This window comes from Phyllobacterium lublinensis, assembly GCF_020164435.1.
Classification (GTDB): Bacteria; Pseudomonadota; Alphaproteobacteria; order Rhizobiales; family Rhizobiaceae; genus Phyllobacterium; species Phyllobacterium lublinensis.
Genome location: NZ_JAIUDQ010000012.1, coordinates 57,672 through 113,032 on the forward strand (window position 1 = coordinate 57,672; position 55,361 = coordinate 113,032).

Annotated in this window: 59 protein-coding genes and 1 tRNA gene (2 of these 60 cut by a window edge); 33 read left to right on the forward strand and 27 right to left on the reverse strand. The window is 58.9% G+C overall.

Annotated elements, in window-relative coordinates:
* Positions 1-738, forward strand: the 3' portion of a protein-coding gene (locus K9U38_RS15195; RefSeq protein WP_224495189.1) for a zinc-dependent alcohol dehydrogenase family protein. The gene continues 303 nt to the left of window position 1, outside the view; 738 of the gene's 1,041 nt are visible here — the last part of the coding sequence; its start codon lies beyond the left edge, outside the window; it ends in the stop codon at positions 736-738.
* Here K9U38_RS15195 and K9U38_RS15200 read toward each other — a convergent pair.
* From K9U38_RS15200 to K9U38_RS15210, 3 genes are all read right to left on the reverse strand, one after another.
* Positions 735-1,604, reverse strand: coding sequence for an SDR family oxidoreductase (locus K9U38_RS15200; protein WP_224495190.1), 870 nt, complete (start codon positions 1,602-1,604; stop codon positions 735-737). The two genes, K9U38_RS15195 and K9U38_RS15200, sit on opposite strands and share 4 nt — an antisense overlap.
* Entirely contained in the window at positions 1,601-2,767 is a 1,167-nt protein-coding gene (gene queG / locus K9U38_RS15205) for a tRNA epoxyqueuosine(34) reductase QueG (RefSeq protein WP_224495191.1), read from the reverse strand. Before queG ends, K9U38_RS15200 begins: the two co-directional genes overlap by 4 nt.
* 164 nt (positions 2,768-2,931) lie before the next feature.
* Complete coding sequence (locus tag K9U38_RS15210) at positions 2,932-3,624, reverse strand: glutathione S-transferase family protein (protein ID WP_224495278.1); 693 nt, start codon at positions 3,622-3,624, stop codon at positions 2,932-2,934.
* Positions 3,625-3,784: 160 nt separating this feature from the next.
* Here K9U38_RS15210 and K9U38_RS15215 point away from each other — a divergent pair, with 160 nt between their 5' ends.
* Positions 3,785-4,591: an undecaprenyl-diphosphate phosphatase gene (locus K9U38_RS15215; protein WP_224495192.1), complete on the forward strand. Its 807-nt coding sequence runs from the start codon at positions 3,785-3,787 to the stop codon at positions 4,589-4,591.
* Positions 4,592-4,633: 42 nt separating this feature from the next.
* On the opposite strand, the gene K9U38_RS15220 is transcribed toward K9U38_RS15215, so the two are convergent.
* Positions 4,634-5,602, reverse strand: coding sequence for a complex I NDUFA9 subunit family protein (locus tag K9U38_RS15220; RefSeq protein WP_224495193.1), 969 nt, complete (start codon positions 5,600-5,602; stop codon positions 4,634-4,636).
* A 146-nt stretch (positions 5,603-5,748) separates the two neighbouring features.
* Positions 5,749-6,795, reverse strand: a complete 1,047-nt coding sequence (locus K9U38_RS15225) for a LacI family DNA-binding transcriptional regulator (RefSeq protein ID WP_224495194.1) — start codon at positions 6,793-6,795, stop codon at positions 5,749-5,751.
* A 369-nt stretch (positions 6,796-7,164) separates the two neighbouring features.
* Here K9U38_RS15225 and K9U38_RS15230 point away from each other — a divergent pair, with 369 nt between their 5' ends.
* On the forward strand, positions 7,165-7,752 hold the full coding sequence (locus K9U38_RS15230; RefSeq protein ID WP_224495195.1) for a hypothetical protein: 588 nt from the start codon (positions 7,165-7,167) through the stop codon (positions 7,750-7,752).
* Positions 7,753-7,915: 163 nt separating this feature from the next.
* On the opposite strand, the gene rpsA is transcribed toward K9U38_RS15230, so the two are convergent.
* The 4 genes from rpsA to aroA form a co-directional block, all read right to left on the reverse strand.
* Positions 7,916-9,616: a 30S ribosomal protein S1 gene (gene rpsA, locus K9U38_RS15235; RefSeq protein ID WP_224495196.1), complete on the reverse strand. Its 1,701-nt coding sequence runs from the start codon at positions 9,614-9,616 to the stop codon at positions 7,916-7,918.
* A 133-nt stretch (positions 9,617-9,749) separates the two neighbouring features.
* Positions 9,750-10,379 carry a (d)CMP kinase gene (gene cmk, locus K9U38_RS15240; RefSeq protein WP_224495279.1) on the reverse strand — a complete coding sequence of 210 codons (630 nt, stop codon included), beginning with the start codon at positions 10,377-10,379 and terminating at the stop codon, positions 9,750-9,752.
* 345 nt (positions 10,380-10,724) lie between these two features.
* Positions 10,725-11,072 carry a hypothetical protein gene (locus K9U38_RS15245; protein ID WP_224495197.1) on the reverse strand — a complete coding sequence of 116 codons (348 nt, stop codon included), beginning with the start codon at positions 11,070-11,072 and terminating at the stop codon, positions 10,725-10,727.
* Positions 11,073-11,092: 20 nt separating this feature from the next.
* Positions 11,093-12,448 (reverse strand): 3-phosphoshikimate 1-carboxyvinyltransferase, encoded by a 1,356-nt coding sequence (gene aroA / locus K9U38_RS15250; protein WP_224495198.1) that lies wholly within the window; start codon positions 12,446-12,448, stop codon positions 11,093-11,095.
* A 230-nt stretch (positions 12,449-12,678) separates the two neighbouring features.
* Here aroA and K9U38_RS15255 point away from each other — a divergent pair, with 230 nt between their 5' ends.
* The 5 genes from K9U38_RS15255 to K9U38_RS15275 all read left to right on the forward strand — a co-directional run bounded on the left by K9U38_RS15255 (position 12,679) and on the right by K9U38_RS15275 (position 15,554).
* On the forward strand, positions 12,679-13,065 hold the full coding sequence (locus K9U38_RS15255) for a TIGR02300 family protein (RefSeq protein WP_224495199.1): 387 nt from the start codon (positions 12,679-12,681) through the stop codon (positions 13,063-13,065).
* A gap of 179 nt (positions 13,066-13,244) precedes the next feature.
* Positions 13,245-13,320 (forward strand) — tRNA-Ala (locus K9U38_RS15260).
* Between the two features lie 195 nt (positions 13,321-13,515).
* Positions 13,516-13,902: a DUF6632 domain-containing protein gene (locus K9U38_RS15265; RefSeq protein ID WP_224495200.1), complete on the forward strand. Its 387-nt coding sequence runs from the start codon at positions 13,516-13,518 to the stop codon at positions 13,900-13,902.
* 312 nt (positions 13,903-14,214) lie between these two features.
* On the forward strand, positions 14,215-15,189 hold the full coding sequence (locus tag K9U38_RS15270) for an HAD family hydrolase (RefSeq protein ID WP_224495280.1): 975 nt from the start codon (positions 14,215-14,217) through the stop codon (positions 15,187-15,189).
* 185 nt (positions 15,190-15,374) lie between these two features.
* Positions 15,375-15,554, forward strand: coding sequence for a hypothetical protein (locus K9U38_RS15275; protein WP_224495201.1), 180 nt, complete (start codon positions 15,375-15,377; stop codon positions 15,552-15,554).
* A 4-nt stretch (positions 15,555-15,558) separates the two neighbouring features.
* On the opposite strand, the gene K9U38_RS15280 is transcribed toward K9U38_RS15275, so the two are convergent.
* A complete protein-coding gene (locus K9U38_RS15280; RefSeq protein ID WP_370631953.1) occupies positions 15,559-16,218 on the reverse strand; it encodes an NIPSNAP family protein in 660 nt (219 codons plus the stop codon).
* A gap of 206 nt (positions 16,219-16,424) precedes the next feature.
* On the opposite strand from K9U38_RS15280, the gene K9U38_RS15285 reads away from it, so the two are divergent.
* Entirely contained in the window at positions 16,425-17,033 is a 609-nt protein-coding gene (locus K9U38_RS15285; RefSeq protein WP_224495203.1) for a TetR/AcrR family transcriptional regulator, read from the forward strand.
* Here the strand turns inward: K9U38_RS15285 and K9U38_RS15290 are convergent.
* On the reverse strand, positions 17,030-17,935 hold the full coding sequence (locus K9U38_RS15290; protein WP_224495204.1) for a LysR family transcriptional regulator: 906 nt from the start codon (positions 17,933-17,935) through the stop codon (positions 17,030-17,032). The two genes, K9U38_RS15285 and K9U38_RS15290, sit on opposite strands and share 4 nt — an antisense overlap.
* Before the next feature lie 119 nt (positions 17,936-18,054).
* Between K9U38_RS15290 and K9U38_RS15295 the strand changes: the two genes are divergently transcribed.
* Both K9U38_RS15295 and K9U38_RS15300 read left to right on the forward strand, forming a co-directional pair.
* Positions 18,055-18,795 (forward strand): SDR family oxidoreductase, encoded by a 741-nt coding sequence (locus K9U38_RS15295; RefSeq protein ID WP_224495205.1) that lies wholly within the window; start codon positions 18,055-18,057, stop codon positions 18,793-18,795.
* A 138-nt stretch (positions 18,796-18,933) separates the two neighbouring features.
* A complete protein-coding gene (locus K9U38_RS15300; protein ID WP_224495206.1) occupies positions 18,934-19,884 on the forward strand; it encodes a DMT family transporter in 951 nt (316 codons plus the stop codon).
* A 14-nt stretch (positions 19,885-19,898) separates the two neighbouring features.
* Here K9U38_RS15300 and K9U38_RS15305 read toward each other — a convergent pair whose 3' ends face one another.
* The 4 genes from K9U38_RS15305 to K9U38_RS15320 all read right to left on the reverse strand — a co-directional run bounded on the left by K9U38_RS15305 (position 19,899) and on the right by K9U38_RS15320 (position 21,466).
* Entirely contained in the window at positions 19,899-20,375 is a 477-nt protein-coding gene (locus K9U38_RS15305; protein WP_224495207.1) for an SRPBCC family protein, read from the reverse strand.
* A 4-nt stretch (positions 20,376-20,379) separates the two neighbouring features.
* Positions 20,380-20,712 (reverse strand): ArsR/SmtB family transcription factor, encoded by a 333-nt coding sequence (locus K9U38_RS15310; RefSeq protein WP_224495208.1) that lies wholly within the window; start codon positions 20,710-20,712, stop codon positions 20,380-20,382.
* 72 nt (positions 20,713-20,784) lie between these two features.
* On the reverse strand, positions 20,785-20,979 hold the full coding sequence (locus tag K9U38_RS15315) for an eL24 family ribosomal protein (protein WP_224495209.1): 195 nt from the start codon (positions 20,977-20,979) through the stop codon (positions 20,785-20,787).
* Between the two features lie 25 nt (positions 20,980-21,004).
* A complete protein-coding gene (locus tag K9U38_RS15320; RefSeq protein WP_224495210.1) occupies positions 21,005-21,466 on the reverse strand; it encodes an OsmC family protein in 462 nt (153 codons plus the stop codon).
* A gap of 99 nt (positions 21,467-21,565) precedes the next feature.
* On the opposite strand from K9U38_RS15320, the gene K9U38_RS15325 reads away from it, so the two are divergent.
* The gene (locus K9U38_RS15325; protein ID WP_224495211.1) at positions 21,566-22,348 is read left to right on the forward strand and encodes an SDR family oxidoreductase; all 783 of its coding nucleotides are present in this window, start codon (positions 21,566-21,568) and stop codon (positions 22,346-22,348) included.
* A gap of 32 nt (positions 22,349-22,380) precedes the next feature.
* Here the strand turns inward: K9U38_RS15325 and K9U38_RS15330 are convergent, their stop codons facing one another.
* Positions 22,381-23,067, reverse strand: coding sequence for a response regulator (locus K9U38_RS15330; protein WP_224495212.1), 687 nt, complete (start codon positions 23,065-23,067; stop codon positions 22,381-22,383).
* Positions 23,064-25,748, reverse strand: coding sequence for an ATP-binding protein (locus K9U38_RS15335; protein WP_224495213.1), 2,685 nt, complete (start codon positions 25,746-25,748; stop codon positions 23,064-23,066). Before K9U38_RS15335 ends, K9U38_RS15330 begins: the two co-directional genes overlap by 4 nt.
* Before the next feature lie 179 nt (positions 25,749-25,927).
* Between K9U38_RS15335 and K9U38_RS15340 the strand changes: the two genes are divergently transcribed.
* Positions 25,928-26,221 (forward strand): Dabb family protein, encoded by a 294-nt coding sequence (locus K9U38_RS15340; RefSeq protein WP_224495214.1) that lies wholly within the window; start codon positions 25,928-25,930, stop codon positions 26,219-26,221.
* A 62-nt stretch (positions 26,222-26,283) separates the two neighbouring features.
* On the opposite strand, the gene K9U38_RS15345 is transcribed toward K9U38_RS15340, so the two are convergent.
* A complete protein-coding gene (locus K9U38_RS15345) occupies positions 26,284-27,183 on the reverse strand; it encodes a methylated-DNA--[protein]-cysteine S-methyltransferase (RefSeq protein ID WP_224495215.1) in 900 nt (299 codons plus the stop codon).
* Positions 27,184-27,264: 81 nt separating this feature from the next.
* Positions 27,265-27,759 carry a DUF2244 domain-containing protein gene (locus tag K9U38_RS15350; protein ID WP_224495216.1) on the reverse strand — a complete coding sequence of 165 codons (495 nt, stop codon included), beginning with the start codon at positions 27,757-27,759 and terminating at the stop codon, positions 27,265-27,267.
* A 70-nt stretch (positions 27,760-27,829) separates the two neighbouring features.
* Between K9U38_RS15350 and nth the strand changes: the two genes are divergently transcribed.
* On the forward strand, positions 27,830-28,552 hold the full coding sequence (gene nth, locus K9U38_RS15355) for an endonuclease III (protein ID WP_370631959.1): 723 nt from the start codon (positions 27,830-27,832) through the stop codon (positions 28,550-28,552).
* A gap of 189 nt (positions 28,553-28,741) precedes the next feature.
* Here the strand turns inward: nth and K9U38_RS15360 are convergent, their stop codons facing one another.
* Positions 28,742-29,473 (reverse strand): sulfate transporter family protein, encoded by a 732-nt coding sequence (locus K9U38_RS15360; protein WP_224495218.1) that lies wholly within the window; start codon positions 29,471-29,473, stop codon positions 28,742-28,744.
* Positions 29,474-29,638: 165 nt separating this feature from the next.
* Here K9U38_RS15360 and K9U38_RS15365 point away from each other — a divergent pair, with 165 nt between their 5' ends.
* Positions 29,639-30,631 (forward strand): adenosine kinase, encoded by a 993-nt coding sequence (locus K9U38_RS15365; RefSeq protein ID WP_224495219.1) that lies wholly within the window; start codon positions 29,639-29,641, stop codon positions 30,629-30,631.
* Here K9U38_RS15365 and K9U38_RS15370 read toward each other — a convergent pair.
* The 3 genes from K9U38_RS15370 to hrcA form a co-directional block, all read right to left on the reverse strand.
* Positions 30,591-31,271 carry a trimeric intracellular cation channel family protein gene (locus K9U38_RS15370; RefSeq protein ID WP_224495220.1) on the reverse strand — a complete coding sequence of 227 codons (681 nt, stop codon included), beginning with the start codon at positions 31,269-31,271 and terminating at the stop codon, positions 30,591-30,593. The two genes, K9U38_RS15365 and K9U38_RS15370, sit on opposite strands and share 41 nt — an antisense overlap.
* A gap of 111 nt (positions 31,272-31,382) precedes the next feature.
* Positions 31,383-32,096, reverse strand: coding sequence for a nucleotide exchange factor GrpE (gene grpE / locus K9U38_RS15375; protein ID WP_224495221.1), 714 nt, complete (start codon positions 32,094-32,096; stop codon positions 31,383-31,385).
* A gap of 74 nt (positions 32,097-32,170) precedes the next feature.
* Positions 32,171-33,241, reverse strand: coding sequence for a heat-inducible transcriptional repressor HrcA (gene hrcA / locus K9U38_RS15380; protein WP_224495222.1), 1,071 nt, complete (start codon positions 33,239-33,241; stop codon positions 32,171-32,173).
* 125 nt (positions 33,242-33,366) lie between these two features.
* Here hrcA and rph point away from each other — a divergent pair, with 125 nt between their 5' ends.
* From rph to K9U38_RS15410, 6 genes are all read left to right on the forward strand, one after another.
* Complete coding sequence (gene rph, locus K9U38_RS15385; RefSeq protein WP_224495223.1) at positions 33,367-34,083, forward strand: ribonuclease PH; 717 nt, start codon at positions 33,367-33,369, stop codon at positions 34,081-34,083.
* Positions 34,084-34,095: 12 nt separating this feature from the next.
* A complete protein-coding gene (locus K9U38_RS15390; RefSeq protein ID WP_224495224.1) occupies positions 34,096-34,503 on the forward strand; it encodes a VOC family protein in 408 nt (135 codons plus the stop codon).
* Complete coding sequence (gene rdgB, locus K9U38_RS15395; protein WP_224495225.1) at positions 34,500-35,147, forward strand: RdgB/HAM1 family non-canonical purine NTP pyrophosphatase; 648 nt, start codon at positions 34,500-34,502, stop codon at positions 35,145-35,147. The genes K9U38_RS15390 and rdgB overlap by 4 nt, the downstream gene beginning before the upstream one ends.
* Entirely contained in the window at positions 35,144-36,307 is a 1,164-nt protein-coding gene (gene hemW / locus K9U38_RS15400) for a radical SAM family heme chaperone HemW (RefSeq protein ID WP_224495226.1), read from the forward strand. The genes rdgB and hemW overlap by 4 nt, the downstream gene beginning before the upstream one ends.
* Before the next feature lie 87 nt (positions 36,308-36,394).
* Entirely contained in the window at positions 36,395-37,294 is a 900-nt protein-coding gene (gene rsmI, locus K9U38_RS15405) for a 16S rRNA (cytidine(1402)-2'-O)-methyltransferase (RefSeq protein ID WP_224495227.1), read from the forward strand.
* A complete protein-coding gene (locus K9U38_RS15410) occupies positions 37,291-37,656 on the forward strand; it encodes a YraN family protein (RefSeq protein WP_224495228.1) in 366 nt (121 codons plus the stop codon). The genes rsmI and K9U38_RS15410 overlap by 4 nt, the downstream gene beginning before the upstream one ends.
* Positions 37,657-37,748: 92 nt before the next feature.
* Here K9U38_RS15410 and K9U38_RS15415 read toward each other — a convergent pair whose 3' ends face one another.
* Entirely contained in the window at positions 37,749-38,144 is a 396-nt protein-coding gene (locus K9U38_RS15415; RefSeq protein ID WP_224495229.1) for a VOC family protein, read from the reverse strand.
* A gap of 334 nt (positions 38,145-38,478) precedes the next feature.
* Between K9U38_RS15415 and cysG the strand changes: the two genes are divergently transcribed.
* The 7 genes from cysG to K9U38_RS15450 are packed head-to-tail and all read left to right on the forward strand — an operon-like array spanning position 38,479 to position 44,653.
* Positions 38,479-39,927 (forward strand): siroheme synthase CysG, encoded by a 1,449-nt coding sequence (gene cysG / locus K9U38_RS15420; RefSeq protein WP_224495230.1) that lies wholly within the window; start codon positions 38,479-38,481, stop codon positions 39,925-39,927.
* An 18-nt stretch (positions 39,928-39,945) separates the two neighbouring features.
* Positions 39,946-40,260: a DUF2849 domain-containing protein gene (locus K9U38_RS15425; protein WP_224495231.1), complete on the forward strand. Its 315-nt coding sequence runs from the start codon at positions 39,946-39,948 to the stop codon at positions 40,258-40,260.
* Between the two features lie 18 nt (positions 40,261-40,278).
* The gene (locus K9U38_RS15430) at positions 40,279-41,949 is read left to right on the forward strand and encodes a nitrite/sulfite reductase (RefSeq protein WP_224495232.1); all 1,671 of its coding nucleotides are present in this window, start codon (positions 40,279-40,281) and stop codon (positions 41,947-41,949) included.
* A complete protein-coding gene (locus tag K9U38_RS15435; RefSeq protein WP_224495233.1) occupies positions 41,939-42,694 on the forward strand; it encodes a phosphoadenylyl-sulfate reductase in 756 nt (251 codons plus the stop codon). The genes K9U38_RS15430 and K9U38_RS15435 overlap by 11 nt, the downstream gene beginning before the upstream one ends.
* 5 nt (positions 42,695-42,699) lie before the next feature.
* Positions 42,700-43,227 carry a DUF934 domain-containing protein gene (locus K9U38_RS15440; protein WP_370631960.1) on the forward strand — a complete coding sequence of 176 codons (528 nt, stop codon included), beginning with the start codon at positions 42,700-42,702 and terminating at the stop codon, positions 43,225-43,227.
* Positions 43,228-43,268: 41 nt separating this feature from the next.
* Complete coding sequence (locus tag K9U38_RS15445; protein ID WP_224495235.1) at positions 43,269-44,294, forward strand: NAD(P)/FAD-dependent oxidoreductase; 1,026 nt, start codon at positions 43,269-43,271, stop codon at positions 44,292-44,294.
* An 11-nt stretch (positions 44,295-44,305) separates the two neighbouring features.
* Positions 44,306-44,653, forward strand: a complete 348-nt coding sequence (locus tag K9U38_RS15450) for a 2Fe-2S iron-sulfur cluster-binding protein (RefSeq protein ID WP_224495236.1) — start codon at positions 44,306-44,308, stop codon at positions 44,651-44,653.
* A gap of 38 nt (positions 44,654-44,691) precedes the next feature.
* Here K9U38_RS15450 and K9U38_RS15455 read toward each other — a convergent pair whose 3' ends face one another.
* Complete coding sequence (locus K9U38_RS15455; protein WP_224495237.1) at positions 44,692-45,255, reverse strand: L,D-transpeptidase; 564 nt, start codon at positions 45,253-45,255, stop codon at positions 44,692-44,694.
* 171 nt (positions 45,256-45,426) lie between these two features.
* Positions 45,427-46,365: a nucleoside hydrolase gene (locus K9U38_RS15460; protein WP_224495238.1), complete on the reverse strand. Its 939-nt coding sequence runs from the start codon at positions 46,363-46,365 to the stop codon at positions 45,427-45,429.
* A gap of 144 nt (positions 46,366-46,509) precedes the next feature.
* Between K9U38_RS15460 and K9U38_RS15465 the strand changes: the two genes are divergently transcribed.
* Together K9U38_RS15465 and K9U38_RS15470 are read left to right on the forward strand one after the other, a co-directional pair.
* Positions 46,510-46,932 (forward strand): Hsp20 family protein, encoded by a 423-nt coding sequence (locus K9U38_RS15465; RefSeq protein WP_224495239.1) that lies wholly within the window; start codon positions 46,510-46,512, stop codon positions 46,930-46,932.
* A gap of 44 nt (positions 46,933-46,976) precedes the next feature.
* Entirely contained in the window at positions 46,977-47,246 is a 270-nt protein-coding gene (locus K9U38_RS15470; RefSeq protein WP_370631956.1) for a BQ00720 family protein, read from the forward strand.
* Positions 47,247-47,265: 19 nt separating this feature from the next.
* On the opposite strand, the gene pncB is transcribed toward K9U38_RS15470, so the two are convergent.
* Positions 47,266-48,573, reverse strand: a complete 1,308-nt coding sequence (gene pncB / locus K9U38_RS15475; RefSeq protein ID WP_224495241.1) for a nicotinate phosphoribosyltransferase — start codon at positions 48,571-48,573, stop codon at positions 47,266-47,268.
* Positions 48,574-48,846: 273 nt separating this feature from the next.
* Here pncB and K9U38_RS15480 point away from each other — a divergent pair, with 273 nt between their 5' ends.
* The 3 genes from K9U38_RS15480 to K9U38_RS15490 form a co-directional block, all read left to right on the forward strand.
* On the forward strand, positions 48,847-50,019 hold the full coding sequence (locus tag K9U38_RS15480) for an efflux RND transporter periplasmic adaptor subunit (RefSeq protein ID WP_224495242.1): 1,173 nt from the start codon (positions 48,847-48,849) through the stop codon (positions 50,017-50,019).
* A 61-nt stretch (positions 50,020-50,080) separates the two neighbouring features.
* On the forward strand, positions 50,081-53,155 hold the full coding sequence (locus tag K9U38_RS15485; protein ID WP_370631961.1) for an efflux RND transporter permease subunit: 3,075 nt from the start codon (positions 50,081-50,083) through the stop codon (positions 53,153-53,155).
* Positions 53,156-53,396: 241 nt separating this feature from the next.
* A protein-coding gene (locus K9U38_RS15490; protein ID WP_224495244.1) for an alpha-L-rhamnosidase-related protein crosses the window boundary here: on the forward strand, positions 53,397-55,361 show its 5' portion. Its footprint extends 900 nt past the window's final position; only the first 1,965 of its 2,865 coding nucleotides appear in the window; the start codon lies at positions 53,397-53,399; the stop codon falls past the right edge of the window.

Below are 55,361 nucleotides of genomic sequence, written 5' to 3' on the forward strand. Positions count from 1 at the left end.
CAGGTGTGCGAGCATCAGTTCCAGCCCGGGTTCACCGCCTGGGGTTCATTCGCCGAATATGTTGCGGTGGATTTTGCCGATACAAATCTCGTCGCGCTGCCGGACACGCTGGATTTCGCCACGGCGGCAAGTCTCGGCTGTCGTTTCGTTACCTCCTTCCGCGCCATCGTCGACCAGGCGAAGGTCAAGCCTGGGGAGTGGGTGGCGGTCCATGGCTGTGGCGGGGTCGGCCTCTCGGCCATCATGATCGCCACTGCCATGGGCGCCAATGTTGTTGCCGTCGATCTGACCGAAGACAAACTGGCCTATGCCCGCGATCTCGGCGCGGTGGCAACCGTCAATGGCAGGCAGACAACAGACATCATTGGCGCGGTCCGGGAAATCACCAAAGGCGGTGCGCATGTTTCCATCGATGCGCTTGGCCACCCATCGACCTGCTTCAACTCAATCGCCAATCTGCGTCGCCGTGGCCGTCATGTTCAGGTCGGGTTGATGCTGGGCGACCATGCACATCCGCCAATCCCGATGGACAAGGTCATCGCCCATGAGCTCGAGATCTATGGCAGCCACGGCATGCAGGCGTTCCGCTACAAGGCACTGATGGACATGCTAGAAACCGGCAAGCTTCAGCCGCAAAGACTGGTTGGCAAGGAGATTGCGCTGGAAGAAGCGCCCGCTGCCCTGATGGCAATGGATCGCTTTGAAGGCAAGGGCATCAACGTGATTACGCGGTTCTAACGCCAGCTTCCGTCGCGCCACATGGTTGCGAAGGCCGTGCCGTAGTCCGGATAGCGGAAGGAGAAGCCGAGCTTCTTGATGCGCGCATTGGAAACCCGCTTGTTCTCGCCATAGAACGAGCGCGCCATTGGCGTGAGCTGCGCGGCTTCGAAATCGGATTCTTCCGGCGGCTCGATGCCCATCAACTCCGCCGCATAGGCAACCACATCCTGTGGCGGCGCCGGCTCATCGTCGGTGATGTTGAAGATCCCGGCTTCGTTGCGGGTGCTGAGGAAGTGCAATGCACCGGCTATGTCATCGACATGGATGCGATTGAAGACCTGGCCCGTCTTGTTGAGGCGGCGCGCCGTTCCATTGGAAAGGTTGACGAAGGCATTGCGTCCAGGACCGTAAATGCCCGCAAGCCTCAGGATGGCGAGGGGGACATTCCGCGCGTCGGCCAGTTGCTGCCAGCCCTGCTCGGCCTCGACACGCTCCAGGGAGCGGGCTGAAACGGGATGACATGGTGTCGTCTCGTCGACCCAGCCGCCCGCATGATTGCCATAGACGCCGACCGTGGAGAGGTAGCCGATCCACTGCAGCTTCGGCATGGCGTTCCGGATCGTATTGCCGAACTGCGCCAGCACCGGGTCGCCGCTTTGGCCCGGCGCAGTCGAGACGACAAGGTGGGTGACGCCAGCGAGGGCGTCGACGATTTCCTGCGAGGCATGGGTGCCGTGGAAGAGGAAGGGCGTGATGCCCGCCTTCTTGAGCTCTGGGAGCTTGGCGCTGTCGCGCGTCGTCCCGCCGGTGAAATCTGCTTGACCGGCAATGACCCTGGCGAAGGCGCGTGCCGAATAGCCGGCACCAAACAGGAAAATGTTCATTGTTGATTTTTCACAGCAATGCGCCATTCGGTCAAGACGTCAGCGTCACTCTCTTGGGCAACGTGACGCATATTCAGGGCGGCGAAATCGTCTTTGCCCATCAATTCACCCAGCGCCCAGACGGCGGCGCCGCGCACCAGCGGCGAGGGATCGGCCAGGTGCGTCTCGATTGCCGCGATCAAGGCGGGTTCGCCCGAATTGCCGCAGGCGATCAAGACATTGCGCAGGAAGCGGTCGCGGCCGATGCGCTTGACCGGCGAGCCGGAGAAGAGCGCGCGGAAGGCCGCATCATCGAGTGTGAGCAGCGACGCAAGCGACGGCGATCGAAGATCATCGCGCGCCTTGAGCTTCGCCTCGCGTGCCGCTCCGGCAAACTTGTTCCAGGGACAAACCGCAAGGCAATCGTCGCAGCCATAGATGCGATTGCCTATCGCCTTGCGAAACTCCAGCGCAATCGGTTCCTTGTGCTCGATGGTGAGATACGAAATGCAGCGCCGCGCATCGAGCTGGTAGGGGGCGGGGAAAGCATTGGTCGGGCAAATGTCGAGGCAGGAATGGCATGAGCCGCAATGATCATGCTCACGCTCGTCCGCGGGCAGTTCCGCCGTCGTGAAGATCGTGCCGAGGAACAGCCAAGAGCCATGCGAACGGCTGACGAGGTTCGTATGCTTCCCCTGCCAGCCAAGTCCTGCCGCTTCGGCAAGGGGCTTTTCCATGACCGGCGCGGTATCGACGAAAACCTTCAGATCCTCGCCAGCGGCCCGGGAGGCGAAGCGGCTGGCGACGCCCTTGAGTTTGCCCTTGATGATGTCGTGATAGTCGCGGTTCTGCGCATAGACGGATATCGCCGCCTTGTCCTTGTGCGCGAGAATTTCCAGGGGATTGCCATCGGGCCCGTAATTCATGGCGAGCACGATGATCGAGCGCACTTCGGGCCACAACGTCTCCGGGTTTGCACGGCGCTCTTCGGTCTCGCGCATCCATTCCATGCTGGCATGACGCCCGAGCGCAAGATATTGGCGCAACCGCGCTTCAGCGAGAGGAATGGCATCAGGACGGGCGATGGCAACGAGATCGAACCCCGCTGCCCGCGATTCCTCGAGGATGAACTGCTTCAGCCGTTGTGCCTGCGAGGATTGCTTTACTCCCGAGCGCAAAATCATGCTGCACCGACCTTATGCGTGGCTCGCCCTTCGACAAGCTCAGGAAGCTTACCATGAGGGACGTGGACTGTTTCGCAAGGAGGGTGGACAAGGTCCAGCCTCTCCTTAGGCAATCACCGCCCTCCCTTATGGCGATCTCGTCGAACCACGCGCTGTCCTGCCCGTCAAAAATCCAGATCGCCATAATGCGATGATGGGGGAAGGCCGCGAACCCGGTCGGCAAGCAGCGGGCGGAAGGACGGACGCGATTTCATTCTCGTGTACCAGTCGCGGGCCGCCTTGTATTCCGCCCACTTGATCTCACCGAGGTAGTCGAGGATCGAGATGGAAGCGGCAGCGGCCATGTCGGCATAGCTTGGCGTCGGTCCCGCCAGCCAGTTGCGCGTCGCGGTCAGCCAGTCGATATATTTCATGTGCTGGGTGATATTGGCGCGCGCAGCACGAATTGCAGTCGAATCCGGTGCGCCGCCGCCTTGTTCCGCGGTCATGTGCAATTTGAAGATGCGCTCACGTGCCATGTGCCGTGTCACTTCGTTCTCCAGCTTGCTGAGGAACCAATCGATCAGGCGCCGCACCTCGGCCCGGTTCAGTGAATCCTCCGGGAAAAGCCTGCGGCTGCGTTTCAGCGCGCCGCGCGTCTCGTCGATATATTCGGCGATCACGGTCGAGCCCGAGATCGGTACATCGCCCTCGGCCAGTAGAACTGGCAGCGTGCCCGCCGGATTGAGCGCCAGAAATTCCTTGCGCCGTGCCCAGCTGTTCTCCTCGATCAGCTCCACCTCAATGTCATATTCATTGAGGATGAGTCTGGCATAACGTGATCCGGTAGACATGGGATGGTGGAAGAGCGTCAACATGGCAGGTGTATCTAATTCTTTCAAACTGGCATTTTCGGAGGCGTCAGCGTATTGCTCGATAAGCCTTTGAGTCTGCGCCAAACCTATAGGCGCAACCGCGGCATGAGACAAGAACTACACGTCATTGCCCGGTCCGGCACCATCATCGCGAGCTATAATCATGGAATCACAGACGATTGTCGAAGCCCTTTTTCTTGGACTGCTGGAAGGGTTAACAGAGTTTATACCGGTTTCATCCACCGGGCACCTGTTGCTGGCGGGACACTTCCTCGGCTTTGAATCCAATGGCAAGACCTTCGAGGTCCTGATCCAGCTTGGAGCAATCCTGGCGATCCTCACTGTCTATTTCAGTCGTCTGGTCAATATCGCACGGGATATTCCCGTCGATCCCAAAACGCGCCGCTTTGTCTTGGGTGTCCTCGTTGCATTTCTCCCGGCCGTGGTAATCGGGGTCATGGCTCATGGTTTCATCAAGACCGTATTGTTTGAAACGCCCATGCTGATCTGCGTGATGCTGATTATTGGCGGGCTGATCCTGCTTTGGGTCGACCGGCTGGACTTGAAGCCGCGCTATACCAATGTCATGGAATATCCGTTGTCGCTTTGCTTCAAGATCGGCCTGATCCAGTGCTTCGCCATGATTCCCGGTACGTCGCGCTCCGGGGCAACCATTGTCGGGGCACTTCTGCTCGGCACCGACAAGCGGTCGGCGGCCGAATTCTCGTTCTTCCTCGCAATGCCGACAATGGCCGGCGCCTTTGCCTATGACCTCTACCAGAACCGCCACATCCTGACGTTCAACGACGCGTCCCTGATCGTCGTCGGATTTATCGCTGCGTTCTTCGCCGGTGTTTTCGTCGTGCGCTATCTGCTCGACTACGTCTCGCGCCATGGCTTTGGGCTGTTCGCTTGGTGGCGCCTGGTCGTGGGTACAGTTGGACTGATCGCGCTGATCCTCATGCGATAGCAGTACCGCGACGATAATCAGCCCCAAATGCAGCGATGAAAATCAGGCCGGCGTCTGACTGGAATATTGCCCGTGGCTCCGGAAACGCCAGAGATAGGATGGCAGGATCGCTTCGATCGTTTGCGGATGGATGCCGATGCCTTCGAGCGTGCGTTGCTCCGCCTTGGCGGCATGGGACACCACATTGTCATGCTGGAGCAGCACGACCTGGTCCTTGGTCAGCAAGGGGTTCGGCAGGTAGCCGAGGATCTTGCCCTGGATCTTCGCGAGCCAGAACGGTATCGACACGAACAGACGCTTGCGCCCGGTGACGCGCAATACAGCTTCGAGGCACTGCTCGAAGGTCAGGACCTCGCCGCCGCCGAGTTCATAGGTCTGGCCGGGTTTCAAAGTACCGTCGACTGACCGGGCAATAACCTCGGCGACATCGCCGACATAGACCGGCTGGAACTTGGTGGTGCCGCCGCCAATCAGGGGCAGGAACGGCGACATGCGCGCCATGCTGCCAAACTTGTTGAAGAAATTGTCCTCGGGTCCGAAAACGATCGAAGGCCGGATGATGACGGCGTCCGGGATGATGTCGCGCACGGCCGCTTCAGCCCGGCCCTTGCTGCTGGCATAGGCTGAATGAGAACGGGCATCGGCGCCAAGTGCAGACATGTGCGTCAGCGGCACACCCGCAGCGCGGGCAGCCTCGGCAACGGCGCGGGCGCCGAATTCATGAACGGTGTTAAATTTCTGGCTGCCGCTTTCGAACAATAGGCCAACCAGATTGATGACATGATCGGAGCCTGCGACGGCGCGATCCACGGACCAGCGATAGCGCAGGTTTGCCTGCACGGCCTGAATCTGGCCGACGCCGCCGAGTGGTTGGAGATGGAACGCCAGTTCCGGATGGCGCACGGCGACACGCACCCGGTAGCCGCGTTTTGTCAGAGCGCGCACCACATGACGACCGATAAAGCCGGAGCCTCCGAAAACCGTGACGAGTTTTGGCTTGGTGATTGTCATCGAGCTCTCCTGTAGACCTTGGCCGCCACGCTTGGCGCAGAGTGAATGCATGGCATAACAGATGCTGTTTAATGCCTTTTGGCAGCCACGCAAAGGGTTGTTGCAAGACAAGTCTCGCGGCGCGTTGCCGCGCTGTCCGGTTTTGGTCAGGCCGACATGCGCAACATGATTTCTGCGTTCAGAAGAATGCGCGAGTCCTTGGGTAATTCGATGTCGGCGTTATGATCTTCGCCAAGCTTGTCGAACAGCAGCCCGATCGCCAGGCGGCCTATCTCGTTGTAATTTTGCGCGACGGTCGTCAGGGGCGGACACATGTAGCGCGACAGTGGCTGGTCGTCGTGCCCGGCCACGCGAAGGTCGCAGCCTTCGCCTCGGCCAACCTTAAGTCCCGCCTGGAACGCTGCAGCGAGAACTCCGTAAGCAATACGGTCATTGGCGCAAAGTACTGTCCGTGTGGGGAACCCGCCCTCCCGCAAAATTCTGGCGGTCGTTTCGAAGCCAAATTTTTCGAACTCCCAGTTTGCATGGGCCTCGTGTGCAATAAAGTGGGGCTCGAAATTGAGGTTGCGCATCGCCTCGGCATAGGCCTCGCGGCGTTCGACCGCGTTGCTGTTGACCGAGGTCATGCCGAAGTAGCATGGCTGGTCGCCGGAACGGGTCAAGTAGTCGACGATCAGCTTGAAGCTTTGCCGGTTGTTGGTGCCGACGAATGGCGATGTGTCGTCGAGGGGTGAATCGATGTAGATGAGCGGAATCGACTCGCCAAGCTTGGCAAGTTTGTCGTGATGTGACTGCACGCCGAGCGGGCCAATGATGGCGCCGGCAACATTCATGGACTTGAATGTTTCGATGGCGCGCTCTTCCAGTTCAGGCTTGCCATCCGAGCTCAGAACGAAGGCAAGATAGCCGGCCTGCTCGGCAATACCCTCGATACGCCGCGTCAATGACATGTAGAATGGATCGGTCGAGTTCGGGACGATGAGCCCGAGAATATTGGTGCGACGCCGATTGAGATTGACTGCAAAAATGTTCGGACGGAAACCGGATTGCTTCACCGCGGCATCGATGATCTCGCGCGTCTTCTTGCGTACCGAGTTTGGATCATTGAAATATTTCGACACGGTCGGACGCGACAGTCCCACGAACAGGGAGAATTCCTCCATCGTCTTGATCGGCTTTTTCACCGTATCCATTCCTTTTCACGATCGCTTCGCACGTGCCAGCGCCTGGCGGCATCCAAAGTCGCTCCGCAATCATCGCTGAATACTGTGCCGGCGCAATACATCTTCCGATTAACAGTACCGCGTACGGCGTTAAAAATTTACAGGCTCGCTCACGCGCGTCAATAATACATTTTGCTTGTATTAAGTTCCAATGACCCCTCGGCGAGGGATGTTCATGGCTAATCCAGGGTTACTCGCTTCGAGATTTAAATTTACGCGCGCAAACTTGCGCCAGCCTGACCTGTTCGTCTCAAACCAGCTGCCCCAGAAATTTGCATCCACAGGATAGATCGGTAGCATGGCCACTCTGACCAGCGGTAATGACGATAAGGATGTGCAATGGAAGGCGGTATTCCCAATCCCGAGGTCTTCATCCATGTCCGCGTGATTATCGGCATCGTCCTTGGTCTGAGCATTTCACGTCTGTTGACCGGTATTGCCCGCATCATCCAGCATCCGCAGCGCAAGAACATCTATGCCGTTCATCTTGGCTGGGTCTTTTTCATGCTTCTCACGGTGGCGCATTTCTGGTGGTATGAATTTTACCTGCACCAGCTGGTGACCTGGAAGTTCGAGGCCTATCTGTTCGTCATTTTCTTCGCCAGTCTCCATTTCCTCGCTTGCGCAATGCTCTTCCCTGACAGTATGGAAGGTTATTCGGGCTACGAAGATTACTTCATGTCGCGAAGGGCGTGGCTCTTCGGCATTCTGATATCCATCTTCATCGCGGATATCGCGGACACCGCCATGAAAGGCATGGAGCATTTCCACTCTCTCGGCTCCGAGTATCCCTTCCGCAATCTGTTTCTCATCCTGATCTTCGCGGTGGGCATCTTCGTTCGCAGGCAAAAAGTGCAGCTCGCACTGGTCGTCCTGGCACTCGTCACGCAAATCGCATTTATCCTGATCCAGTTCGACACGATCTGATGGATTGGTACCTCATGACGGGTTCGGTAAAGCTGTCGAGCTACGAACCACGCACGGGCAGTGGTTGCAGGCATTAAAGGGCTGAGGATCCTGGTCTCAACCCAAAGAGAAACCCGCCGGCTTGCACCGGCGGGTTTCGTATTTTCAAAGGTGGAAGAGAACCTTAGTTCTTTTCCTGCTTCTTCAGAGCGGCACCGAGAATGTCGCCGAGCGAAGCGCCGGAGTCGGTCGAACCGTACTGTGCGACTGCTTCCTTTTCTTCGGCGATTTCCAACGCCTTGATCGAGACCTGCAGCTTGCGGGTCTTCTTGTCGAAGGCGATGACGCGCGCGTCAACCTTCTGGCCGACTGTGAAGCGTTCCGGACGCTGCTCGTCGCGGTCACGGGACAGATCAGCGCGGCGGATGAAGGTGTCGAGGTCGTGATCGACCAAACGCACTTCGAGGCCGCCATCGGTGATGGCAGTGACTTCAACGGTAACAACAGCGTTCTTGCGCAGTTCACCCGAAGTTGCGGCTTCACCGACCTTGTCGCCGGTCAGCTGCTTGATGCCGAGCGAGATGCGTTCCTTCTCGACATCGACGTCGAGAACCTGCGCCTTCACAACGTCACCCTTGTTGTACTCTTCGATGACCTGCTCGCCCGGACGGTTCCAGTCGAGGTCGGAGAGGTGAACCATGCCGTCCACATCGCCATCGAGGCCAATGAACAGGCCGAACTCGGTCTTGTTCTTGACTTCGCCTTCGACGATGGTGCCGACCGGGAACTTGTCCGCGAAGGTCGTCCAAGGATTGTCGAGCGTCTGCTTGAGACCGAGCGAGATGCGGCGCTTGACCGGATCCACTTCGAGAACAACGACTTCGACTTCCTGTGTGGTCGAGAGCAGCTTGCCCGGATGCACGTTCTTCTTTGTCCAGGACATTTCGGAAACGTGGATAAGGCCTTCGATGCCAGGCTCGATCTCGACGAATGCACCGTAGTCGGTGATGTTCGTGACCGTACCGGTGATCTTTTTGCCGATCGGGTACTTCGCGCCGATACCATCCCATGGATCGCTCTCGAGCTGCTTCATGCCGAGCGAGATACGATGGGTTTCCTGGTTGATGCGGATGATCTGAACCTTGACCGTCTGGCCGATGGAGAGGATCTCCGACGGGTGGTTGACACGGCGCCATGCCATATCGGTCACATGCAGAAGACCGTCGATGCCGCCGAGATCGACGAACGCACCGTAATCGGTGATGTTCTTGACAACGCCTTCAACGACCTGACCCTCTTCGAGGTTCTGGACGATTTCGGAGCGCTGTTCTGCACGGCTCTCTTCGAGAACGGTACGGCGCGAGACAACGATGTTGCCACGACGCTTGTCCATCTTGAGGATTTCGAAGGGCTGCGGGTTGTGCATCAGCGGGGTAACGTCGCGGATCGGACGGATATCGACCTGGCTGCGCGGCAGGAAGGCAACGGCGCCGTCGAGATCGACAGTGAAACCGCCCTTGACCTGGTTGAAGATCACGCCGTCGACTCGTTCGCCGCGGTTGAACTTCTCTTCCAGGCGAACCCAGCTTTCTTCGCGGCGCGCTTTTTCGCGCGACAGAACGGCTTCGCCGAGGGCATTTTCGATGCGCTCGACATAGACTTCGACGAGATCGCCTGGCTTGAGCGAACCGTCCTTGGCTTTCGCGCCGAATTCCTTCAGCGGAACGCGGCCTTCAACCTTGAGACCAGCGTCGATGATCGCCATGTCTTTTTCGATGGCGACGATACGGCCCTTGACGACATAACCTTCAGCAAGGTCATTGGTGGCAAAAGACTCTGCGAGAAGAGCTTCGAAATCTTCGCGCGTTGGATTGGCTTGAGACATAAATACTCCTGAGGTGTCCGGAAATTACGTCGGACACAGCACCGGTGGTTGGTGTTTCGGTTCATTTGCATGGCAACCCGCCCCCTTGAGGGCAATCCGGTGCTTGGGCTGACGGCAAATGTTTGCGGCTAGTCTAATGCGTGCTCCTGGCCAATGCCTGGTCTATCAGGGTTTTGGCACTAAGAAACGCGGTCTCTATATCCATTTCCGTCGTATCAAGCAAGTGCGCGTCGGCGGCGGGCTTCAACGGCGAGTCGGTGCGGCCCATGTCGCGCGCATCACGGCGGGTGAGGTCGGCGAGAATCTCCTCGTAATCGGCGCCGCCGCCATTCGATTTGATTTCTTCATAGCGGCGCATGGCCCGTGCTTCGGGCGATGCCGTTATGTAGAGTTTTACCGGAGCATTGGGGCATACGACGGTACCGATGTCGCGTCCGTCAAGCACCGCGCCCGGCGGGCGCATGGCAAAACCCTGCTGGGCGGCAACGAGAGCGCGACGCACGGCAGGCATGACCGCCACCCTGGAAGCCGCTTCACCAACATCATGGGCGGAAAGCACTGCACGGTCGAGCTTGGACAGGTCAACGGTACGCGCTGCCTTCTCCGCCAGGAACTCATCGTCGAGCGGCATGTTCTGGTCCATGAGTGCCTTGGCGACCGCGCGGTAGGTCAATCCCGTATCGAGATGATGATAGCCGTAGGCTTCCGCGATGCGCCGGGCGAGGGTGCCCTTGCCGGAGGCTGCGGGACCATCGATGGCAATGGTGAAATGGGTCTGCGGCGTCGGCCGATCCTTGTCGTCGCGGTCGAAAAACCATTGGCCGAGCGCGAAGAGCAGGTAGGCCGCAGCGAGAACCAGCGTGATGATTGGCGTGATGCCGATGCTGACGAAGGCGACGCCGCCGAGCGTTGTCAGCATCGATTCCAGCCAGTTTGGCAAGGCCGCCGCCAAATTCTGCAAGAGTGCATCGATGGCCAGGATGAGGATGAACTGGAATACGAACAGCCAGAACAGAAGTGCAAACAGGCCGAAGCGAACGCGCAGACCAACGCGCTCGATCGCATAGGGAATGGCAACGATGGCGAATGACATCAGCAGGAAAAACATCTAGCTCCGCACCCTCTTGCCCATGAAAAAGCCTATGAAGTATCCGGCAATCGATCCGAATGCCGGTGGCAGCAGCAGAAACTGATAGGGCATCCATTCACTGATGCCTGCATTCCCGGTCTCCGGTGTACCGGATCTTGCGCTGTCCGAGGCATTCCACGCATAGAGGAAGATCAGCAGCAAGGGAAGCAGGATGCGCGATATTGTGCGCATGACGCCCGGCCACGGCCGCGGCTCCTTGCTTGCGACTGTTCCCGCATAGGCACTCCGGCCCGCCCAGACGATGAACGGCACGCTGGACATCGCATATAGAAAATACACGGTGAGAACGGAAAGCACTGCGTTCATGCCTGATGTCCGGTGCCGCTTCAGTTTGCCGGATCGTGCTGGGTAATCTGCGCGCCCATTCCCGTCATCAAATCCATGAATTCCGGGAAGCTTGTCGCGATCATGGTCGAATCGTCGACGGCCACCGGTTTTTCCGCGGCAAGGCCCATCACCAGGAAACTCATGGCGATCCGGTGGTCGAGATGCGTTTCGACGGTGCCGCCGCCAATGGCCTTGCCATCCGGGCGTCCGCGAACACTCAAGGTCTCCGGTCCCTCGGTACAATCGACGCCATTGGCCTTGAGGCCATTGGCAACGGCAGACAGGCGGTCGGATTCCTTGACGCGCAACTCCTCGAGCCCGTTCATGACCGTTTCGCCATCGGCAAAACAGGCGGCGACGGCGAGGATCGGATATTCGTCGATCATGGATGGCGCCCGTTCGGCGGGCACGTTCACGCCGCGCAGGTCGGAGGCGCGCACCCGCAGGTCCGCAACATCCTCGCCGCCGGCGAGGCGGGCATCGAGGATCTCGATATGGGCACCCATCTCCTGCAGGGTCAGGATCAGCCCCGTGCGTGTCGGGTTCATCAGGACGTTGCGGATCGTAATGTCGGAGCCCGGCACAAGCAGCGCCGCGACCAGTGGAAATGCGGTGGAGGAGGGATCGCCCGGCACATCGATTGTCTGGCCGGTGAGCTGGCCTTGCCCCTCGATCCGGATGTGGCGGACATTGTCCCTGTCGGTCTCGACCGACAGATTCGCGCCGAAGCCCTGCAACATCTTTTCCGTATGATCGCGCGTCATGACAGGCTCGATCACCGTCGTGATGCCCGGTGTGTTGAGTCCGGCGAGGAGTACTGCGGACTTGACCTGCGCCGACGCCATGGGCACGCGGTAGGTGATGGGAGCCGCGACCTTGGGTCCGCGCAGCGTCAGCGGCATGCGATCGCCCTCACTGGCCGTGACCTGAACGCCCATCTCACGCAACGGATTGAGCACCCGGCCCATTGGACGCTTCGACAGCGACGCATCGCCGATGAAGGTGGTCTCCATATCGTAGGTGCCTACAAGGCCCATGGTCAGGCGCGCCCCTGTCCCGGCATTGCCGAAATCGAGCGGCGCTTCCGGCTGCAGCAGGCAACCATTTCCGGTTCCCTGGATGATCCACACATCGCCTTCCTTGGCGATTTTTGCGCCCATCGCCTGCATGGCCCGGCCCGTATTGATGACATCCTCGCCCTCGAGCAGACCGGTGATGCGTGTCTCGCCGGCGGCGAGGCCGCCGAACATGAAGGAGCGGTGCGAAATCGATTTGTCGCCAGGAATGCGGATGTCGCCGGAGAGCGCCTTTGAACGGCGGGCGGTGGCGGGTTTTGGCAGCGCGGAGTGGGACATGGTGAGAGTCAATCGCGTTAAATAGCTGTGGCGGGGATGCGGCGCTTCTCCTAACACAGCTTGTGGGAGCGGTCATCTTGCAAATGCAAGCTTTTTCGCTTTGACAAATGCGCTTGATTGCGTTTATGGGACCTCAAATCCATTTTTTATGAGTACTTGCATAAACGGCTGGTCGATGAGAGACCTGAGTATGAGCCGAATGCAGGCGCAGCCAGAAGACGAGGCAAAACGTGGCAAATCCAAAACTTGGCACCAAGCGAGTTGACCCGGAAACCGGGCAGAAATTCTACGATCTGAACCGCGATCCGATCGTATCGCCCTATACGGGCAAGAGCTATCCGCTCAGCTACTTCGATTCAACCGTTGCTTCGGCACGCGAGGAAGAGGAAGAGGTCGAGACCGAAGAACTCGACGTTGCTCTGGAGAAGCCCGAATTCGTTTCGCTCGAAGATGCAGACGGCGACACGGACACCGACGTGCCCGATATCGGCGACGATGATGTCGAAGTCGATGATGCCGACGATGACGATACCTTCCTCGCGACGGACGAAGAAGACGAAGACGACGACGTTACCGACATTCTCGGCGGCGGCATCGGCGAAGACGACGAGAACTGAGCCCTGACTGCGCATGATGGCGGGATCATGCGAAGAATAATTCTGTTCGCTGAAAATAACCGGCGAACAGGACTTGATCTTCCCGCAAGCGGGAGATAAGAACCCGCCCGGGCAAGGTTCCAGACCTTGCCGGACAGTTTGCCGGTTATCCGGCCCAGGCCCGCAAGGCCTGTTGGAATGGGGCCATAGCTCAGCTGGGAGAGCGCTTGCATGGCATGCAAGAGGTCAGCGGTTCGATCCCGCTTGGCTCCACCAAATTTCCTCAATAAGTCCAGTTGATCAGCTTGAGCCCAGCGCAGTCTTGCGCGTGCAGGGGCTTTGTACCGGCGAGGATATGTCCGGGCACAGCATGAGGCGGCGTTCGGCTGCGGACATTGGAGCAAAATGCGTTACATGGTAGGTTGGTCTTGAATTCTCTACTGCCGAATGGTGCCCGGAGAAAAGACCGCCATGCCCCGCATGAAACTGTTGCAGATCGCTCTGTTTGTCTTCGGTGTCGTATTCTGTCTGGTCTATCCGATTGCGATTGTCTGGCCGTCGGGCTGGGCCTGGCATGAGGGCCCGCCAACCGCTTCGTACTATTTCATGATGATCGTGGGCATATATGCAACGCTCGGAATATTCCTGATTCGGGCGTCGCGCGACCCCGTGGCACATCGCTCGCTGATCGACTTCACCATCTGGTCGAGCGTCGTGCACGCGCTGATCATGGCGGTCCAGTCCTATGGCCCCGGCGAGCATATGGGTCATCTGCTTGGCGACGTGCCGGCCTTGCTGCTCGTGGCAGCGGTGCTCGGCGGCTTGACCTATTCCGGCGGTCCGACAGACGACCGGTAGTGTGCCGAAGGCGGGGCGTGAAATCAGCCAGGAGACGTAATCAGGAGAATCCAGACGCCGCAGGCATTTGTAACCGTTACGTACTTTACTGGCCTGTGGAATATAGTCTGATGAGGCTGCCAGACCGTGTGGCGCGCTTTTGGCCAAATTCACTCAATCTGTAAGCCTCAGTCTGTTGTCTCGTACGGCTGTGACGCGACAAAAGCTTCACTAAGCCGCAAATATCAAGCGATGGAGATAAAAATGGCCGGAAGCATTCCAAGATTCATCGTCGCCTGGATCAATAGCCGGACGGTGCAGTTGACCGCATTTATGGCGGCGCTGGGAATCGCTGCCGTTCTGATGGCGGGGGAAGCAGCGCTCGCACAATCCGATCCTCTCCCGGCATGGAATGACACCGCACCCAAGATGGCAATCATGGACTTCGTCAGGAAGGTAACCACTGCGAATTCGCCCGACTTCGTCCCCGAGCCTGAGCGGATCGCCGTCTTCGACAATGATGGTACCCTGTGGACCGAGCATCCGATATATGTACAGCTCGCCTTTATGCTCGATCGCGTCAAGGCCGGAGCGGCGTCGCACCCGGAGTGGAAGGACACGCAGCCTTTCAAGGCGGCGCTCGAAGGCGATATGAAATCGTTGGCTGCGACGGGAGAGAAGGGCTTGATGGAGCTCCTCATGACAACGCACGCCGGCATGACCACCGACGAGTTCAGTGCGATCGTTACCGACTGGATCGCTACTGCACGTGATCCGCGGTTCAACAAACCCTATACGGAGCTCGTCTACCAGCCCATGGTCGAACTCCTTGCCTATCTGCGCGCCAATGGCTTCAAGACCTTTATCGTATCGGGCGGTGGCATTGAGTTCATGCGGCCATGGACCGAGAAAGTCTATGGGGTGCCACCCGAACAGGTCGTCGGCTCCTCGATCAAGACAGAGTTTGAAATGCGTGACGGCAGTCCGGTCCTGATGCGTCTGCCGCAGGTCGATTTCGTCGACGACAAGGCCGGCAAACCGGTAGGGATCAATCAACATATTGGCCGCCGCCCGATCGCAGCGTTCGGCAATTCCGATGGCGACCTTGAGATGCTCCAATACACAACGGTGGGCGACAAGGCCCGTTTCGGCCTGATCGTCCACCATACCGATGCCGAGCGCGAATATTCGTACGACCGCGACACGGAATTTGGCCGCCTCGACAAGGCGCTTGATGCGGCATCCGTCAATCAATGGACGGTTGTCGACATGAAGGCGGACTGGAAGCAGATTTTCCCGGAGAAATAAGGCGCGAACACGGGGAAAGGGTATAGGCAAACCCCTTGGTCAGGCGATGCTGCTCGCGATGTCCTGACCTGCCGCCATTGGGACCATGAGCCTTATGGGTATTAGGAAACCTAGTCCCTGTGAGCAACTTTCCCTATGCCAACCGCGTTTTATAATATTGGGAACGCATGGAAGGAGGAACCGCCATGGGAGGAACGTCACAGCATTATGTCCGCAGGATGCCAACTGCGCCCGACCATTTGATGGAATCGATCAAGAGCCATATGCCGAAGACCAAACCCAAGCAGGGGCCGGAACGGTTGTCCGACGTGCTCAAGCGGTCGAAGGGCGCATTTTCAATAGGCCAGTACAAGCCAACGAAATAGCGCGCTATCTCAACAGCGATCTTGTCGTAGGTGAGAGCCGCGCGATGCTGGGCGGATCCACCGTGTAGGCCGAAAGCTTTTCCTGAGTGGCCAGCCATGCCGGGTTGCTGCCGAGGGCCTTGGAAAATGCACCATGAGCCGCGGCATCGGCGAAGCGCGAGAAGACGATGGCGACATTTTCGCCACTGCGGACCGGCAGGCGCGTGAAGCTGTTGTCGCTGTGCTCCGAAACAAAGAGCGCGATGCGCTTGTCCCCAACAGCGCGAAGCAGCGGATCGAGCATATCCTCGTAGAAGGCAAGAAATCCGGCTTCGGCCGGGGCTTTGAGCTTGTACGTTACGGCTTGGAATATCGCGGGTGCCGGAACGCCGGTACCCTTTGCGGGCCGTGCGGCGGGAGGCACGAAACCATCCGCTTCGCTTGCCGGATGCAGCAGCAGGACGTCATCGGAATCGATCATCGTGGCATTTGCCGCATTGCGATGCTCGCGCCAGACCGGGCCATCGTAAAATGCTGCAAGGGCCCGGTGCCGTGCCTGCATGTCAGAAAAACCCCGCAACCAGACGAAGGCATCCGGATCGTCGAGATCACGAAATTGACCGATAACCGCCATGCCGCAGTTCTCCTGGCTTTCCAGAAAATGCGTGTCGAACAGGTCGATCAATTCGTTTCTTCGTCCCGGGTGAAGGGTATAGCGCCTCAACTCGGTAATTGGGCTGAAACCCCAACGCTGGCTATGCCGTGAAACCTTATCCACCATCGGCGTGTCTCCAAAACAAACAGGTCATCCTGTTTTATAAAAAGACCGGTTGTCCTGTTTTGTCAATGCGCTATTCTGTGGGCAAGCGGTAACACGATGATCCAAGTGAAATGATGATCCAGGACAGCAAGCAGAGACCCAGACGTACCAATAATCCGCAGGCGATGCGGGCGCAGATCCTCGACGTGGCAGCCGATCTCTTTCAGCGCCAAGGTTACAATGCCACCAGCATACAGGATGTCGTGCGGGAGGCCGCGACGACAGGTGGCGCGTTGCATCATCATTTTGCAACCAAGAAGGCGCTCGGGCTAGCTGTTATTGCCGAACGTGTGGCGCCTGAGGTCGATGAGACGGCCGTGCAGCCCGTTGCTACAGCGTCTTCGGCGGCGGTCGGCATCCGCAAGGTGTTCAATGGGGTTGCCGACACACTTGAGCGCAAGCGCGCTGTATCGGGTTGCCCGCTTAACAATCTGGCGCTGGAGCTCTCGCTGGCCGATCCGGATTTCCGCGAGGCGGTCAACGGGGTCTTTGATCGATGGCGGTCGGCATTGTCCCTCAGATTGCATGCCGACAGGCCGGAGATGGACCTGTCGCGGGCGCATGATCTGGCAACGCTGATCGTGGCGAGCTATTCTGGCGCGATGGCAATGGCAAAGGCGAGCCAGAGCGCCGAACCGCTTCGCGCTTGCGCAGTACAGCTGGAGCAGGTTCTGAGTTAGCCGGGCGACCGGCCCGGTGCCTGCGCGAAAATCTCTGCAAGCCAATCTGCAAAAGCGCGCACGCGCGACGAAAGTTGGCGATTCTGCGGATAGAGTACGGACACGCTCATCGGCGGCGGCGGATAATCGTCAAGAACCGTACGCAGCTTCCCCTCGGCGAGTTCGGCAGCGATGCGGTAGCGCGGCACCTGAACAAACCCGAAGCCGGCGATCGCGGACGCGGTGTAGATGTCCGCACCCTTCACGGTAATGGATCCCGCCAAGCTTATCGTCTTCAGCCCCTCGGCGGTCTCGAACTCGAGCGGGTATGGTTTGCCGGTCACGCTTGAAACGTAAGAAACGGCCTTGTGCCCATCAAGCTCGTTCCAGTGCGTCGGTTCACCGTAGCGGGCGAGATAGCCCGGGCTGGCGCAGGTAACCTGTTCCATCCGGGCAATGCGGCGGCCGACCATGGAGGAGTCCTGCAGGTCGCCGGCACGCAGCACACAGTCGATGCCTTCACGCACCAGGTCGACGAGGCGGTCGCTGTCGCCGATGCTAAGCTCGATGTGCGGGTAGCGTGCAAGAAAGTCCGGAAGGGCCGGAATGACAAAATGCCGTGCCAGCGTGCCTTGCAGATTGGCACGCAGCAGGCCTTTGGGCGCGGCATCGCGAAACGAACCTTCCGCCTCTTCCATGTCGGCAAGCAATCGCAGGCATCGAATGTAGTAGGCCTCGCCATCAAGCGTCGGGTTCACCTGCCGGGTGGTCCGGTCAAGCAGGCGGGCACCGAGCCGGTCCTCCATGCGCTGCATTGCATTGGTGACCGTGGCACGCGGAATGAGAAGGTCTTCGGCTGCCTTCGTAAAGCTGCGCCGCTCGACGATTCGTGCGAAGATCTGCATTTCCTGAAAGCGATCCATAAGGACACCCGTGATTGTTATCGAATATCGAATAGTGATGCCAAAAACGGACTGATTATCCCGGAAGTCATTTGGAGCATTGTGTGCTCATCGTCAACACGAACATGGAGCTCAGAGCAATGACACAGGTTCAAAAGAAGATTGCCATCGTCACGGGAGCTGCCCGCGGCATCGGTGCGGCCGTCGCACAGCGTCTCGCATCCGACGGTTTTGCTGTTGTGATCAACTATGCCAGCAGTTCGGCGGAGGCCGACGCTTCCGTCGAAAACCTGGTAAAGGCGGGCCATCAAGCCATCGCCGTCAAGGCAGATGTATCCAAGGCTGAAGATGTACGCCGGATATTCGATATCACGGAACAGAAGCTTGGGACGGTCGATGTCCTTGTCAACAATGCCGGCATCATGAAGGTCATGCCCTTGGCGGACACAAGCGACGAGGTCTTCGAGCAGACATTTTCGATCAATGTGCAGGGAACGTTCAACACATTGCGCGAGGCGGCAACACGACTGAACAATGGCGGGCGGATCATCAACTTCTCCACCTCGGTCGTTGGCACGAACCTGCCAGGCTATGCCGTCTATGCCGGGACCAAGGCGGCGGTCGAGACCTTCACACGCGTCTTCTCCAAGGAATTGCGCGGCCGCAACATCACCGTCAACGCCGTTGCGCCGGGACCGATAGCCACCGACCTTTTTCTCAACGGCAAGAGCGACGAACTGATCCAGCAGTTCAGCAAGGCGGCGCCTCTCGAAAGGCTCGGACAGCCTGAAGACATAGCCAAGGCGGTATCGTTCCTCGCCGGCCCCGATGGCGGCTGGGTCAATGGCCAGATCCTGCGTGCAAATGGCGGACTTGTCTGAGTCCCCGCATCGGTTCCGCGATTTCCTCGAACTGCAGCAAAACGCCGCTTGTGGCCGCACGTGATGGTTTTGGGCTGGATTGACGGCTGAAAATAGCACAAAGCAGTCGGAAAAATCCGTCTCGGGAGACGCGCCCACATGTCCATCGCTCCGGCATCCATCTTCAGCGCAACCATACCTTCCGCTGCCCGTCGCGGTGTGGTGCTGATGTTGTTGGGAATGCTGATGTTCTCGTTGAACGATGTCATGGGCAAATGGCTGGTTTCGACCTATTCCGTCGGGCAGGTCGTTCTCATCCGCAGTATTGCTGCCCTCATCGTCCTCGCGCCGTTCATCTGGTATGGCGGCGCAAGCAAGCTGGTCCGGGTCGAGCGTCCTGCAATGCAAGCTGCCCGGGTCTTCATGTCCACTGCGGAAGTCTTCGCATTCTACTTTGCGGTTTCCTACCTGCCGCTTGCCGATGTCATGACCTATTGGCTGGCAGTGCCGATCTATGTAGCCGCGATCTCGCCTTTCGTTCTGAAGGAACCCGTTGGCTGGCGGCGCTGGAGCGCCATCATTGTCGGCTTCATTGGCGTGGTCATTGCACTTGAGCCGTCATCGCAGGCGCTGACGCCGCAAGCGCTCATATCCATTCTCGGCAGCATGACATTCGCGGCCATGCTGCTGCTTGGGCGCACCCTGCGCGGCACGCCGGACACGACACTTGTCTTCTGGCAGATCGTCGGTGCAGGGCTTGCCGGCCTCGCCAGCCTCTGGTTCGAATGGACGCCGGTCAGCCTGCGCGACCTGCTCTTGCTGGGTTTGCTTGGCGTCGTCGCCATGCTTGCCCACGTGCTCGTCAACAGGGCGCTGAAACTGGCTGATGCCGCAACCGTGGCGCCGCTGCAATATACATTGCTGTTGTGGGCGATCCTTTTCGGCTGGCTGGTCTTCGGCGATGTGCCGCGGGTGACGATGCTGGTGGGCGCAGGCTTCATCATCGCCTCGGGCCTTTTCATTCTCTTCCGTGAACAGCAGCTGAAACGTCAGGGCCGTCTCAAGGAACCGGTGGAGACGGTGGTCACGGGCTCAGGCGAAGGCGTCTGAACCTGCTGCGCTCCTTAGGCGTCGGCGTCGGCATCCGTTGTCAGGGAAGCGCCCAACGCGTCAAGCAGATCCTCTGTCCCCCTTCTGCGCATGGATGGATCGTCGAAATCGTCGAGATAGGCACCCTGTTCGGTAAGGACGAGCCTCGTGCCAGTGCCCTCGGGCATCAGTTCAAACGTGGCCAAGGAGACAGAAATGCGCTTGTCATCGAGGTGCATGTCGTAGCTGTAGACAATCCGCTGATCAGGTACGATATCGTGGTAGAGCGCTTCAAACGTGTGGACGGGTCCGCCTTCCGGCCCGCCGCTGTTGATCTCTCGGCCACCAACGCGGAAATCCATCTCATATCTCTCCTGCGCCCATTCATCAGGACCGACGAACCATCTGGATTTCGCTTCCTTGTTGCTCAAGGCAAAGAAGACACGGGCAGGCGCGGCCGAATAGCTGCGTTCGATGACGAACGTGTCGTGCTTCACGGATCGCTTGGTCATGGATTTATCCCTTTTCCTGTTCGGCAAGGAAATCGCCCAGCCTGTCGAGGCGAAGTTCCCAATTCTTGCGCCGCTCCAGCATCCAGTCTTCGGCCGTTTTGAGCGCTGCCCAATCGATATGGCAGGTGCGGACGCGTCCGACCTTCTCGGAACGGACAAGGCCGCTCGCCTCCAGCACCTGGAGGTGCTGCACCACCGCCGGCAACGACATCGTCAGCGGCCTGGCAAGTTCACTGACCGAAGCAGGTCCGCGGCTCAGCCTTTCCACCATGATGCGTCGTGATGGATCGGCGAGGGCCTGGAACATGAGATCGAGAGGTGTTGATTGGTTAAGCATATACTTAAGTATTGCACTCCATACGAAATGTCAATCAACGTTAAACAAGGGTTCGCTTCGCTTGACGTATGGCTAAAGGCCCGATTGTGCCAGGCGGGCAAGGGCCGCTTCGAAGTGATTGGTCGCCTTTTCGAATTTGTCCCGGCAGCCGGTGTTGCAGAAGCCGACGACAGCGCCCTTGTACAGGGTAAGGCTATCTTCCCGGATCGGATCGCCGGACCAGGGGCATGTGGTGTTGATCGCATCGCTGAGCTTCAGTTCAGGCATGGTGTTTCCTCCTATTCCCAGGATGTCAGACTGGTTCAACCTCAATATGGGTGAGCACTGAATTGGCGATGAAGCACTGCGCATGCGCATTGTGGTGCATGTGCGTTTCCGTTGCCCGGTCCGGTGCCGTGCCCGCATAGGTCACGTGCGGTCGCAGTGTGACGCGACTGACATAAAGCTTTCCCTCGGCGTTCTTGCCAAGTTCCCCCTCGGCGGCGTCCCTGTATTCATCGATCACGAACCCTGCCTTTGCGGCGTCCGCGAGAAAAAACAGCATGTGACAGCTCGAAAGCGAGGCGACATACGCCTCCTCGGGATCGACATTCTCGGGCACGGAAAGCGGCACGCGCACGATGTGCGGCGAGGATGAGGCAGGCACCACCGCGCCGCCATCGAACTGCCAGACATGAGCCCTGCTGTATCTGTTGTCCGTAAACATCGTATCATCTGGTCGGGTCCACAGGACTGTCGCGCCGAATGTCGTCATTTTCTGAAGTTTCCTGATCTGGTTTGCCGGTCGAGCTTGTCAAAGTGGGACTGAATTGTCGATAAGGGAAGCTCAGACAAATCAACCGGCGAGGACATCATGGATCTGGGCATCAGAGGAAAACGAGCGATCGTTTGTGCAAGTTCGAAAGGGCTCGGTCGGGGCGTTGCGGAGAAGCTGGCCGAAGCCGGTGTCGACCTGACGTTGAATGCGCGTACCGAAGAGACCTTGCGTGCCACGGCGAATGAAATTGCGGGCAAGTACGGGGTGAAGGTGCAGATTGTCGCCGAAGATGTGACAACCGAGGCCGGACGCCAGGCGCTGCTCAAGGCCGAACCGCGGGCCGATATACTGATCAACAATGCCGGGGGACCGCCTGCCGGCGTCTGGTCCGATTGGGGCGAGGAAGAATGGTTGAAGGCAATCAACAACAACATGCTGACGCCGATCCTCCTGATGAACGCCATTCTGCCGGGCATGATCGAGCGCGGCTGGGGACGCGTCGTCAACATCACGTCGGGCTCTGTCAAATCGCCGATTGCCCAGCTCGGACTTTCCAATGCAGCTCGCAGCGGCCTTACCGGTTTTGTCGCGGGGACCGCGCGTCAGGTCGCAAAATACGGCGTCATCATCAATAGCCTGCTGCCGGGCTCGCACGATACGGACCGCACCAAGGGCTTCATTGAACGGACAGCCAAGGAAAAGGGCATTTCCATCCAGCTCGCCCGCGCGGAGGCCTATGCGGGAAACCCCACGGGCCGCTATGGGACGGCGGAGGAATTCGGTGCCGCGGCGGCATTCCTTTGCAGCCAGTATTCGGGTTTCATCGTCGGCCAGAACCTGCTGCTCGACGGCGGTGCGTTCAATTCCACGATGGGGTGAGGCTGGCGGAGATGGCGGCGACCTCGTCGCCGCTATTCCGCGATGAAACGGTAGCCCACACCGGGCTCCGTGCGGATGAATTGAGGATTGTTCGCATCATCCTCGATTTTCGCACGCAGCTGACCAACGAAGACACGCAGATATTGCAGGTCTTCCACATGCGCACCGCCCCAGACCGAGGCAAGAAGCTGGCGGTGGGTCACGACCATGCCCGCATGCAGCACGAGGTGCACCAGCAACTGATATTCCTTGCGGGTCAGATGCAGCTCGTTGCCATTGCGGGTCACGATACGTTTCGCCATGTCCACGACGAGCCCGTTTGCCTCGAAGCGTGAAGGCACGCTGGTGCCCGCAGCCTTCTGGCGCAGCGCCGTGCGAACGCGCGCCAACAATTCGCCGATACCGAACGGCTTCTCGACATAGTCATTGGCGCCAAGATCCAGTGAAGCGATCTTTTCCGTTTCGCGATCGCGCGCCGACAGCACGATTATGGGCACGTCGGAGAATGCACGGACGGTTTCGATCACCTGCTTGCCATCCTTGTCGGGAAGCCCCAGGTCGAGGATGACGAGATCCGGTGCGCTTGTGGCAATGAGCTTTTCTGCTTCGGCCGCGGTCGAGGCGAGCAGGACTTCATAGTCGGAGGCGGTCAGGGCCGGCTTGAGAAAGCGCTGTATCTGCGGCTCGTCGTCCACAACGAGAATCCGATGCTGGTTCATGCTGCTGTTGCCTCGTTGTCGGGGATTGCGACGGGAAGCCGGACAATGAACCGCGTCCCGCGCTTGCGAATGGCGGGGCTTTCCGCCTTGATGGTGCCGCCCATGGTTTCCACGAAGCCTCGGGCTATCGAGAGGCCGAGGCCCGTTCCCGCTGCCCGGCCATCGCCTTTGGCGCGCCGGTAGAACTTGTTGAAGATCTTCTCGAGATCCTTGGGTGGAATGCCCTTGCCCTGGTCGGTCACACTGATGGCCACCTCCGAATCTTCCTGCCTGGCATAGACGGCGATAGGCCCGTCACCTGCATATTTGGCGGCATTGTCGAGCAGATTGAACAATACCTGACCAAGCAGCGCAGGATCGCCGTTCACTGCAGGGAGATCCGGAGCGATACTGATGTCAACGGCGATCTCAGGCTTCAGCTTCTTTATGCGCTCGATGGATGAGGTAATGGCGTCGGCCGCGTCGACCGCCATGTTCCTGCCCTTGAGCGTACCCGCCTCGATCCGGGTCATGTCAAAGAGGTTGGCGACGAAGCGCGAGAGGCGCCCGGCCTCTTCCTCGATCGTCTGCAGAAGATCTTCGCGCCCATCAGGTTTGATACGATCGCCGAGCTGGCGCAGCGTGGTTACGGCGCCGGTGATGGACGCGAGCGGCGTCTTCAGATCGTGCGAAAGCGACGAAAACAGCGCAGTGTGCAACTTTTCACTTTCTTGCAGAGCTGTTGTCTTGGCGTTTTCCCGCACCAGCTGCGCACGGTCGACGGCGATGGCAGTCTGGTCGAGAATGGCCATCAGCATCCGGTCCTCATGCTCCGTGAACGTATCATGGCCCTGCATCGAAAGGCCCAGTACGCCCGCCACGCCGTGCGAGGTCGGGATGGGGAGAAACTGCCAGTCGATCAGCGGCAAGGTCGCCGTGTCATGGCCTGCCCGTTCGTTCTTTTCAAAGGCCCAGCGGACGGCAGTCATCTCCGTTCCGTCAAGTGCCAGATCCGGCGGCCAGACCGCCTGTATCGCGAGGTCGCCATCGCTCGGCAACAGGATGGCAACGCCGGTGCCAAAGGTCGAATGCAAGTGGGTGGCAGTCGAAAACAAGACATCGTCAAGCCGCGCCGTCCCCGACAGTTTGCGCGAAAACTCGTAAAGTGCCTGCGTATTCTTCGCATGACCTCGCGAACGGGCCACCTGATCGCGCAGCCGTCCGGCCAGGTCGCCGATCATCAGCGCAACAGCGAGGAAGATGACAAGGGAGAACAGCTGGTGCGGCTTGGCTATGCTCAGGTCATGCAGCGGCTCGAGAAAAAAGAAATTGTAGAGGACGAACGAAAGTCCGGCCGCAATCACCGCGGAAAGCCGGCCGCTAACCATGGCCGATAGAATAACGGCCACCAGGAACAGCATGGAGAGGTTTTGCGGATGGACGATCGTGCTGGCGGCAAGACCAAGCAAGGTCGCCAGGCCCGTCGCAGCTATGGGCACTGCGATGGCTGTTGCAAGCTCGACCCGGTTGCGCCTGCGCAAAGACGGCGGCTGATAGGGCGCGCCCTGTTCTTCGCCGGTGACGATATGGACGCCGATGTCGGTAAAGCGTTTGATGATCTCGTCAGGCAGGGAGCGCCGGAACGGATTGACAAATCGTCGTGATCTCGGACGTCCGACAACAATCTGTGTGACGTTCTCGCGCCTGGCAATGCGGAAGATCTCCTCAACGAAATCCTGTGCGATGACACGTCGGGTCTCGGCACCGAGGCGTTCGGCAAGGTCCAGGAGCTCATCGATGCGTCGGGTGGTCTCGGTTCCCGCATCGTTGGCCTGGGTCAGGGAAACGACAAGCCAGCGTGCGTTCAGCCCTGACGCCAGCCGGCTCGCGGTCCGCACGACCTTGTCGGACAGGCTGTCGGGGCCGACGCAGACCAGAAGGCGTTCGCCGGTCGCCCATGGGCCCTCAATCGCATTCTGCCGCAACAGGTCGATCATCTGATCGTCGACGCGGTCGGCTGTACGCCGCAGTGCCAGTTCGCGAAGCGCTGTCAGGTTTTCAGGTTTGAAGAAACCTTTGGCCGCCCGCTCGGCATTGCCCGGCAGATAAACCTTGCCTTCCTTCAGCCGTTCGATCAGTTCTGCCGGCGGAAGGTCGACCAGGAGGACTTCATCCGCGCGCTTGAGGACGGTATCCGGCACGATCTCGCGCACCGCCACGCCTGTAATCTTCCTGACCAGATCGTGCAGGCTTTCCAGATGCTGGACGTTCATCGCCGTCCACACATCGATGCCCTGCCAAAGCAGTTCTTCTATATCCTGATACCGTTTTGGATGACGGCTTCCCGAGGCATTCGTATGGGCGAGCTCGTCGACAACGAGAATGTTCGGCTTGCGGGCGATTGCCGCATCAAGGTCGAATTCCTCAAGGTGCCGGCCACGGTAATTGACCTGTTTGCGGGGTATTATCTCGAGACCTTCCAGTAATTCCGCGGTCTCGGATCTGCCATGGGTCTCGGCCAGGCCAATGACAATATCCTCGCCGTCATCCTTGAGCCGACGGGCGCGCGTGAGCATGGCATAAGTCTTGCCGACACCCGGCGCCGCGCCAAGAAAAACCGTCAGTTTTCCGCGGGTTTCACGCGTGGCAAGCTCGAGTAATTTGTCGGGATCTGGTCGATTTTTTTGACCGTGATCGGTCATTTACGCCTCAATTTCATTGGTGTTGCTCATCGAGCACCAGAACGTTTAGACACCTTGTCGGCAATTGCCAAGGCCAGGGTTCAGCATTCATTGCCGCGTGGATGCGACAGCGCATCTATTGACGGCAGGTGCCGGAATATGAAAAGTCCCGCGCAGTCAATGCAGCAGGAACTCAGACAGTGATCCGTCATATTGTATTCTTCAGTGCCCGCAAACCGGAAGACGTCGAAGCGATTGCCAACGGCCTGAGACGCCTTGGGGAAATTCCCCATTCTGACGTCTTCGAGGTCATGACGAACACCAAGACGGATCCAATCTCCGGTGAGATAGATGTGGTTGTCTACGGTGAATTCAAGGACGCCGAGGCTCTTGCCGCCTACAAGGCTCATCCGATCTACAGCGAAACGACAACCGTCGTCCGCCCTTTGCGCGAGTTGCGCATTTCCGCTGACGTGGTTTCCACACTGCGCTGAACCATAGCAAAAGCCCGGCGAAATGCCGGGCTTTGTCTTTCGGAGGATGACAGTATCGGGTTTCAGCCGGCCCGGTCCATTGCGGCTTCGGCACTCAGTTGACCAGCTTCCCATCCAAGGATCGCGCGTTTGCGGGTGAGGCCCCAGTGATAGCCGGTCAACGCACCTGACTTGCCGACTGCGCGATGGCAGGGCACGACAAATGAGACCGGATTTGCACCGACCGCAGCGCCTACGGCCCGCGAAGCATTGGGTGAGCCTATGTCGGCGGCGATGTCGGAATAGGCCACACATTTGCCCATCGGGATCTTGAGCAATGCCTCCCATACGCGCAATTGGAAATCGGTACCAATGGTCACAACCTTAAGTGGCCTGTCCGCGCGCCATTCCGCGGGGTTGAAGATCCGCGCGGCGTAGGGCGCGGTAGCCGCAAGGTCTTCGACATAGGTGGCGTTGGGCCAGCGCGACGTCATGTCGGCCAGTGCATCGCGCTCCTTGCCCGCATCAGCAAATGCCAGGCCCGCTAGCCCGCGGTCTGTCACCATGACGAGTGCGAGGCCAAACGGCGAGATGAGGTAGCCGTATCGAATGGTAAGGCCGGCCCCGCGCGATTTATAATCGCCTGGTGACATGCCCTCGTGGGTGACGAACAGATCATGCAGGCGGCTTGGGCCGGACAGCCCGGTCTCGTAGGACGTTTCCAAGAGCGGCATGCCTTCGTCGAGGAGACGGCGCGCATGGTCGATGGTCACCGCCTGCAGGAAACCCTTTGGCGAAAGGCCCGCCCATCGCGTGAACAGCTTCTGCAATGCCGTCGGCGACAGGCCGGTATCGCTGGCTAGGGTCTCCAGCGATGGCTGGTCGCGATAGTCCTTGCTGATGCGTTCGATGATATGGCTGACGATCGCATAATCGTCGCCAGTAGGGGTGATGTCTTTTTGAAGTATGGCCTGTGGTTGCATGAGTTTTACCTCTCTGTTGAGGCTATATGACCATTCTCGCGCACGCTCTGCCACCCGATTCTTGCGCGAAAGGAAATTGAACTAGCGGCCCTTGGCAGTTGCCAGCGCCAACTGGAATGCCGAGGCAAAGCTCTCGCGGTCATCGGGATTGAGGAATGAGCCGATTGTCACAACCTTGCCTTGTCCCTCGACCTTCATTGAAGTGATACCGATTTCCGCATGCCGGGCGACGCTGAAGCGCGTCCAGAATGGATTGAACTCATGGAGCTTGGAGCGCCCGGATGGTGTGACCTGGCGGATCTGGAGTGCAATGCGCGAAACGCTTACTTCCTCGTGAACTTTGCCGGAAGCGTAATTCATCCGGAAAGCCAAATACACGATCACCACGTCGAGACCGAAGAAGCCGAAAACCGGCCATGCGCCGAGTGACAGGAAGAACAGGCCGGTGAAAAAACTGCTCACACCGAGCGTGCCCATCAAAATCAGGAAGCCTGACTTGCCAAGCGAGCGGTGCGGCACCAAAAGCGCGCGGAAGATTTCTTCCTCGTTCATGGCCGCCGGGTCATTCGGATTCATTGTCTGGCTCATGGCGATTAAGTATAGAAGGCAAATGGAAAATCCCAAGCGCAAAGTTGATACGCTCGATATGAGCATCGCCAGGCCGGCCCGGGTTCGCAACGTTCCCGGTACACGTTATACGGCAGCGGAAATTCACGAAATATTCCGCCGGTTCCGGGTGCAGCGCCCCGAGCCGAAGGGTGAACTCGAACACGTCAATCCCTTTACACTGCTGGTCGCAGTGGTGCTGTCGGCGCAGGCTACCGATGCCGGTGTGAACAAGGCAACACGGGCACTGTTCGACGTGGCGGACACACCGGAAAAGATGCTTGCCCTCGGGGAGGCAAAGGTTGGCGACTATATCCGTACCATCGGGCTGTGGCGCAACAAGGCCAAGAATGTCATTGCCCTGTCCGAGGCGCTGATTGACCGGTATGGCAGCGTCGTTCCGGACGATCGCGATGAATTGATCAAGCTGCCGGGCGTTGGCCGCAAGACGGCCAATGTCGTGCTCTCCATGGCATTCGGACAATCGACCATGGCGGTCGATACGCACATCTTCCGGATCGGCAACCGGCTTGGCCTCGCCCCCGGGAAGACGCCGGACGAGGTGGAAGCAAGGTTGATGAAGGTCATCCCGTCAGAGTTTCTCTACCACGCGCACCATTGGCTGATCCTGCACGGCCGCTACGTCTGCAAGGCTCGCAAGCCCGAATGCCCCGCCTGTGTCATTGCCGACATCTGCAAGGCGGCAGAAAAGACATCGGAAATCCCGGCGCCGCTGGTTCCTCTCCCGGTCCAGGTTTTCTAAGGAACGTAGGACCCTGTCGAGGAGAGCTTTTCCCGGTCCGTCATCCTCGGGCTTGACCCGAGGATCCATTGCAATGGGGATGTGTCGCTCGAAGAGAGCTGTTGCCTTTCAACCCTTGGGTCCTCGGGTCAAGCCCGAGGATGACGGAGGGGGAGGTGCTTTACGACGTGCGGAGCGATGCGTTTACGATCACGGAACGCTTCGAGGAGACTGTTCTAATCTATCTTCCGCCCTCGCCACGGCCTTGTGCAGGTGCACCATCATGGCGGCGGCAAAGAGCGGTGTGAGCAGGTTGAGGATGGGGACGGCCATGAAGGCGGCAATCACCAGGCCCGCGATGAACACTGTCAATGCATGCCGGGAACGCAGTGCCTTTGCCTCCGATTCCGGGCGGAACCGCATGGCGGCGAACTCGAAGAACTCGCGACCGAGCAGATAGCCATTGACGACGAAGAAGGCGACGATGTTGACGCCAGGGATCAGCAGCATCAGCAGTGCGACGATGTTGCCGGCGATGACAACACCCATGAATTTGACTGACAGGATGAGCGAACGAACCGCTGGAAGAGCCTTTCCCTTCGGATCATGGGGATAGTCCTCTTGCTCCACCAGATCGGCCACGTCGTCGAGAAACAGACCGGCAACGACGGCGGTGACCGGTGCGATCAACAGTGCAAGGCCGAGCGCAAGCCCAAGACTGGCAAGAACACCTGCGATGAAGCCGATCCAGCCGGTCCAGGCGGGCAGGTCGGGGATCATCTGGTCGAAAAACGGCCAGGCCAGAAGTTCGAACACCTCGCGCAGCCCGAACCATATGACGACAAGCAAAAGCAGGGTCAGTCCAAGTGATTTCCAAAGGACGGCGCGGAACTCCGGACGGAAAAGATGATTGGCCGCTGCCCGGGCACTTTCAAGGATCATTTCTCACTCGCTTCCAAAGGTACCGACAATCGACATAGGAGCCGGCCCGTCGGCGCACAAGGCGAAACGCGAAAGAAGGGGTGGTCATTTGCCCCCCATTGTTTTAGAGCAAAGGCAAAATGATAACCGCCAACAGGTACCGACCAGTTCAATTCCGGAGATTTCATGTCCAGCTATGACGTGCTTTGCATCGGCAACGCCATTGTCGATATCATCGCCCGCACCGACGACGATTTCATCGTCAAGAACGGCATCGTCAAGAACGCAATGAACCTGATCGATGCCGATCGTGCTGAATTCCTTTACGAGCGCATGGGCCCGGCGATCGAGGCTTCAGGGGGAAGTGCCGGCAACACCGCCGCGGGCATCGCCAGCATGGGCGGGCGGGCCGCATATTTCGGCAAGGTTGCCGATGATCAGCTCGGTCACGTCTTCACCCACGATATTCGTTCGCAGGGTGTTGCCTTCGACACACGCGTATTGAGTGCTCCGCCGCCCACCGCGCGCTCTATGATCTTCGTCACTCCGGATGGCGAACGCTCGATGAACACCTATCTTGGAGCCTGTGTCGAGCTTGGTCCCGAAGATGTCGAGAGCTCCAAGGTTTCCGAAGCCAAGGTGACCTACTTCGAAGGCTATCTCTGGGATCCGCCCCGGGCCAAGGAAGCAATCCGCCTGTCGGCGAAAATCGCCCACGAGCACAAGCGCGAAGTATCGATGACGTTGTCAGATCCGTTCTGTGTTGACCGATATCGCGAGGAGTTCCTTGATCTGATGCGCTCCGGCACGGTCGATATCGTCTTTGCCAATGAAGCCGAGCTGAAATCGCTGTACCAGACTGACGATTTCGAAAAAGGTCTCAACCTCATCCGCAGGGATTGCAAACTTGCCGCGATCACACGCTCTGAAAAGGGTTCGGTTGTCGTTTCCGGTGACGAGACCGTCACGGTTCCTGCAATCGAGATCGCTGAACTCGTAGACACGACCGGCGCCGGCGACCTTTATGCTGCCGGATTTCTGGTTGGCTATACCACGGGCCGCACCCTGACAGATTGCGCTCGCCTTGGCTCCCTGGCGGCAGGTCTGGTCATCCAGCAGATCGGCCCGCGTCCGCAGCTCAATCTGAAGGCCGCGGCGGAGCAGGCGGGGCTGCTCTGATCACCCCTTCACGCTCGAGCTCGTCCGCGCTGCGGCCGGGCTTGTGGTACGTAGGAAGATACCAGCCGAAATAGAGCGCGCCGCCACGAACTGTGAAGGCTGTCAGCGCGGCGGCCACCGCAGCGATTTCGATCCCGACAGCGAGCTTGTGCAGGGCGATGTAGACCAGGGAACCCGCGAGCGCGGCGGTTACATAGATTTCTCGGCGCATCACAACGGAGGGTTCTCCCGATATGATGTCGCGCAGAATGCCGCCGAACGTCGCCGTCATGATGCCGGTGACCACTGCAATCGTCGAATCGAATCCAAGTGCGATGCTCTTCGCTGCACCCATGACGCTATACGCGGCAAGACCTACCGCATCGAGCCATAACAGCACGCGAAAGCGGGATTCCAGAAGGTTTGCGGTAAAGTAGACGAGGATCGCCGCCACGGCGCAGACAAGCAGGCTTGTCGGGTCTCCGACCCAGAAGACGGGCACGCCGAGAATAAGATCGCGCAATGTCCCGCCGCCGATGCCGGTGACCGCCGCGAGGAAGATGAAGGCCATGATGTCGAGCTGTCGCCTCGACGCTGCCAGGGCCCCGGTCGCGGCGAAGAGAAATATTCCGGCATAGTTGAACAGCTGGATCGTCGTCATCGGCAGTTCCCCCTGGCCGTTATTCCCACCACGATAGAGCATGATCGGAAAATGAAAAGAGCCGCATTCCAGGGTTGAAATGCGGCTCTTGCGAAAGGCAATTCGTTGGGATCAGGCGTCTTTCTCAGCCTGCGGATTGATCGGGCCGGGTTCTGGCTGGCCTTCGCCTGCAGCCTGCTTGGGACCACCCTTGGAAACGCCGACAAGCGCCGGGCGCAACATGCGGTCGCCAATGACGAAGCCTGCCTGAGCGACCTGCAGTACAGTATTATGCGGCACGTCGGCATTCGGAATCTCGAACATCGCCTGATGGAAGTTCGGATCGAACCTCTGGCCCTCCGGTTCGATCTTCTTGACGCCGTGGCGTTCCATCGCCACCATCATGGCCCGTTCGGTCATCTCGACGCCATCGACGAGGCTTTTCAGCCCGGCATCACCATTTGTAAGCGCGTCGGCAGGAATGGCTTCCAGCGCGCGCTTCAGATTGTCGGAAACCGAAAGCATGTCGCGGGCAAAATTGGCAACCGAATAGGAACGCGCATCGTGGACGTCGCGGGCCGTGCGCTTGCGCAGGTTTTCCATATCGGCGGCGAGCCTGAGCAATTGATCCTTCAGGTCGCCATTTTCGGCGCGCAACCGGTCGAGTTCAGCCCAATTCTGGGCGTTGGTCTCGACTTCGTCTTCCTGGGCGCGAGCATATTCCTCGGCCTTGCGCGTTTTCAGAAAATCATCGGCCGCACGCTTCAGCGCATCGCGATCGCGCGGATTCTTCAGGTCGCGCTGGTCGAGATCGGGTGTGTCGTGATTTTTCTTGTCTTCAGCCATGTATCCTGTCCGTTCACTATTCGTAAGTTGCGCTGGATATCGAGGTTTAGGCCATAAAAATCAAGTCCAAATGACTATCGCAGCAGGCGCGACACAAGCTGGGCGGTATAATCCACCATTGGTACGATGCGCGCGTAGTTCAGACGTGTCGGTCCGATGACACCCAGCGCCCCGATTACCCGCTGCTCTGAATCGCGATAGGGAGCAATGACCAGAGAGGAACCGGAAAGGGAAAACAGCTTGTTTTCGGAACCGATGAAAATGCGCACGCCAGGCCCCGCCTCGGCCAGGTCCAGCAGTTGCAGCGTACCCTCCTTGGTCTCCAGATCGTCGAACAGATGGCGCAGGCGCTCAAGATCGGCTTCGGCATTCACCTGCTCGAGCAGGTTGCCGCGACCGCGTACGATCAAGCGCGCTGGCTGGCCTCCGCCGGCCCCGCCCCATATGGCCAGTCCCTGCTCGACAAGATGCTGCGACAGGGCATCGAGTGCCTGCTGGGTTTCGTCCTTGAGCCTTGCGATCTCCTGCCGTGCCTCGGTGATGGTCCGTCCCTGGATATGTGCGTTGAGGAAATTGGAAGCCTCGATCAGTTGCGATGGCGTAACGCCAACGGGAAGGTCGATCACCCTGTTCTCGATGTCGCCGCTGTTTGTAACAAGCACGGCCAATGCCTTGGTCGGCTCCAGCCGGACGAACTCGATGTGCTTGAGCGCGCCCTCCGCCTTGGCGGCCAGGACAAGGCCGGCCCCGCGCGACATGCCAGATAGAATCTGGCTCGCCTGCGTCAACACGCTTTCCGGCGACTGGGTTTCGCCAGCGGCCCGGACCTGCGCCTCGATCGTGTTGCGCTCCGCCGAAGACAGGTCTCCGACCTCCATGAAGGCATCGACGAAGAAGCGCAGTCCCAATTGTGTCGGCAGGCGCCCGGCAGATATATGCGGTGCATAGACCAGCCCGAGATGTTCAAGATCGCTCATCACATTGCGGATGGTCGCGGGTGAGAGCGACACAGGAAGGATTCGCGACAGGTTGCGCGATCCCACCGGCTCGCCATCGCCGAGATAGCTTTCGACAATGCGCCGGAAAATATCGCGCGAGCGCTGGTCGAGCGACTGCAGCGTTTCCGGAACCACGACCTTATTCATCACGCCTCGACTTCTGTTTGCAACTGGCCTGATATAAGCATTGTCTGGCCAATCATCAAAGCCTTTGCTTCGCATGCCCTTTGCTCTAAAAGGCCGGACAACTTATTTTTCAAAGAGGTCTTTCAATGCGTCCTTCCAAACGAGCCCCGGATGAAATGCGCGCCATTTCCTTTGAGCGTGGCGTTTCCAAACATGCCGAGGGGTCGTGCCTGGTGAAATTTGGCGACACCCATGTCCTGTGCACCGCCAGCCTTGAGGAAAAGGTGCCGGGCTGGATGCGCAATACAGGTAAGGGCTGGGTTACTGCCGAATATGGCATGCTGCCGCGCTCGACCGGCGATCGCATGCGCCGGGAAGCGTCTTCCGGCAAGCAGGGTGGCCGCACCCTTGAAATCCAGCGGCTGATCGCCCGCTCACTGCGCGCCGTGGTTGATCTGCAGGCGCTCGGAGAAGTGCAGATTACCGTTGACTGCGATGTGATCCAGGCCGATGGCGGTACCCGCACGGCGGCCATTACCGGCGGTTGGGTAGCGCTGCATGAATGCCTGCGCTGGATGGAAACACGGCAGATGCTGAAGGTCGAGAAGGTTCTGAAGGATCACGTCGCCGCGATCTCCTGTGGTATTTCCGACGGTACGCCGGTGATCGACCTGGATTATCAGGAAGATTCCTCGGCCCAGACCGATGCCAATTTCGTCATGACCGGCAAGGGTGGTATCGTCGAGGTGCAGGGAACCGCGGAAGGCGAGCCCTTTTCCGAGGAAGAATTGCTGTCATTGATGGGCCTTGCACGCAATGGCATCAACCGGCTCGTTTCCTTGCAGAAAATGGCCGTCAGCTAGAAGACGAGAACCATGCAGCCATCAGGAATACTGGAAACAGCGCTCTATGTGACCGATCTGGTGGCGGCAAAGGCTTTCTATGCCGGGATTCTGGGGCTCGAGGTGATACTCGAAACGCCGAAGCGCTCGATTTTCTTCCGCTGCGGTTCCGGTGTCCTTATTCTGTTTGATCCGGTTTTGATCAACGAACGCCCGCCTGGCAGCCTGCCGATACCCTCACACGGTGCGACAGGCCCGGGTCATGTGTGTTTTCGCGCATCACGGGATGAAATTGCCGACTGGAAATCCCATCTGCAGGCGCAGGGCATTGCCATTGAAAGCGAGTTTGATTGGCCCAATGGAGCCCGTTCGTTGTATTTCCGCGATCCTTCGGGAAATTCGATTGAGTTTGCGGAGCCGAAACTATGGAATCTGACATGAGAACACTCGAAAAGGGCAAGCTGCTCGTCGCCAGCCACAACCAGGGCAAGATCAGGGAAATGATCGACCTGCTCGGACCATTTGGCTTCGAGGTAGTGTCGGCTGGCGATCTCGGCTTGCCTGAACCCGACGAGACCGGCACGACGTTCGAGGAAAATGCCTATATCAAGGCCTTTGCCGCCGCCAAGGCGACGGGACTTGTCGCACTATCGGACGATTCCGGCCTGTGCGTTGACGCACTGGGCGGCGATCCCGGCGTTTATACAGCCAATTGGGCGGAACTGCCCGATGGGAAGCGCGATTTTGCCCACGGCATGCAAAAGGTGGAGAAAGCGCTGCAGGAGAAGGGCGCGCATCGGCCCGAGGACCGCAGCGGTCGCTTCGTTTCCGTCATCTGTCTCGCCTGGCCGGATGGCGAAGCAAATTATTATCGCGGCGAGGTCGAAGGCCAGATTATCTGGCCGCCGCGCGGCACCGCCGGTTTCGGCTATGATCCCGTGTTCAAGCCGGAGGGTTACGATGCAACCTTCGGCGAGATGACCGCAGAACAGAAGCATGGCTGGAAGCCCGGCGATACCGATGCGCTGTCACACCGCGCCCGGGCGTTCCAGCACTTTGCCAAAGATTGCCTGGACGCCGGATGAATCACCCTGACAAAGGCGAAACCGCCTTCGGCGTCTACGTTCATTGGCCCTTCTGCATGGCCAAGTGCCCTTACTGTGATTTCAACTCGCATGTGCGGCATGAGCAGGTCGATCAACCGCGCTTTGCCGCCGCCTTCGCGCGTGAAATGGCCACGATGCGCGAACGGAGCGGCCAGCGTACGGTCTCCAGCATTTTCCTCGGCGGTGGGACACCATCACTGATGCAACCCGAGACGGTTGCTTCCGTTCTCGATGAAATAGCCCGCAAATGGCACGTACCCGACGATATCGAGATTACACTGGAGGCCAATCCGACGAGTGTCGAGGCTGACCGCTTTCGCGGCTACCGGGCGGCCGGTGTCAATCGTGTTTCCCTCGGCGTGCAGGCTCTCAACGACCCTGACCTGCGCAGGCTCGGTCGCATGCACAATGTCGATGAAGCATTGGCTGCGATCAGGCTGGCACGCGAAATCTTCCCGCGGCTGTCGTTCGACTTGATCTATGCACGGCCCGACCAGACCATTGAAGCCTGGCGCGAGGAACTTGCCCGGGCGATATCCTATGCTGCCGACCATCTGTCACTCTACCAACTGACCATCGAGGAAGGCACGCCCTTCTACAATCTCTGGAAGGCGGGGAAACTGGTGACGCCCGACGGCGACCATGCGGCGGCGCTCTACACCGAAACCCAGGACGTGACGGCACGGCATGGCTTGCCGGCCTATGAGATATCCAATCACGCCGTGCCCGGCGCGGAGTCGCAGCACAATCTGGTCTATTGGCGCTACGGTGAATACGTCGGCGTCGGCCCGGGCGCGCATGGACGCTTCATCGAAAATGGCACGCGGATCGTGACGGTCACCGAGCGCCATCCGGAAAGCTGGGTGCAACAGGTCGAGACAAATGGCCATGGCGTGGTCGAGGAAGAGATTTTGACGCATGAGCAGGAGGGTGATGAATTCCTGCTCATGGGCCTGAGGCTCGTCGAGGGCATCGATCTGGCCCGGTATGAGCGTTTGACCGGGCACAGCGTCAAGGAAAAGCGTGTGGTGTCATTGGCCGAACAGGGTCTTATCGAATATATCGGCAACAGCCGCATTCGCACGACGCCCGAAGGAGCCATCGTTCTCAATGCAGTCATCGCCGATCTGGCGGCTTAGGTGTGACACTTCCCTCCCCACAAGGGGGAGGGTAAGGAAGGTGATAATATTTTCGCGTGTTTTAATTGAACAAACCGGGGTAACGACTTGTCCGAAGGGGAAGCAAAAGAGCGGGATTATCAGATCGGCAGCGCCTCCTATCGGGCCCGTCCGCTGGAGCCGGCGCTCTATATCGTGGCGACTCCCATAGGCAATCTCGGCGACATGACCATTCGCGGGATAGAGACGCTGGCCGCGGCAGATGTTATCGCCTGCGAGGATACGCGGGTCAGCCGCGTGCTGCTCGAGAGGTACGGCATTTCCCGGCGGCCCTATGCCTATCATGAGCACAATGCCGATATGGCCGGACCCAAGCTCATCGAGGCGCTGCTTGGCGGAAAGAGCGTCGCATTGATTTCCGATGCGGGCACGCCGCTGGTGTCGGATCCTGGCGGGCGGCTGGTGCCGGAAGCCAAAGCTGCCGGTATCAGGGTGGTGCCTGTCCCAGGGGCATCGTCGGTTCTTGCCGCGTTGACAGCGTCGGGCCTTTTCAAGGATGCATTTTATTTTGCCGGCTTTCTATCGTCCAAGCAAGGCCAGCGCCGGGCAAAGCTCGAACAGTTGAAAATGCTTGACGCAGCGCTGGTGTTCTTCGAATCCCCGAACCGCGCCGCTACGACATTGGCCGATATGGCTGACATTTTCGGCCCCGAGCGGCAGGCTTCGCTCTGCCGCGAACTGACCAAGACCTATGAGACGATCACGACATTGCCGTTGAAGGAACTGGCAGCGGAATTCGACGGCGAAGACCGCATTCGCGGCGAGGTCGTGCTTGTCATCGGTCCGCCAAAACTGGACGAGCATGTGGCCCGCACCGATGACGATATCGACGCACTGCTCAAGGCACTCAGTCTGGAGATGTCGCCGGCCAAGGCGGCGGGAGAGGCATCGCGCATGACCGGGCGGCCGAAAGGCGAACTCTATCAACGGCTCCTGGCGATGAAATGAGCGGGACGGGCAAACGCCAGAAGGCCTACCGTCGCGGCCATTCTGCCGAACGCCTTGCTGCCGTCGCACTGATGTTGAAGGGATATCGCATCATTGGACGCCGCTATCGCACAAAACTCGGCGAAATCGATCTGATCGCAAGGCGGGGTGATGTTGTCCTCATGGTCGAGGTCAAGGCGCGGGCAACGCTCGAGCAGGCGATGGACTCGGTCAATCTGCTCACCATGCGCCGCATCGAGGCGGCGGCCGGTCAATGGCTTTCCCGCCAACCGGATCACGCGAAACTCTCGCTGCGCTTCGATCTCGTCGCCATCCTCCCCTGGCGCTGGCCAGTGCATGTACCCGGTGTTTTTACCGCCTGATGTTGTTGAGGGTCCGAATCTCGTTGAGGATAGGCGAAACCTCAGGCACCAGGCGATAGCCGAACATTCCGCACCGGCACGGGCTTTCAGGCCTACTCCGAGGGCATCGCCATATGCATGACCTCCCAGACATGCCCGTCAAGGTCCTGGAAGCTGCAGCCATACATGAAGCCCAGGTCCTGGACCGGTTTCCATGCCTTGCCCCCGCCGGCAAGCGCCTTTGCCAGGATGTCATCCACCTCCGCCCTGCTGGTGGCGGACAAGGCAATAAGAACCTCCTGGGCCTTGGTGGCGTCACTGATGTCATTGTTGATGAATTCCCTGAAACGCTCCTCGACGAGCAACATTGCATAGATATTGTCCGCAATGATCATGCAGGCGGTCTTGTCGTCGGAAAAATCCGGATTGAAGCTGAAACCGAGCGTGGCGAAGAAGGTTTTCGACGCTTCCAGGTTCTTGACCGGAAGGTTGACAAAGATCATGCGCATTCAATGGTCTCCTCTCGATTTACGCCGCGACCCATAAGGAACGATCCTTGTCCGATGGCGTTCCGGCGAGAAATCGCTTGCAATCCTGTGTTAACACGATAAAGGTAGTCGTGTATTGGTCGTTTGTTGATCAAATGTGGATGACTCTGTGTGTCGCTTAGCCTTGAGGCGATAGCTTGACACGCATCTCTTTGCTTACCGTAGAAAGAGAATCCGCTTGCTTCCGATATTTCAGAAATTCCATGCTCCCCCTTGGAGTTCGGCGCACTTCTGTTCCTTATAAACCCGTGCCGTATCATGGATAATCCCGATAAACCTCGGGATGACTTTATTCATGTCCATGCATGCAAGCCAGCTTTCTGTCTTTCCAGCCTTTTTCCGCGTGCGGAACGAAGTGCTTGTCGTCGTTGGCAATGGCGAGGAAGCGCTCAACAAGGTCAGGCTTCTGGCACAGACGAACGCCAATATTCGCGTGATCGCACCCGACACCGAACAGGAATTGGCGGACTTTCTCCAAACGGGTCCTTACCATCACATCGCAGAAGAATTTGCTCCCAAGCATCTGACCGGCGCAAAACTGGTCTTCGTCGCCACCGGTGACGAAGACCAGGATGGTATGATCGCGGCTGAAGCGCGCCGTCAGGGTGTGCCCGTCAACGTCGTGGATCGGCCCGACCTTTGCGACTTCTTCACGCCCGCCATCGTCAACCGTGCACCGCTTGCCATCGCCATCGGTTCTGAGGGCACCGGCCCGGTGCTCACCCAAATGATCCGCGCGCGTATCGATGCAGCATTCTCGCCGCGCCTTGGTGATCTGGCGCGCCTGGCCAATGCTTACCGGCCGGTCGTCGAAAAACTGGTCAAGAAAGGCCTTCCGCGCCGCCTGTTCTGGCGTTCGTTTTTCGCAGGGGACGTCGCCAGTCACGTCAACAACAATGATCTGACCGGTGCACACCGGGCCGCAGCCGATCTTCTGGAAAACCAGGATGAGCCAAAGGGATATGTCTGGCTGGTGGGTGCGGGACCTGGAGCAGAAGATCTTTTGACGTTGCGCGCGCACCGCGTGCTCATGGAAGCTGACGTCATTGTCTACGACGCACTGGTACCGGAGGCGGTTGTTGCCATGGGCCGCCGCGACGCGACGCGGCTTTCCGTCGGCAAGCGCAAGGGCTGCCACTCCAAGAGCCAGGACGAGATCAACGATCTGCTGGTTTCGCTCGGCCGTGAAGGCAAGCGCGTTGTGCGCCTCAAGTCGGGCGATCCTTTGGTCTATGGCCGCGCTGGTGAGGAAATGGCCGCCTTGCGTGACGCCGGTATCGCCTTCGAAATCGTCCCCGGCATCACGTCGGCCTTCGCAGCCGCCGCCGATATGCAATTGCCGCTGACCCTGCGTGGTGTCGCATCCTCTCTCGTGTTCACAACCGGTCACGACATGGCGGGTGAAGTACTGCCGGATTGGGCGCGCCTTGCCATCTCCGGCGCGACGATCGCCGTCTATATGGGCCGCAGCGTCGCCGCCTCCGTTGCGGAGCGGCTGATGCAGGCAGGCCTTCATGCCGACACGGGTGTTGCAGTCATCGAAAATGCCGGTCGTCCGGAGCGGCGCATGTTCCATGGCACGCTCAACGATCTGCCGGCGCTTGAACAGCGCAGCGACCTTGATGGCCCCGTCATGGTGGTCATTGGCGATGCTGTGGCGGGAGCTGCTATCGACAAGGCCGAGCCCCTGGCTGCCCGGAACAAGAATCTGGTGCTGCGTCACCTTGAAACCAATGCTGCCTGAACGCGAAGGATCACGATCATGAGTGTCAAAGTTCTTACCGCAAACCGCCTGACCGATGGTGAAGCCGTATGGCTGGGCGCCAATGGCGAGTGGCTGGAACATATCGATGGTGCGCTGATCGCTCGCCATGCGGAAGCTGTGACTGCGCTCGAGGAGGCGGGCAAGGCCGCAATCAAGTCCAACCTCGTGATCGATGTCAATGTGATCGACGTTGAAGAGCGTGGCACCGATCTCTACCCGCTGCGCCTGCGCGAACGCATCCGCCAGCTTGGGCCAACCATCCGTCTTGATCTCGGCAAGCAGGCTGAAAAGCCCAAAGCAACCGCCGCTTAATATTCAAAGGCTCGCAGAATGTATCGTTACGATGAGTTTGATCACGCATTTGTTTCCGCCCGCGTTGATCAGTTCAAGGATCAGGTTGAGCGCCGTCTTGCCGGCGAATTGTCGGAAGACCAGTTCCGCCCGCTGCGGTTGATGAACGGCGTCTACCTGCAATTGCATGCCTATATGCTGCGTGTAGCCATCCCCTATGGCACTCTGTCCAGTCGCCAGATGCGCAAGCTCGCCTATATTGCCCGCCACTACGATCGTGGCTATGGCCACTTCACCACACGCCAGAATCTGCAGTACAACTGGCCGGCATTGAAGGACATGCCGAAGGTCCTCGATGAACTTGCATCTGTCGAGATGCACGCCTTGCAGACGTCCGGCAACTGCATACGCAATGTGACCGCCGATCACTTCGCCGGTGCTGCCGCTGATGAAGTCGCCGATCCGCGTCCCTATGCCGAGATCCTGCGTCAGTGGTCGTCGATGCATCCGGAATTTTCCTATCTGCCGCGCAAGTTCAAGATCGCTGTGACCGGTGCCGAGCGCGACCGCGCCGCCATTCAGGTGCATGACATCGGTCTTCACCTGAAGAAGAACGCCACAGGCGAGCTGGGCTTTGCCGTCTATGTCGGCGGTGGTCAGGGCCGCACGCCTATGGTTGCCAAGAAGATCAGAGATTTCCTTCCTGTCGAGGATCTGTTGTCCTACACGACCGCAATCATGCGGGTTTACAATCTGAACGGCCGCCGCGACAACAAGTACAAGGCGCGCATCAAGATCCTGGTGCATGAGACCGGCACGGAAGAGCTCACCCGTCAGGTCGAGGCGGAGTTTCGGGTGCTCAAGGAAACCGATCTCAAGCTGCCGCAACAGGATGTGGACGCGATCGACAGCTATTTCGCCCCGCCAAGCCTGCCGCTACGCCCGGAGGGCTGGTCCGAGCTCGCTGCTGCACGCAAGGCCGACCATTCCTTCTCCATCTGGGTCGACCAGAACGTGACCCCCCACAAGAATCCGGACTATGGGGTGGTAACGATTTCGCTGAAGCCCATCGGCGGCATTCCGGGCGACGCTACTGACGCGCAGATGGATCTGGTGGCTGACATTGCGGAGAAGTTCTCGCAGGACGAAATCCGTGTCAGCCACGAACAGAACCTCGTCCTGCCCCATGTGGCCATCGCCGACCTGCGTATCGTCTACGACCTCTTGCTGACCGACGGCCTCGCGACAGCCAATGCCGGCCTGATCACAGATATCATTGCCTGCCCGGGCCTTGACTATTGCGCCCTTGCCAATGCCCGGTCGATCCCGGTTGCCCAGCGCATTTCGGAACGTTTCGGCAAGCCAGAGCGGCAGTCCGACATCGGTGAACTCAAGATCAAGATCTCGGGCTGCATCAATGCCTGCGGCCATCATCACGTCGGCCATATCGGCATTCTTGGCGTCGAAAAGAAGGGCGAGGAGCTCTACCAAATTTCGCTCGGTGGTTCCGGCGATGAAATCTGCACGATCGGCGACATTACCGGCCGCGGGTTTTCGTCCGAAGAGATCGTTGACGCGGTGGAAACCATCGTCGACCGCTATCTCGATATACGCACGGACAAGGAAGAGACCTTCCTTGCCACCTACCGGCGCGTGGGTGCTGCACCGTTCAAGGACGCGCTCTACAGCGAGGCTGCAAATGCTGCTTGAGTTCAACGAGAAAACCGTAGCGGATGAAGCGCGCGCGCTCCAGGCCCGCTACGGCAACCTCGAACCATCGGATATTATCGAGCTTGCGATCGATCACCTCTTCAACGAGGAAATCGCCGTTGTTTCTTCTTTCGGGGCAGAATCCTCGGTTTTGCTGCACATGATCGCCGGGATTGACCGCGCAACACCGGTACTGTTCCTTGAGACAGGCAAGCACTTCCCGGCAACCCTGCGCTATCGCGATCAGCTTGTCGGCGATCTGGGGCTGACGGACGTTCACGATATTCATCCGCTCAAGCAGAGCCTGAGGGATGAGGATCCGTTCGGCGCCCTGTCGATGACGAACAAGGACCGTTGCTGCTACATCCGCAAAGTAGAGCCAATGGCGCGTGCGGTTGCGCCCTACCGGGCATGGATGACTGGCCGCAAGCAGTTCCAGGCATCCACGCGTACGGCGCTGCCGGTTTTTGAAGCGGTGGGTTCGCGTGTCCGCATCAATCCGCTCGCTCGTTGGACCTCGGCCGACCTGAAGGACTATATGCGCGCGCATGAACTGCCGCCGCATCCGCTGGTCGCCGAAGGTTACCGGTCAATCGGCTGCATGCCCTGCACGCAGCCGGTCAAGGAGGGCGAGGATGACCGCTCCGGCCGCTGGGCCGGTACGGACAAGACCGAATGCGGCATCCACCTGACCGGCCTCACCGACGAACTGAGCAATATTTCTCTGACGGATTCGAGTTTATGAGTGACATCCCCCAAATATCTCACGGAGACCTCTGGAGCCGCGAAGGATTCCGCGAAGACCCCTATGTCGTCGCCGAAACGCTTGAAGAAGCGGGCGATGCGCCGGCCATCATCCTGCCGCTGGCCGTCTGGCTCGGACTGGAGGATGAGGTGCGCAACGCCACCAACCGCAAGATTGGTGTCTCCGTCGCGCCGGGGGAGAGCATCGAACCGCTTCTGGCGTCGCTTGACACGATTCCGGTTATTGCCCTGCAATTTCCGGCATTCAATGACGGCCGATCCTACTCCAAAGCCGAAATGCTGAAGAACCAGCATCAGTTCAAGGGTGAACTGCGCGCCGTTGGCGATGTGCTGATCGATCAGGTCGCGTACATGCTTCGCACGGGCTTCGACACGCTGAAGGTTTCCCACTCGGTGACGCTGACCCGTCTCGCCGACCATAATTTGCACGATACGCCGGTCTACTACCAGCCCGGACGGGGCTCGCGCTCGGCACCTGGGACCTATAGCTGGCGCCGGGTTCCCAGCGCTTGAACCCTCGAAAAAGATTTCACGACATAAACTGGAAAGAACATATGTCCGACCTTATTGAAACAGATGTGGTTATTGTTGGCGCCGGCCCTGTCGGCCTCTTTGCCGTTTTTGAACTCGGCCTGCTCGATCTGCGCGCCCATGTCATCGATATTCTCGACCGTCCCGGCGGCCAGTGCGCTGAACTCTATCCCGAAAAGCCGATCTACGATATTCCCGGCCTTCCCGAGGTTACTGGTCAAGCATTGACCGACAACCTGCTCAAGCAGATTGCGCCGTTCGAGCCACAGTTCCATTTCTCGACCATGGTAACGGCACTGGAGAAGCTGGAGGATGGCCGCTTCCGCGTCGAGACCGATGCGGATGAAATATTCATCACCAAGGTGATCGTCATTGCGGCAGGCGGTGGCTCCTTCCAGCCCAAGCGGCCGCCAGTGCCGGAAATCGAACTCTACGAGGGCACCAGCGTTCATTACGCGGTGCGCAAGATCGAAGCTTTCCGCGGCCACGATGTCGTCATTGTCGGCGGCGGCGATTCAGCGCTCGACTGGACGCTCAATCTCGAACCCGTGGCAAATTCCGTGACGTTGGTGCATCGCCGCCCCGAATTCCGCGCCGCGCCGGACAGCGTCAACAAGATGTGGGCGCTGGAAAAGGAAGGCCGCGTCAAGTTCCGCATGGGCCAGGTCTCCGGCCTTGAAGGTGCCGACGGACAATTATCCAAGGTCATCCTCAAGGGCAGTGAAGGCGATGAAGCTCTGGAGGCCGGACGGCTGCTGCCATTCTTTGGACTTACGATGAAGCTCGGGCCGATTGCCGATTGGGGTCTCAACCTCGATCAGAACCTGATCGCCGTGGATACCGAGAAGTTCGAGACATCGGAGCCAGGCATCTTTGCTATCGGCGATATCAATACCTATCCGGGCAAGCTGAAGCTGATTCTGTCCGGCTTCCACGAGGCGGCACTGATGTCTCAGGCGGCAAAACGCATCGTTGCCCCTGGCGAACGCATCATTTTCCAGTATACGACGTCCTCCACCTCCCTGCAGAAGAAATTGAAGGCGGCATAGGCAAGATTCGGATGAGTTCAGAAGCCCTCTATATCCACGTCACCGATCAACACGGCAAGCGCCATACACTGGAAGCCCTAGAGGGCTTCAGGGTCATGGAGGTCATTCGCGATTGGGGGCTCGACATCAAAGCGGAGTGCGGTGGCGCCTGTGCCTGCGGCACCTGCCATGTCTATGTCGATCAGGATTGGACGGAACGGCTTTACGAGCCTCAGGACGAGGAGATCGATCAGCTCGACGTGACCTTCCACGTCGAGGACAATTCTCGGCTTTCCTGTCAGCTGATCATGTCCCAGGAGCTCAACGGTCTGGAAATAACGCTGGCTCCCGACACACAGCGCGATAGCGTGGCCGCCTGATCCTCCGCAGCAGAGTCGGCGGCGATGCCGGAATTTGCCTAGACAACCACGACGCGGGCGCCGATCGGCACCCGAGAGTAAAGGTCGACGACGTGCTCGTTGACCATGCGGATGCACCCGTTTGATACGGCGCGCCCGATCGTCCATGGCTCGTTCGTGCCATGGATTCGATAATAGGTGTCGCGGCCGTTCCGATAGAGATAAAGCGCTCGTGCGCCCAGCGGGTTGCCGGCCCCGCCAGCGACTCCATCGGCATATCGGGCATATTTTTCCGGTTGGCGGCGTATCATGTTCCTGGTTGGCATCCAGCGCGGCCATTTCTCCTTGCGGCCTATCTTGGCGGCGCCATGAAAGGCGCGGCCGGCCCGGCCCACGCCAACCCCGTAGCGTCGCGCTGTGAACGCGTCCTCGACGAGGTAGAGAAAGCGGTCGCGTGGATCGATGATTACCGTTCCCGGGGCGTAGGTTGAATCGAAGGGGACATATTGCGGCTGGTATGCCGGATTGATGACGAAAACCTTCTTCCTGGTCTTCGCCAGCGCGGCTTGCGGCGTCAGCACAGCCGCCAGTAGACCCGTCAGTACAGAACGCCGTGTCAGCATAGCAAACCCCCAAGTTTCCAGCTGTCCGTCAAACGGACACTACTCTCATGGGGAAGTTTTGTCTGGGATTTGCTGATTGATGGTTTACGCCGGCTCAACTTTTCGTGATTAAACAACAGGATAGGCCCGGCATAAGCCCACGCCGGACCGTTCCTGTCGGGCTCAGCGATCTTAAGGCAATCGGCCTATGCGCTCGATCAGAAGGTCGAAGAAGGCCTCGTCGTCCACGTCGCGAATATAGAATGCGTTCTTGGGGCGATGCGTGACACCCCACCAGTCGGCAACGGTCATGCCCAGCGTCAACTCGTTCGACGTCTCGATTGTCACGTTGCACAGTCTGCCGCCATAGAGCTCCGGCCTCAGCAAGTAGGCAATGACGTTAGGATCGTGCAACGGGCCGCCGTCGCTGCCGTACTTCTCCTCGTCGAAGCGTTCGAAGAATTCCAGAAGCGCAACCGACGCATCGCCCGATTTCGTGCCCATGGCCCGAAAACGGTCAAGACGCCTGGCGGTCGTCAACACCTTGTGGGTCACGTCGAGCGGGAGGATGGTTACCGGTGCCCCCGATTGCATGACAAGCTGGGCAGCATGCGGGTCGACATAGATGTTGAATTCGGCGGTTGGCGTAATGTTGCCGCCTTCGAAGAACCCGCCGCCCATCAGCACGATCTCGCGAATACGCGGCACGAGTTCGGGGGCGCGGATCAGGACTTGGGCAATATTGGTGAGGGGACCCAGCGCGCACAGCGTGACGCTTCCCGCCTCTTCCCGGCGCAGCGTTTCGATGATGAAATCGACTGCGTGCTGCTTCTGTAGCGGCATCGACGGCTCCGGCAGGTCCGGACCATCGAGGCCAGTCTTGCCGTGGACGTGTTCCGCGGTGACCAGAAGGCGCATCAAGGGTCGGTCGGCACCCGCGAAAACCTTCGAGTCGGCGCGGCCTGCCAGCTCGCAGATCTTCCTGGCATTCAGCTCGGTCAAGGCTAGCGGCACATTGCCGGCAACGGCGGTAATACCGAGAACATCCAGTTCCGGACTGGCAAAGGCCAGAAGGATAGCCAGGGCATCGTCCTGGCCCGGATCTGTGTCGATAATAATTTTACGCGTCATGTCTTCTTTCTCAGGCCTGCATCAGGCGCTCTCTTGAACTCTGAGGTTTGATCGACCATATCAAGGTGCAGAAGTGGAATGCCATCATTGATCGGACGGATCGCGGGTTTCGCTTTTAGGTCGCTTTACTCAAGGACTGCACAGATGACACGAATGACACCATTTTCAAGCCCCTTGCTGCTTGGTTTCGACACGATGGAAAAGACGCTGGAGCGCATTGCGAAATCCGGCGATGGCTATCCGCCTTACAATATCGAACGCATTCGCGGCGATAATGGCTGCGAAAAACTTCGGATTACCCTCGCGGTGGCTGGCTTTGGCAATGACGACCTTGAGGTCACCACCGAAGACAACCAGTTAATCATTCGCGGCCGGCAGGCCGATGAAGAGTCACGCGAATATCTGCACCGTGGCATTGCTGCACGACAGTTCCAGCGCATATTCGTCCTTGCCGATGGAATGCGCGTCAGCGCCGCCACCTTGAAGAATGGGCTTTTGTCGATCGATCTTGATCGGCCGGAACCCGAACGATTGGTCAAGCGCATCAATATTGCGGTACAGGACTGATCGTAGCTCTAACAGGACAGGGCCCAGGAAGGGACTGTCCGAATATGGAGGCTGACATGCAAAACTCTGTTCACAAGAATCTTTTGAGCGAAATTGAATTCGCGCGTCTCGGCGCCGGACAGGTAGCCTATATGCGCAAGGTCAAGACCGACGATCTCGCCCATAGCTTCCCGGCGCTTCCGCCGATGACCCCCGGTATCGAACTCTGGGCACTCTTTGCTGCCAATGGCGACCCGATCGTGCTCTCCGATGAGCGCGACAATGTCCTGGTCGGCGCACAGGAACATGAACTGCGCACCGTGATGCTGCAGTAGGACAAAACCAACGCGTGGTTCAGACCTTGACGGCCTGCTCCACGCGATCCTCTGCGCCGAACAGTTGCAGGTAGCGCTTGATCTCCGCTGGATCGCCGGTGGCTTTCTTCGGGTTGTCGGATAGCTTGATCGCCGGGCGGCCATTCGCCTCGCTCACCTTGCAGACCAGTGATATCGCGTTGAGCTGGTCATTGTAGCGCGGCGCGCAATCCTCGAAATCATTGGTAAGGTTGGTTCCCCAACCAAAACTCATGCGCACCCTGCCACTGAAGTGGTGGTAGGTTTCCTCGATGGTGTCGACGTCAAGCCCGTCGGAAAACACCAGTAGCTTTTGACGCGGGTCCTTGCCCTTCGAGCGCCACCAGTCGATGATTTTTTCGCCGCCTTCGATCGGCGGCGCGCTGTCCGGCCGGAAGCCTGTCCAGTCGGCTACCCAGTCGGGCGCATCGCGCAGAAATGCTGCGGTGCCGAACGCATCGGGCAGGACAATCAACAGGTTGCCGCCATAATAGCGGTTCCAGTCCTGCAATACCTTATAGGGGGATTTCAGCAGTTCCTCCCTGGTCGTGCTCAATGCTGCGAGAACCATCGGCAATTCGTGCGCATTGGTCCCGAGTGCTTCCAGATCGTTGTCCATCGCCATGAGCACATTGCTTGTGCCGGTGAACGCTTCACCAATGCCTTCCTTCAACGCTTCCACGCACCAGCGCTGCCAGAGAAATGAATGGCGGCGGCGCGTACCGAAGTCGGAAATCCTGATATCGGGGAGGGTGCGCAGCCGTTCGACCTTCGACCACATCTTGGCCTTGGCGCGCGCATAAAGCACGTCGAGCTCAAAGCGCCCCATCTTTTTCATAGCCGCGCGCGAGCGCAACTCATTGATGATCGTCAGCGCCGGAATCTCCCACAGGGTGGTGTACATCCACGGCCCGTAAAAATTGAGTTCGTACTGCCCGTCGCGTCTCGTCAGCTCATAATCAGGCAACTGGAAGTTCGAGAGCCATTCGAGGAAGTCCGGTTCGAAGATCTGCCGCTTGCCGTAGAAGGTATTACCGCCGAGCCAGATCATCTCCTTCTTGGAGAAGCGGATCGTGCGGGCGTGATCAAGCTGTTCCCTGAGCTCCTGCTCGTCGATTTCCTCGGCAAGTCTTACCCTGGTTGTGCGGTTGATCAGCGTAAACGTGGCGTCCACCTTCGGATAGACGCCCCAGATCATCTGCAGCATCAGCAGCTTGTAGAAGTCCGTATCGAGCAGGCTGCGGACAATGGGGTCGAGCTTCCACGTGTGATTGAACACGCGCCGCGCTATATCGGTCTTGGTCGCCATCGTCTGCTTCCCTGCGAACTGTCCGACAGCCATGTTGCACGGCATAGGCGCACCATCAAGCCGAGTCGGCCGTATCCGGCTAAATTCGCCTGCCGTGCCGTTAATGCCGTCTCCATTAAATCTTTGTAACCTCACCGAATTGTCATTAACGGTGGCATCAAACCACCTTATCCTGACATCCACGCACATATTCGCGCTGCAATGCGCGTTGAGGTATAGTCAATGTGACGCTGGCTCTGCTTTGCATGCGGACCCGGCGTTTTGGAGTGATGTATGAAGGTCTGGAAGCAACTCGCCTTGGCATTGGTGATACTGGCTGTCGCCGCAGGTGGCTGGCTGTATCTGTTTCCGGGCGGCAAGGATCTTTTGAGGAAGGTTGGCATCGACCGCAATGCAACAGCGGCGACGGAGCCCGCTGGCAGCCGTCAGGGACAGCGCCGCGGCGGACAGGCGCTGCCGCTGGTTATCGTTCGAGCGGCCGGCGAAGCCAAGATCAATGACAGGCTGACGGCGATCGGAACCGGCAAGGCCAAGAGCTCCGTTGCCGTTACACCGTTCACCGCCGGGCGTCTCACCGACATATTGGTGACTTCCGGAACCAGGGTGAACAGCGGCGATGTGATCGCCCGGCTCGATTCGGAAGCGGAAAGTATCGTCGTCGACAAGGCCCGTGTGGCACTGAAAGATGCCCAGACAAAGCTCAGCCGCGCGGAAAGCCTGCGCCAGAGCAACACGGTATCTGCCGTTCAGCTTTCGGAAGCTGCGCTGGCGGTGGACAACGCCGCTCTCAACGTTCGGGAAGCCGAACTTGCACTGGACCGCCGCGCCATCAAGGCCCCAATCGGCGGCATTGTCGGCATCCTGCCGATAAACGCCGGAAACTACCTGACGACCTCGACCACTGTCGCAATGATCGATGACCGATCGGATCTGCTTGTGGATTTCTGGGTGCCGGAACGGTTTGCGCCCGCCATTACCATCGACCTGCCGGCGACAGCGACCTCGATCGCGCGTCCGGGCGAAACATTCAACGGCACCATCAGTGCAATTGACAACCGCATCGATCCCGCCAGCCGCACGCTGCACGTCCAGGCCAAGATCACCAATCCGAAGGACACATTGCGGGAAGGCATGGCATTTCAGATGTCGATCGGATTCCCCGGAGACACCTACCCAACGGTCGATCCCCTTGCTATCCAGTGGGGCACCGAGGGCGCCTATGTCTGGCGGGTTGTCGACAACAAGGCAGAACGGGTGCCGGTGCGCATCGTTCAGCGCAATACGGCTTCGGTGCTGGTGGATGCGGCCATAGAGCCGGGTGATCAGATCGTGGCGGAAGGTGTGCAATCCGTCCGCCAGGGTGCTCTTGTCCAGATCCAGGGGCAGCCTGCGCCGGAGAACAACACGAAGGCAAGTCCTTTGGCCTCCGCAGGCGAACAGGGGTGAACCGGTGAACACGTCGCAAAGCAAGGCTGACTTTACCGCGCTTTTCATCCGCCGCCCGGTCATGGCGCTGGTGCTGAATGCACTGATCGTCGTTGCCGGGCTTGCCGCCTATTACGGTGTCGACGTGCGGGAATTGCCCGATGTCGACCGCCCGGTGGTGACAGTTTCGACAGATTTCGAATCAGCTGCGGCGGAAACCGTCGATCGCGAGCTCACATCAGCCATTGAAGGTGCTGTGTCGCGTGTCTCCGGTGTCAAATCCATTTCATCCAGTTCCTCGTTTGGCAACAGCCGTGTGACGGTTGAGTTCAACGATGACGTGGACCTCAATGTTGCCGCAGCCGACATGCGTGATGCGATCAGCCGTATCTCCAACACGTTGCCGGACGACGCTGATCCACCCCGCATCGTCAAGGCCGATGCGAATTCAGACGCGGTCATGCGGCTTGCCGTTACCTCCGACACAATGGCTGTTGAAGACATGTCGGTGCTTGTCGAGGACCAGATCGAAGATGTGCTCGCGTCCGTCCCTGGCGTTGCCGACGTCCAGATCAACGGCGATCGCAACAAGATTTTCCGTATCGACATCAATCAGGGCAAGGTTGCGGGCCTTGGCATGAACATTGCCGACATCCGCAATGCGCTGAACACGATGGCCTTCGATACACCAGCGGGGCAGCTCAACAGCAACGATCAGAGCATCGTCGTGCGGGCGCAGGCGCCGGTGACGACACCCGAGGAATTCGAAAACATCATCATCAAGGGTCAGACCAAGATCCGAGACGTGGCGACAGTCACGATGGGTCCCGACATCGGGACATCAACGCTGCGCGCTAACGGCAAGACCGGCATCGGGCTTGGCATTATCCGTCAGGCGCAATCGAATACGCTGGATATTTCCAAGGGCGTTCGCGAAGCCGTTGCGCAGTTGCAGAAGACCTTGCCCGAAGGTGTCGATATCCGCGTGACCAGCGACGACGCCGACTTCATCAACGGCGCGGTCCACGAGGTCGAGATCGCACTCGGCGTCTCGGTGGTCATCATCATCGCGATCATCTATCTGTTCCTGTGGGACATTCGCGCGACCCTCATTCCGGCCGTCAGCATGCCCGTCGCCCTGATCGGTACCATCTCCGCCATCTATCTGGCGGGATTCTCGATCAACATCCTGACGCTGCTGGCGCTCGTCCTCGCAACCGGCCTCGTCGTCGACGATGCGATCGTGGTGCTTGAAAATATCGTGCGCCGACGCAATCAGGGCATGGGTCCGCGTGCTGCCGCCGTCCTCGGCACACAGGAAGTGTTTTTCGCTGTTGTCGCAACCACCGTGACGCTCGCAGCCGTCTTCGTCCCGCTTTCCTTCCTTCCCGGCCAGACCGGCGGCCTTTTCCGTGAGTTTGGCTTCGTGCTAGCAATCTGCGTGCTGCTATCGGCTGTGGTCGCGCTGACTCTCTGTCCAATGCTCGCTTCGCGGCTGCTCAGTGTGAGTGAAGAGAAGCACGAGGATGTGACCCACGCGCCGGGGCTTGTAGGCCGCATCGGCGGATGGTTCGGCGGCCTGTATCGCCGCATGCTCCATGCGTGTCTTGCCGGGCCGTGGATTGTCGTTCTGGTGTCACTGCTCTTTGCAGGTGCTGCCTATGGCGGGTTTTCGCTGCTCAAGCAGGAGCTTACCCCGCCGGAGGATCGCGCATCTGCCTTCCTTCGCATCACGGCGCCGCAGGGTGTCAGCCTCGAATATCTCAACGATGAGATGCGCAAGATCGAAACGCTGATTCAGCCCTTGCGCGACTCTGGGGAAATACAGAACACGTTTTCCATCGCCGGACAAAACGGCAATACCAACCGCGGCTTCATGGTGTTGAGCCTGGCAACGTGGAAGGAACGTGAGAGAAGCCAGCAGGAGATCGTGGCGGACCTCTCAAGGCGGGTGCGCAACATTCCCGGCATCCAGGTCTTTGCCGCACAACCCAACTCTCTGGGCATTCGAGGCGCCGGCAATGGCCTGCAATTTGCTGTCGTGGGTACGAGCTATGCCGAGCTTGGTACTGTGGCTTCGAAACTCGTTGCCGAGCTCGAAAAGGACAGCCGCTTTGATCGCCCGCGCCTGACCAATGAACCGACCCAGCCGCAATTGGCCGTATCGATCGATCGCGAGCGCGCCTCTGATCTGGGCATTGATATCACTGGTCTCGCCCAGGCTCTGCAGTCGGTGCTCGATGGTTACAAGATCGGTTCGGTCTATATCGAAGACCGCAGTTTCGACGTCAAACTCGTCTCGACGACCAATCCGATCAATGATCCCACCGATCTAGAAAATGTCTTCCTGCGCACTGGTGACGGGCGCTTTGTTCCCATGTCAACCATTACGCGATTGACGGAAGTCGCAGTGCCGCCGGCCTTGACGCGCGAACAGCAGATGCGCTCCGTCGCCATCACATCCGGACTGAGCCCTGACTTCGCGCTCGGCGATGCCTATAGCGCGGTGCAGAAGATAGCCGCGCCGATGCTGCCGCCAGGATACCGCATAATCCCGCTTGCCGAAGCAGCGACGCTCGGCGAAAATTCCTCGAGCATGGCGATTACATTCGGATTTGCTCTTCTTATCATCCTGCTTGTCTTGGCGGCCCAGTTCGAAAGTTTCATCAGTGCCGTCATCGTCATGGCGACTGTCCCGCTCGGTCTCGCCTGTGCCGTCTATGCCATGCTGCTGACGGGAACAAGCATGAACGTTTACAGCCAGATCGGCCTCGTGCTTCTCGTTGGCATCATGGCGAAGAATGGCATCCTGATTGTCGAATTTGCCAACCATTTGCGCGATCAGGGCAGAAGCGTCCGCCAAGCGATCGAGGAAGCCTCGAACATCCGGCTTCGACCGGTGGTGATGACCATGCTCTGCGCCATCCTGGGCGGCGTCCCGCTCGTGCTAGCCAGCGGTGCCGGTGCCGAGGCCCGCATTGCACTCGGCTGGGTCATCGTCGGCGGTCTCGGCATGGCGACGGCCTCGACCCTGTTCCTGACCCCGGTCGCCTATCTGCTGCTTGCAGGGTTCTCGAAACCCAAGGCGGAAGAAGAGGCGCGCCTCAATCGCGAACTGCTGGAGGTCATTTCGCAGCCACCCCTCGCTGCGGAATAAAGCCTCCAAAAACGGTTGCGCCTGTTCGCCCTTTCGCCCCGGACGATCCTGATTCCTTAGACGATTGTCGAATTGACGCGTCTGCGGCTGACCTGATAGCCGCAGTCTGAGGAGGTCTTGCAGCGAGGCGATCTTCCCCTGGGTTGCATTTCGCTCTTGGGCGAAGATGTTTTTGCAGGCGATACCGCTCGCTGCTCGACGAAATTTTCATAAGCGATATTTGATTTATTGGGAGGAATTCATGGCATTGTACAGGCTGCGTTTGGCGGCCGCCATGCTTGGCGGTTTGTTTCTTGCCGGTTGCAACGGATCATCTGAGGAAGCTGGCAGCAAGGACGGAGTTAACCCTGAGGTTGCCACGCAATGCAGCGGCGGTACCTTTTCTGATGGTCAATGCAAACCCGACACACGGGTGATCGCGGAGCCTGAGGTCGTGTGCAAGGATGGCACCGTTGTCGATGGCGCGTGCGTTCCTGACAAGCTCGAGATCAAGGAGACGGCGTGTGAGCAGGGCGAAATCGTTGACGGCGAGTGTGTCCCCAACCTTAAATCCAGCACGGGCCTGACAAGCCTGAGCAGCCGTGGCAGTCGCGGTTTGAGTTATTTCGTGGATACCGAGGCGGGCCTGCGCAAATATTATTTGAGATCAGACAAGCCAGGACGGTGGGACGCGACGAAGACCAAAAGGCATGGTGGGGTGCGTGTCGTTACAGAAGATGCGAACCGGCCGGTAACGAGAACGAGCAGTCCGCTGTTCGACGGATTGTTTGCGCTAGCCATCCAGGAAGCCGGGGAGATGACGGTGACTGGCGTTAGCGATGACGCCTATAACCAGAAGCAACCGATCCCCTGTGGCGGCACGGTTGGTTGTTATAAAACAGGTGTTAAGTGGTCCTATGTGTGGACGCGCGATACCGCCTATGCGATCGATCTCGGCCTTGCCCAGATCAATCCGCAAGTCGCCAGGAACGGCCTGTTGTTCAAGACATCGCAACGACGCGCCGGTTTTGGAACGCAAGGGCCTGAAGGAACGGAAATCATCCAGGATACTGGCAGCGGTGGCAGCTGGCCGGTCAGCACAGACCGCGTGTCCTGGGCGCGGGGTGCCTGGGAAGTGCTGAAATATCTCGACGGCGACGAGCGGACGCAATTCCTCAACGAGGCCTATACGGCAATCCGCAACACGATCGAGAAAGACCGCAGTGCGGTCTATGACTGGCGCGATGGCCTCTACAGGGGCGAATCCTCGTTTACCGACTGGCGGCAGCAAACCTATCCCGCTTACGCGGCTAGGGATCTGACGCATATCGCCATGTCCAAGGTGCTATCGACCAATGTCGGATTCTATAAAATCCTCGACGTCGCCGCCAAGATGGCCACGGAGTTGAAACGGGATGATGAAGCAAAGAAATATGAGGAGTGGGCGAGCACCCTGAAAGTTGCCATCAACAAGGAGCTATGGCTGGCCGATTACGGGCTCTACAGCATGATGAAGCCTACCAAGCACGATCCGCGGCCGGTGCGCCGCTTCGAATTGCTGGGAGAGACGCTGGCCATTCTGGATGGGGTTGCTGACAAGACGGCAACCACGCAGATTTTGGCCAACTACCCGCACGCCCCCGCGGGCGCGCCAGTCGTCTGGCCGCAAGTGCGCGATGTTCCTATCATCTATGAGAATGCATCAGAAAGGCAATCCAGGCAGGTCTACCACAACCGGGCTATTTGGCCCTTTGTCTCCAGCTATCTTGTCAAGGCCGCCGCCAAGGGTGGCAATTCCGCCGTGGTGAACAAGAATTTCATGATGCTGATGACGGGCGCTGCGCTCAACCTGTCCAACATGGAGAATTTCGAGTTTGTCACCCTTTCGCCCAACGATCCCCACATCAATTCAGAGGCCCAGCTATGGTCTGTGGGCGGCTATATTGGGGTAGTGCTGGATACGATCTTCGGTCGCGACGTGGAGATGGATGCCGGCATTCGGTTCCGTCCGTTTATCACCAAGAGGATACATGGCGACGTCTTTGGCGGAGAGCGCGAACTGACCTTGAGCAACCTCGACTATCGCGGACGCAAGATCAATGTGAAGGTCAAGCTGCCGGCCAAAGGTCTTTCGAGTGACGGCGCTTACCAGGTCAGCACAGCATCGCTCAACGGAGCAACCATCGATCCGGAAGGGTTCACGCCCGCTGCGAGCCTCAAGGCAGAC

Excerpts from the sequence above, each read along its gene's own strand:
- K9U38_RS15245 (WP_224495197.1), bottom strand. The coding sequence starts at position 11,072 with ATGAACGCAGTGCTTTCCGTTCTCACCGTGTATTTTCTATATGCGATG.
- K9U38_RS15350 (WP_224495216.1), bottom strand. The coding sequence starts at position 27,759 with ATGAATCCGAATGACCCGGCGGCCATGAACGAGGAAGAAATCTTCCGC.
- K9U38_RS15200 (WP_224495190.1), bottom strand. The coding sequence starts at position 1,604 with ATGAACATTTTCCTGTTTGGTGCCGGCTATTCGGCACGCGCCTTCGCC.
- hemW (WP_224495226.1), top strand. The coding sequence starts at position 35,144 with ATGAATCACCCTGACAAAGGCGAAACCGCCTTCGGCGTCTACGTTCAT.
- grpE (WP_224495221.1), bottom strand. The coding sequence starts at position 32,096 with ATGGCTGAAGACAAGAAAAATCACGACACACCCGATCTCGACCAGCGC.
- K9U38_RS15370 (WP_224495220.1), bottom strand. The coding sequence starts at position 31,271 with ATGACGACGATCCAGCTGTTCAACTATGCCGGAATATTTCTCTTCGCC.
- K9U38_RS15275 (WP_224495201.1), top strand. The coding sequence starts at position 15,375 with ATGGGAGGAACGTCACAGCATTATGTCCGCAGGATGCCAACTGCGCCC.
- K9U38_RS15345 (WP_224495215.1), bottom strand. The coding sequence starts at position 27,183 with ATGCAACCACAGGCCATACTTCAAAAAGACATCACCCCTACTGGCGAC.
- K9U38_RS15230 (WP_224495195.1), top strand. The coding sequence starts at position 7,165 with ATGGAAGGCGGTATTCCCAATCCCGAGGTCTTCATCCATGTCCGCGTG.
- K9U38_RS15225 (WP_224495194.1), bottom strand. The coding sequence starts at position 6,795 with ATGGATACGGTGAAAAAGCCGATCAAGACGATGGAGGAATTCTCCCTG.
- K9U38_RS15220 (WP_224495193.1), bottom strand. The coding sequence starts at position 5,602 with ATGACAATCACCAAGCCAAAACTCGTCACGGTTTTCGGAGGCTCCGGC.
- K9U38_RS15470 (WP_370631956.1), top strand. The coding sequence starts at position 46,977 with ATGGAGGCTGACATGCAAAACTCTGTTCACAAGAATCTTTTGAGCGAA.
- K9U38_RS15465 (WP_224495239.1), top strand. The coding sequence starts at position 46,510 with ATGACACGAATGACACCATTTTCAAGCCCCTTGCTGCTTGGTTTCGAC.
- K9U38_RS15415 (WP_224495229.1), bottom strand. The coding sequence starts at position 38,144 with ATGCGCATGATCTTTGTCAACCTTCCGGTCAAGAACCTGGAAGCGTCG.
- hrcA (WP_224495222.1), bottom strand. The coding sequence starts at position 33,241 with ATGAATAAGGTCGTGGTTCCGGAAACGCTGCAGTCGCTCGACCAGCGC.
- queG (WP_224495191.1), bottom strand. The coding sequence starts at position 2,767 with ATGATTTTGCGCTCGGGAGTAAAGCAATCCTCGCAGGCACAACGGCTG.
- K9U38_RS15310 (WP_224495208.1), bottom strand. The coding sequence starts at position 20,712 with ATGCTTAACCAATCAACACCTCTCGATCTCATGTTCCAGGCCCTCGCC.
- K9U38_RS15325 (WP_224495211.1), top strand. The coding sequence starts at position 21,566 with ATGGATCTGGGCATCAGAGGAAAACGAGCGATCGTTTGTGCAAGTTCG.
- K9U38_RS15210 (WP_224495278.1), bottom strand. The coding sequence starts at position 3,624 with ATGTTGACGCTCTTCCACCATCCCATGTCTACCGGATCACGTTATGCC.
- K9U38_RS15390 (WP_224495224.1), top strand. The coding sequence starts at position 34,096 with ATGCAGCCATCAGGAATACTGGAAACAGCGCTCTATGTGACCGATCTG.
- K9U38_RS15315 (WP_224495209.1), bottom strand. The coding sequence starts at position 20,979 with ATGCCTGAACTGAAGCTCAGCGATGCGATCAACACCACATGCCCCTGG.
- K9U38_RS15480 (WP_224495242.1), top strand. The coding sequence starts at position 48,847 with ATGAAGGTCTGGAAGCAACTCGCCTTGGCATTGGTGATACTGGCTGTC.
- K9U38_RS15460 (WP_224495238.1), bottom strand. The coding sequence starts at position 46,365 with ATGACGCGTAAAATTATTATCGACACAGATCCGGGCCAGGACGATGCC.
- K9U38_RS15360 (WP_224495218.1), bottom strand. The coding sequence starts at position 29,473 with ATGATCCTTGAAAGTGCCCGGGCAGCGGCCAATCATCTTTTCCGTCCG.
- K9U38_RS15320 (WP_224495210.1), bottom strand. The coding sequence starts at position 21,466 with ATGACGACATTCGGCGCGACAGTCCTGTGGACCCGACCAGATGATACG.
- K9U38_RS15265 (WP_224495200.1), top strand. The coding sequence starts at position 13,516 with ATGCCCCGCATGAAACTGTTGCAGATCGCTCTGTTTGTCTTCGGTGTC.
- K9U38_RS15335 (WP_224495213.1), bottom strand. The coding sequence starts at position 25,748 with ATGACCGATCACGGTCAAAAAAATCGACCAGATCCCGACAAATTACTC.
- cysG (WP_224495230.1), top strand. The coding sequence starts at position 38,479 with ATGTCCATGCATGCAAGCCAGCTTTCTGTCTTTCCAGCCTTTTTCCGC.
- K9U38_RS15485 (WP_370631961.1), top strand. The coding sequence starts at position 50,081 with ATGGCGCTGGTGCTGAATGCACTGATCGTCGTTGCCGGGCTTGCCGCC.
- K9U38_RS15215 (WP_224495192.1), top strand. The coding sequence starts at position 3,785 with ATGGAATCACAGACGATTGTCGAAGCCCTTTTTCTTGGACTGCTGGAA.
- nth (WP_370631959.1), top strand. The coding sequence starts at position 27,830 with ATGAGCATCGCCAGGCCGGCCCGGGTTCGCAACGTTCCCGGTACACGT.
- K9U38_RS15410 (WP_224495228.1), top strand. The coding sequence starts at position 37,291 with ATGAGCGGGACGGGCAAACGCCAGAAGGCCTACCGTCGCGGCCATTCT.
- K9U38_RS15445 (WP_224495235.1), top strand. The coding sequence starts at position 43,269 with ATGTCCGACCTTATTGAAACAGATGTGGTTATTGTTGGCGCCGGCCCT.
- rph (WP_224495223.1), top strand. The coding sequence starts at position 33,367 with ATGCGTCCTTCCAAACGAGCCCCGGATGAAATGCGCGCCATTTCCTTT.
- K9U38_RS15305 (WP_224495207.1), bottom strand. The coding sequence starts at position 20,375 with ATGACCAAGCGATCCGTGAAGCACGACACGTTCGTCATCGAACGCAGC.
- K9U38_RS15365 (WP_224495219.1), top strand. The coding sequence starts at position 29,639 with ATGTCCAGCTATGACGTGCTTTGCATCGGCAACGCCATTGTCGATATC.
- K9U38_RS15455 (WP_224495237.1), bottom strand. The coding sequence starts at position 45,255 with ATGCTGACACGGCGTTCTGTACTGACGGGTCTACTGGCGGCTGTGCTG.
- K9U38_RS15425 (WP_224495231.1), top strand. The coding sequence starts at position 39,946 with ATGAGTGTCAAAGTTCTTACCGCAAACCGCCTGACCGATGGTGAAGCC.
- K9U38_RS15295 (WP_224495205.1), top strand. The coding sequence starts at position 18,055 with ATGACACAGGTTCAAAAGAAGATTGCCATCGTCACGGGAGCTGCCCGC.
- K9U38_RS15435 (WP_224495233.1), top strand. The coding sequence starts at position 41,939 with ATGCTGCTTGAGTTCAACGAGAAAACCGTAGCGGATGAAGCGCGCGCG.
- K9U38_RS15330 (WP_224495212.1), bottom strand. The coding sequence starts at position 23,067 with ATGAACCAGCATCGGATTCTCGTTGTGGACGACGAGCCGCAGATACAG.
- rpsA (WP_224495196.1), bottom strand. The coding sequence starts at position 9,616 with ATGTCTCAAGCCAATCCAACGCGCGAAGATTTCGAAGCTCTTCTCGCA.
- K9U38_RS15430 (WP_224495232.1), top strand. The coding sequence starts at position 40,279 with ATGTATCGTTACGATGAGTTTGATCACGCATTTGTTTCCGCCCGCGTT.
- K9U38_RS15270 (WP_224495280.1), top strand. The coding sequence starts at position 14,215 with ATGGCGGCGCTGGGAATCGCTGCCGTTCTGATGGCGGGGGAAGCAGCG.
- pncB (WP_224495241.1), bottom strand. The coding sequence starts at position 48,573 with ATGGCGACCAAGACCGATATAGCGCGGCGCGTGTTCAATCACACGTGG.
- K9U38_RS15450 (WP_224495236.1), top strand. The coding sequence starts at position 44,306 with ATGAGTTCAGAAGCCCTCTATATCCACGTCACCGATCAACACGGCAAG.
- aroA (WP_224495198.1), bottom strand. The coding sequence starts at position 12,448 with ATGTCCCACTCCGCGCTGCCAAAACCCGCCACCGCCCGCCGTTCAAAG.
- K9U38_RS15290 (WP_224495204.1), bottom strand. The coding sequence starts at position 17,935 with ATGGATCGCTTTCAGGAAATGCAGATCTTCGCACGAATCGTCGAGCGG.
- K9U38_RS15285 (WP_224495203.1), top strand. The coding sequence starts at position 16,425 with ATGATGATCCAGGACAGCAAGCAGAGACCCAGACGTACCAATAATCCG.
- K9U38_RS15300 (WP_224495206.1), top strand. The coding sequence starts at position 18,934 with ATGTCCATCGCTCCGGCATCCATCTTCAGCGCAACCATACCTTCCGCT.
- rdgB (WP_224495225.1), top strand. The coding sequence starts at position 34,500 with ATGAGAACACTCGAAAAGGGCAAGCTGCTCGTCGCCAGCCACAACCAG.